Origin of the sequence: Granulibacter bethesdensis CGDNIH1 (genome assembly GCF_000014285.2) — a bacterium.
GTDB classification, from domain to species: Bacteria; Pseudomonadota; Alphaproteobacteria; order Acetobacterales; family Acetobacteraceae; genus Granulibacter; species Granulibacter bethesdensis.
This window is the reverse complement of sequence record NC_008343.2, coordinates 2,258,232-2,313,537: the sequence shown is the minus strand read 5'-3', so window position 1 is coordinate 2,313,537 and position 55,306 is coordinate 2,258,232. Positions and strand designations below refer to the sequence as shown.

Sequence of the window (55,306 nt, the reverse complement as noted above, 5' to 3'; positions counted from 1 at the left end):
CCGGAGAAAGTGCGCCGCGTGGTGATGTGCTCCGGCAAAGTCTATTACGATCTGCTGGCCCAGCGTCGTGAAGCCGGGATCGATGACATTGCCATCATCCGTCTGGAGCAGCTTTATCCATTCCCCAAAAACAGCCTCTCCCGCGTCATAAGCTGCTACAGCAATGCGGATGTGATCTGGTGTCAGGAAGAAGCCGCCAATAACGGTGCCTGGACTTTCGTCGATCGCAAGATCGAAGCGGTGCTGAACAGCATCGGCGGCAAGGCGACCCGTCCCTCCTATGTTGGGCGGGCCGAGGCAGCCAGCCCTGCGACCGGGCTGGCCAAGGTGCATCAGGCTCAGCAGGACAGGCTGGTGCGTGAGGCGCTGGGGCTGATCTCCTGACGATGACGAAAGCCTGATGACGGGTAAAAAATCTTCATCCGTCATCGGCGCTTCCGCTTTTTTCCTATGATGTGATCGGCTATCCGGATTAACCGACACGCGCCCTGTAATGCGCCCCTGTAACATGCCCCTTGTGGGCGATGCTGCCGCACCCGTTTTTGACAAGGATCAGACAGGCATGCCGACGGATATCAAGGTTCCTTCTCTTGGCGAAAGCGTCACCACCGCTGTTGTCGCGAAATGGCTGAAAAAGGCTGGAGACGCCGTGGCCGCCGACGAAGCGGTTGTGGAGCTGGAAACCGACAAGGTCACGGTCGAGGTGAATGCGCCTGCCGCTGGCGTGCTGTCGGCCCAGTTCGCGGCAGAGGGGGAGGAGGTGTCGGTGGGTGCCGTGCTGGGTGAACTGGGCGCAGAGGGGGATGGGGAAGGGGATGCCGCCTCCCGCCCGGCCCCGTCTGCTCCTGCGCCAGCAAAGGAAGAGCCGGTGAAGACGGAGGCTGCGGCCAATCCGAAAAGCGGTATCAATCCGCCGCCACGCCCGTCCGGCCCCGTTTCTCGTCCGGCGACGCCTCCGGCTGATATTGCTGCGCACCCGCCTGCGGTCAGCGATCCCAGCATCCGTGAAAACGGCCCTGCTCCCTTGCCTGCGGCGCAGAAAATGCTGACGGAAAACCATGTTGATGCCTCTGCGCTGGGTTCCGGCAGCGGCAAGGATGGACGTATCACCAAGGGAGATGTGCTGGATTTCCTCAGCCGTCCTGCGGCAGCACCGTCTGCGCCGGTTTCAGCCCAGCGTGCTCCCGTGGTAGCCGAGGATGCGGCGCGTGAGGAACGGGTGAAAATGACCCGCCTGCGCCGCACGATCGCTCAGCGTCTGAAGGAAGCGCAGAACACGGCCGCAATGCTGACCACCTTCAATGAGGTGGATATGTCGGCGGTGATGGCACTGCGCAAGGAATACAAGGATCTTTTCGAGAAGAAGCATTCCGGTGTGCGGCTGGGCTTCATGTCTTTCTTCGTGCGTGCCTGCGTCAGCGCGCTGAAGGAATTTCCGGCCGTCAACGCGGAGATTGACGGTGATGAGGTCGTCTACAAGAACTTTGTTCATATGGGGATTGCGGTAGGCGGCTCCAACGGTCTCGTTGTGCCGGTGCTGCGGGATGCGGACAGCCTGGATTTCGCGCAGATTGAGCAGCGCGTGGCCGATTTCGGCAAACGCGCCCGGGATGGGGCGCTGAAACTGGACGAACTGACCGGCGGTACGTTCAGCATCACGAATGGTGGCGTGTATGGCTCCCTGATGTCCACGCCGATTTTGAATCCGCCTCAATCCGGTATTCTCGGCATGCACAAGATTCAGGATCGCCCTGTGGTGGTCGATGGAAAAATCGAGATCAGGCCGATGATGTATCTGGCGCTGTCCTATGATCACCGGATCGTTGATGGCAAGGAGGCGGTCAGCTTCCTGGTCCGGGTCAAGGAAGGGATCGAGGATCCGCGCCGTCTGCTGCTGGGTCTGTAGGATTGTTGTGACATGAGCGATGCATTCGATCTGATCGTCATCGGCGCTGGTCCGGGTGGCTATGTCTGTGCGGTGCGTGCGGCGCAGCTTGGGCTGAAAGTGGCCTGCGTTGAAAAGCGCGAGACGCTGGGCGGCACATGTCTGAATATCGGCTGTATTCCCTCCAAGGCGCTGTTGCAGTCGAGCGAGAATTATCACGCCCTGCTGCATCAGTTCGCGGAGCACGGCATTCAGGCGAAAGACGTTGCCCTTGATCTGGATCGGATGCAGGCACGGAAGGCAGAAGTCGTCTCCGCCAACGTGAAGGGTATCGAATTCCTGTTCCGCAAGAACGGGGTCACCTGGCTGAAAGGGGCCGCCAGCATCAGCGCGCCCGGCAAGGTTGAGGTCGGCGGCCAGAGTTATGACGCCCGGCATATCGTGATCGCCACCGGCAGCGAAAGCGTGCCACTGCCGGGGGTTCCGGTGGATGAGGTGAGGATTGTTACCTCGACCGGCGCGTTGTCCCTGCCTGCGGTGCCGAAGCATCTGGTGGTGATTGGCGGTGGTGTGATCGGTCTTGAACTCGGCAGCGTCTGGCGCAGGCTGGGGGCTGAGGTCACGGTGATCGAGTATCTCGATCGCATCGTGCCGGGTATGGATCAGGAAGTTGCCAAAGCCTTCCAGCGGATTCTGGAAAAGCAGGGTCTGGCCTTCCGCCTCGGCACCAAAGTGACCGGTGCGCAGGTGGATGAGGGTGGCGTGACCCTGACACTGGAACCGGCCAAAGGCGGTGAGACTGACACGCTACAGGCCGATATCGTGCTGGTGGCGATCGGGCGTCGGCCTTATCTGGACGGGCTTGGGTTGGATGACATTGGTGTCGTGCGTGATGAGCGCGGTCGTGTGCGGACGGATGCGCATTTTGCCACCAATATTGATGGTCTCTACGCCATCGGCGATGCCATTGCCGGACCAATGCTGGCGCACAAGGCTGAGGATGAAGGCGTGGCGCTGGCGGAAATGCTCGCCGGACAAGCCGGGCATGTCAATTACGATGTGATTCCCGCCGTTGTTTATACATGGCCGGAAGTCGCCTCGCTTGGCAGGACCGAGGAAGAACTGAAAGCCGCAGGAATTGCCTATAAAGTCGGCAAATTCCCCTTCACCGCGAATGGCCGTGCCCGCGCGATGGGCGATACGGACGGGTTTGTCAAAATCCTCGCTGATGCCAGAACGGATCGTCTTTTGGGTGCGCATATTCTCGGGCCTGATGCCGGCACGCTGATTGCCGAGCTGGCAACAGCCATGGAGTTCGGCGCCAGCAGCGAAGATGTTGCCCGTATCTGCCATGCTCATCCCAGCCTGAGCGAAGCGGTCAAGGAAGCGGCTCTGGCGGTTGATGGTCGTGCGATTCATATCTGATTTTTGCTGATCAGATCATAAAGAGTCATACAATGGTCCTGCCGCTTGCGCTGACGATGGGAGACCCGGCCGGGATCGGCCCGGAGATTACGCAGACGGCATGGCAGCGCCTGCGTCGGACCGGCCCTGTTTTCTATGTGATCGGCGATCCCGCTTTGTTTGGCACGCAGAAATTGTGCGTGATTGACAAACCCGCTGATGCGGCAGGCTGTTTTGCCGATGCACTGCCGGTTCTGCCATTGTCGCTTGCTGCTTCTGTCATGCCGGGACATCCTGATCAGGCCAATGCGCCGGCAGTGATTGCCTCTATTGAGCAGGCAGTACGGCATGTGCAGGCCGGGCAGGCGGCGGCTGTGGTCACGAATCCGATCAGCAAGGCGGTGCTGTATGGCAGTGGTTTTGCTTTTCCCGGTCATACCGAGTTTCTGGGCGCACTGACCGGAGGCACGCCGGTGATGATGCTGGCATCCCCTCTGCTGCGCGTGGTTCCTGTCACTGTGCATGTTTCCCTGCGGCGGGCGCTGGACATGCTGACGACCGATCTGATCGTGCAGACCGCCCGGATTACCATTGATGATCTCAAGAGCCGTTTTGGTTTGCCCTCCCCCCGTCTGGCGATAGCCGGTCTTAATCCTCATGCGGGAGAAAGCGGGGCGATGGGGGAAGAAGAGCAGACGATCATTGCGCCTGCCATGGAGTGTCTGCGCCAGGAAGGCCATACAATCCTCGGGCCTTATCCGCCGGATACAATGTTCACCGATACTGCCCGCCAGAATTATGATGCGGCTCTCTGCATGTATCACGATCAGGCCCTGATTCCGCTCAAGACACTGGATATGCGTCATGGGGTGAATGTCACGTTGGGCCTGCCGATCATTCGTACCTCGCCGGATCACGGCACGGCATTTGATATTGCCGGGCGTGGCATTGCCGAGGCCGACAGCCTGATGGCTGCCCTGCATCTGGCGGCGGAGATGGCGACGGGTTCGTAGCAGGCTGCTATAACGCTGCTTCATCCCGGCTGATCGTTACGGAGAGAACACGCGATGCCCGATACCGACCCTGGCTCCCATGCTTTGCGCCTTGGCGTCAATATCGATCACGTGGCCACGATCCGTAACGCGCGCGGCGGCACGGAGCCAGACCCGGTCCGTGCCGCACTGCTGGCATTGGAGGCCGGGGCAGACGGGATCACCATGCATCTGCGGGAAGATCGCCGTCATATCCGTGATGCCGATCTGACACAGGTGATGGCGGCGATCCGTGCTCCGCTCAATCTGGAAATGGCTGCGACGGATGAGATGGTCGGCATTGCCCGTCACCTGCGTCCCCATGCCTGCTGTCTGGTGCCGGAGCGGCGTGAGGAAGTGACAACGGAAGGTGGGCTGGATGCAGCCGGTCACATCGTCTCGCTGATGCCGAAAATCGCTGCGTTGCGTGATGCCGGCATCCGTGTGTCACTGTTCATTGATCCGGATCCGCGGCAGCTTCGTGCTGCGGTGGCGCTGGGTGCGCCGGTTGTGGAACTGCATACCGGGGCTTATGCGTTGGAGGCTGATGCATCCCATGAGCTGGCACGTTTGCAGGGGGCTGCATCAATGGCGCGTGATCTCGGGCTTGAATGCCATGCCGGTCACGGTCTGACGGTGGATAATGTTACGCCGGTCGCACAGCTTCCGGGGGTGAGGGAGTTGAATATCGGCCATGCCCTGATTGCTGAAGCCGTGTTTGCCGGTCTGGGGCAGGCCATCCGTGATATGCGTCTGGCGATGGATCGTGCCATCGCTGCATGAGGAGCCGCGAGCAGGTCGGTACTTTGGTTGTTTTTAGGAAGGAGCAAGTTGATATGAAGACTTTGACGTCTTTTCTACGCAAGAGAGCACATCTGTACCCTGTTGCGGCATTGCTTCCTGTTGTTCTGGCGGCCCAGCCCGCTCTGGCGGATAAAAAACCGCCGCAAGTAATGGCGACCGGGCGCTGTACCATGGTGATGACGCCGGATCAGGCCTCGACCTCCGTGACTGTTGCTGCCTCCGGCAGTGATGTGAATGCTGTGTTGGGTGATGCGACCAAGCGGTTCAATGCGTTTCTGGAGGCCGTGAAGGCTTTGAATCTGCCGGATGTGAAACTCAGCGGCAGCGGGGTCTCTGTTGCGCCGGAATATGATTATGATCACGGCAAGCGCATTTTGCGTAATTACCGTGCGCAGGGTGCGCTGCATATCGTGACCACGAGTGTCGCCCGTCTGGCCGAGGTTGCTCCTTTGGCAGCCAAAAACAGGATTGATGAGGTCGGGGCGATTGATCCTGGTATTTCCCATATGACATGGCAGGCCGCGATCAGGGAGTGTTTGCCCAAGGCGGCGGCTGATGCAAAGGAACGGGCGGCAGCAATGGCCTCTGGTGTTGGTATGACAATTGGGGCGCCTTTGATGATCAGCGATCAGGTCATCAACGCTCCCTCCCATGCGCCTATGCCCATGATGCGGGCTATGGCAACGGCTCCGGATGCTACGGCCAATGTTCCGGTGACTGAACTGCGCAAGGTACTGGCTGTGTCCGCTTCGTTTGCCCTTGTCGATCCGCATGAGAAATCGGGGGAAGGCAGCAAAGAAGGCAGCAAACAGGATGATGACTGAGCAGAATGCCGGTCAGAGTTCCTGAAGGGGGCTTATCCGGCCCGCGGATGCGCTTTCTGCCAGACGGCCAGTAACTGGGCCTGATCCACCTGGGTGTAGCGCTGAGTAGTGGACAGGCTGGCATGGCCCAGCAGATCCTGAATGGCACGTAAATCTGCCCCGGCCGCCAGAAGATGTGTTGCAAAGCTGTGCCGCAGGGCATGCGGGGTTGCGTGTTCCGGCAGGTTATACAGGGTACGGAATTGCCGCAGGGTTCTCTGCGCAACGCCTGGATTGAGCCGTGCTCCCCGCACACCGACAAAAAGCGGAGCGGATGCTTCCGGGACAGGATGAAACCGCAGCCAGTCGGACAGGGATGTTCGAACCGAGGGGATGACCGGCACCATGCGCTGCCGCCCCCCTTTTCCCGTGATGCGGAGTGTGTCGTGTTGGCTGTCCCCCACCATCAGGCCCAGCGCCTCGCCCAGACGTAAGCCGCAGCCATAGAGAAGGGCGAACAGCGCGGTATCCCGTGCCTGTGTGAACGGGTTTTCGCTGGCCTCCCCGATGTCGCGGGCTGCCGCCAATGCCTGGGTCTGATCAAGCGCCCGAGGCAAAGGAGGCTTGGCCTTCGGGGTGCGCAGCAGGGGCAGCGCGCTGTTCTCAAGGGCGTGGCGCTGGCGCAGGAAGTGGAAAAAACTGCGGATTGAGGCCAGATGCCGTGCTCTGGTCGCATTTCCGGCTCCCTTCACGGCCTCAGAAGCCAGCCAGGCCCGGAAATCAGACAGACCCAGCCGACCAAGCATTGCCATATCTGGCTCGGCCCCTTGATGCGTGGCCAGAAAGCCCAGAAATGCGGCGACATCATCACCGTAGGCGCGGCAGGTGAGGGGGGCTGCGCGCTTTTCATCCCGCAGCCAGTCGATCCAGTCGCGTCTGGCCTGTTCTGCCATCATTGTCAGTGCTGATCTGTCTGGATGGCGCTATCCCGATCCAGGGCGGAGGAAGTGGCCTCAGCAAGAAAGCGCAGCGCCTGACGGGCATTGGGGGCAGCGAGTTCCTCCCTGTTCCGCGCCGCCAGTACCATCAGCCAGGGGGATGGTGATGATGTGCGAGGCAGCAGTAGCAGCGCATCCTGCCGGATCAGGGGGGCTGTTTCCCGATGCAGCGTCAGATCGGGGATTGTCAGGCTGCGGATCTGGACATCCTTATCTCCCAGCAGGGCACTCATGGCGGTGCGGGCCATTGGCTCAACCCCTGCCCGTTCGCAGACCATGGGAGTCAGAAGGGCAGGAGAAGTCGGATAATACAGGCGGGTATATTCAATCCCCAGCAGGCTGGGCAGTTCCTGAAGAATACAGTCCATGGCATCTGATGCCCGCAACAGAGCCAGGACCGAGCGTTGGATACGCGTTGTCAGACAGGCAGAGGCACGGCTGGCCTGAAGGATATCGCGGGCTGCATTGCAGGCGACCTCACAACGGACACGCTCGGCATCAATACGTGCCTGCATGTGATCGGCGAGCGTATCCCCATGCACCCGTCGTGGCGGTGACAGGCTGGCGTACAGGTCCGGGCGCCCTGCCAGCCAGTCAGGATGAGCACGAAGAAAAGCATCAATGCAATCAGAATCCATTGGCTTTCGCTAAGGAAGGAGGATCGGATGGCTCTGCCATCCGTCAGTATGCGCCATCAGCCGGTAAGCTGTCTCTGCAAACAGATAACACCCATATATTCAGCGTTGTCACGCCGTGCGATGGTACAGGATGAGCAGTGCCGACCGGAAGAGACGTTTACAGGTCATGTTGCCCTATCCATTTCCGGGCCCGTTTGATTATGCGGTCCCGCCGGATCTGGCGCCGCAGCCGGGTGATATCGTGTTGGTGCCGCTCAATCGGCGGGAAGAAGTGGGCGTGGTCTGGGATGAGGCAACCCCTCCTGCCGGGGCGGCTTCCACACAATCATCCGCTGGCTCTGGCAGGCATGTCCCTGATCATCGTCTGAAGCCGCTACTGGCGGTGCTGGACGCGCCGCCTTTGCCTGCCCCTCTGCGTCGTTTCATCGATTGGGTCGCAGGCTATACGCTGTCTCCCCCCGGTGAGGTGATGGCGATGGCGCTGAGGATCAACGCGCTGCGTCCGGAACGGGCCGTAACAGGGTTGCAACTGGTAGCCTCCCCGCCGGAGGGGATCAGGCTGACCGAGGCGAGACGGCAGGTGATGGCCCTGCTCGCGGATGGCACCCCCATGACGTCACAGGCCGTGCGGGAGCATTTGCCTGAGATCAGCAGTGCCGTGCTGAGGAACATGGTCTCGCAGGGTTTGCTGGAACAGGTGCCGATGGTCCGGCCGAGCCGCTATGGAGTGCCGGAGTCTGCCTTCACAGTGCCGGATCTCTCGGCGGATCAGGCAGAGGTTGCGGAGTCTCTGCGGGAAGCGGTCAGGGCGCACACTTTCTCGGTGACGTTGCTGGAGGGGGTGACTGGCTCCGGCAAGACCGAGGTTTATCTGGAAGCCATTGCCGAGGCTCTCACCTGCGGTCGGCAGACCCTGATTCTGCTGCCGGAAATAGCGCTTTCCACCCAGTGGCTGGACCGTTTCCGTCGCCGTTTCGGTGTGGAGCCTGCCATCTGGCATTCCGATCTCAGCAGCCTGACGCGCCGTCAGTGCTGGCGGGCAGTGACATCCGGAGAGGCGAAGGTGGTGGTGGGCGCGCGCTCCGCCCTGTTTTTGCCCTTCTCCAATCTGGGGCTGGTGGTGGTGGATGAGGAGCATGAAACCGCCTTCAAGCAGGAGGATGGCATCATCTATCATGCGCGGGATATGGCGGTGGTGCGCGCGCGGTTCGAGCAGGCGGCCTCTCTGCTGGTTTCGGCAACGCCGAGTCTGGAGACTCTGGCGAATGTCGAGTCGGGGCGCTATCGCCGCCTGAGCCTGCGGGCGCGGCATGGGGTGGCGCGGTTGCCTTCGGTCACGGCAATCGATCTGCGCTCCCATCCGCCGGAGCGCAATCATTTCCTGTCCCCGCCTCTGGTGACGGCGATCAGGCAGGCGTTTGAGCGGGGGGAGCAAGCCATGCTGTTCCTGAACCGGCGCGGTTACGCCCCTCTTACTCTCTGCCGGGCCTGCGGGACGCGGATGCAGTGCCCGCATTGCACGGCCTGGCTGGTGGAACACCGTTTGCGCCGTCAGCTCATCTGTCATCATTGCGGGCATGAGGAGCCGGTGCACCTATCCTGCCCGTCCTGTGGCGCCGAACATGCTCTGACCGCGATCGGTCCGGGTGTGGAACGAATCACCGAGGAAGCCGCCACGTTATTCCCGGGGGCAAGGGTGCTGGTCATGGCCAGTGACACTTTGCCCGGGCCAGCCGCGGCGGCCGAGGCAGCCGGGCGGGTGGCGGCGCGGGAGGTTGATCTGCTGATCGGTACACAGATTGTCGCGAAAGGCTGGAATTTTCCCCATCTGACCTGTGTCGGGGTGGTGGATGCCGATCTCGGGCTTGGCGGCGGCGATCTGCGTGCCTCGGAACGCACCGTCCAGTTGCTGCATCAGGTTGCCGGGCGGGCCGGACGGGCAGAGGCGCCCGGGCATGTTTTTCTGCAAAGCTGGAATCCGGATCATCCGGCCATTCAGGCGCTTCTCAACAATGATTTCGCAGCGTTCATGGAGGGAGAATCGGAGATTCGGCGCATAGGGTACTGGCCGCCCCATGGCAGGCTGGCGGCCCTGATCGTCAGTGCCGACGATGCGGCCACAGCCGACCGGCTCGCGCTGGACCTTGCGCGCAATGCACCGGATGGTGACGGTATATGGGTTCTGGGGCCAGCTCCGGCGCCGCTCGCCGTGCTGCGCGGGCGTCATCGTCGCCGTTTGCTGCTGCGGACCCGTCGGACGATTGCGGTCCAACCCATCCTGCGCCGGTGGCTTCAGGAAATGACTGTGCCCCGTGGAGCACGCATTGAAATTGATGTCGATCCCGTGTCGTTTCTGTAACGGGTTATAAAGACTGACTTTTTTCTTGTTGGCCCGTGCGTGGTGACAAAATTCAGGGCATGACAGGGCATTTTTCGGTCGTAAAACCGTCATTCAGAGCACGATCATTCCGGTCATGTCTGTTGCACGGGTGTTATCTGCATGCTAGACGGCCACCGCCGGAGCCGGGAGGTTGGGTCCGGTTCCAGAGGAACACCAGCGAGAAAGCGAGACCGTGGCCTCGAATGGCGCAAATGAAAGCGGCGCGGCCGTAACCGGCATCCCGCAGCGGGAAGCGAAGCATGTGTCCGGCACCGCTGTGTCCGGCTTGGCGAAGCGTTATGCCTCCGCACTTTATTCTTATGCCGGGGACAGCGGCGATCTGGATGGCGTTATCGCCCGGATCGAGGCCCTTGGGCGGCTGATCGACGAAAGCGCCGATCTGCGCAGCCTGCTCGGCAGTCCTCTTGTCGATGTCAACCGTGCTCGGGATGCCGTTCTGGCCGTGCTCGACCGGCAGGGTTTTACCCGCATCGAACGCAATTTTGTCGGTACGGTGGCCAATAACCGCCGCCTCGGCTCACTGCGCTCCATTATCAGCGCCTTCGCGGTGCTGGTGGCAGAGAAGCGTGGTGAGGCCGTGGCCGTGGTCGAATCGGCCCATGAACTGACCGAGGTGCAGGAGCATCAGCTCCGCGCCAGCCTGATCGAAGCCGGTTACGGCAATGTGCGCATCGAAAAGCACGTGGACCCCAGCCTTCTGGGTGGTCTGGTCGTGCGGATCGGTACGCGCCTGTATGACACAAGCCTGAAATCCCGGCTGCAGCGCCTGCAGTACGCCATGAAGGGAGCCGCCTGATGGACATCCGTCCTGCCGAGATCTCGGAAATCCTTAAATCTCAGATTGCTTCCTTCGATAGCGAAGCGAATGTGGCCGAAACGGGCCAGGTTCTGAGCGTCGGCGATGGTATCGCCCGCGTCTATGGCCTGCAGAACGTGATGGCCGGTGAGCTGGTGGAATTCCCCTCCGCCGGGTTGAAGGGCATGGCCCTGAACCTGGAAAATGACAATGTCGGCGTCGTGATCTTCGGCGATGACCGCCAGATCCGCGAAGGCGACACCGTCGCCCGTACCCGCGAAATCGTGGACGTGCCGGTTGGCCGTGGTCTGCTGGGCCGCGTGGTTGACGCGCTGGGCAATCCCATCGACGGCAAGGGTCCGCTGACGGATGTGACCCGCACCCGCGTCGAGGTGAAGGCCCCGGGCATCATTCCCCGCAAATCGGTGCATGAGCCGATGCAGACCGGCCTGAAGTCGGTTGACGCGCTCATCCCCATCGGACGTGGCCAGCGCGAATTGGTGATCGGTGACCGCCAGACCGGCAAGACCACCGTCATTCTCGACACCTTTATCAATCAGAAGCCGATCAACCAGGGCACGGATGAGAGCAAGAAGCTCTATTGCATCTATGTCGCGGTTGGTCAGAAGCGTTCCACCGTCGCGCAGATCGTGCGCACGCTGGAAGAGCAGGGCGCGATGGAATACTCCATCGTCGTCGCCGCCACCGCTTCCGATCCGGCTCCGATGCAGTTCCTGGCCCCGTATACCGGCTGCGCCATGGGCGAATTCTTCCGCGACAACGCGATGCATGCCGTGATCGCTTATGACGATCTGTCCAAGCAGGCTGTCGCTTATCGCCAGATGTCCCTGCTGCTGCGTCGTCCGCCGGGACGTGAAGCCTATCCGGGTGACGTGTTCTACCTGCATTCCCGTCTGCTGGAACGTGCCGCGAAGATGAACGATGCGCATGGCGCGGGTTCTCTGACGGCCCTGCCGGTGATCGAAACACAGGCCGGTGACGTGTCCGCCTACATCCCGACCAACGTGATCTCCATCACCGATGGTCAGATCTTCCTTGAGACCGAACTGTTCTTCAAGGGCATCCGCCCGGCGGTGAATGTCGGTCTGTCCGTCTCCCGCGTCGGGTCTTCGGCCCAGATCAAGGCGATGAAGCAGGTTGCCGGCTCCATCAAGCTGGAACTGGCCCAGTATCGCGAAATGGCGGCATTCGCCCAGTTTGCTTCCGATCTTGATGCCTCCACCCAGAAGCTTCTGGCCCGCGGCGCCCGTCTGACCGAGCTGCTGAAGCAGCCGCAGTTCACACCGTATCCGGTGGAATTGCAGGTTGCGGTGATCTTTGCCGGTGTGAAGGGATATCTCGACGCTATTCCGACCGACAAGGTCGTGGAGTTCGAGCGCCGTCTGGTGGCTGAGCTGCGTGGTGCGCAGAAGGACATTCTGGACGCCATCCGCAACGACCGTGAAGTCAAGAGCGAAACCGAGGCGAAGCTGCGCAGCTTCCTCGAAGGCTTCGTCAAAAACTTCACCGTCTGATCGAAGGGAAGCCCAGGACATGGCGAGCCTGAAGGCGCTTCGGGGACGGATCACCAGCGTCAAATCGACGCAAAAGATCACCAGCGCCATGAAAATGGTGGCCGCGTCCAAGCTGCGACGTGCTCAGCAGGCAGCAGAGGCCGCGCGCCCCTATGCCGAGCTGATGCAGCGCATGCTGGCGGCGCTGGCCGATAACGTGGCGGGCAGCCCTTCTGCCCCCCGCATTCTGGTTGGAACCGGTCAGGATAAGGTCCACCTGCTGGTGGTCATTTCTGCTGACCGTGGTCTGGCCGGTGCGTTCAACACCAATGTGGGCCGTGCTGCCCGCACGCTGGCCAACAGGCTGGAATCCGAAGGCAAGACGGTGAAAATTCTTACCGTCGGCCGCAAGGCGCGTGACTATTTGCGTCGTGATCTGGAGACCCGTCTGCTGCCTGAAACCTCGCTGGCAGGGAAGAAAGTGCTCGCTTTTGCGGATGCGCTGGCCCTCTCGCAGCAGATTACGGCGCGGCTGGATGCGGGTGAATTCGATGTCTGCACGCTGGTCTATAATCACTTCAACTCCGTGATCAGCCAGACTCCCGGCGAAACACAGCTTATTCCGGCGCAGGTACCGCAGGCGGCTCCGGCTGATGCAGGTGCATCCAGCAACGGTGCCAAGGCGGTGTATGAGTTCGAGCCGGACGAAGAAACCCTGCTGGCCAAGCTGCTGCCGCAGAATCTGGCCATTCAGATCTATCGTGCGATTCTGGAAAGCGCTGCGGGCGAACATGCGGCGCGGATGACAGCGATGGATAATGCCACCCGCAATGCCGGTGACATGATCAAGCGTCTGTCTTTGACCTATAACCGCACGCGCCAAGCCAATATTACACGTGAACTGATCGAGATCATCTCCGGCGCCGAAGCGCTGTAGCCGATCCGCGAAAGAGGAGAGCCGCAGATGGCAAGCAACAATGTCGGGCGGGTCACCCAGATTCTGGGCGCCGTGGTTGACGTGCAGTTCGATGGCGAACTGCCTTTCATCCAGAATGCGCTGCAGACCCGGATCGGTGATCGCACCCTGATTCTTGAAGTCGCACAGGAACTTGGCGAGCGCACAGTCCGTGCCATCGCCATGGACAGCACCGATGGTCTGGTGCGTGGCGCCGAAGTCGAAGACCTTGGTCGTCCGATCACGGTGCCGGTAGGCCCGGGCACGCTCGGCCGTATCCTGAACGTCATCGGCGAGCCGATTGACGAGCGTGGTCCGGTCGATGCCAAGAAGACCTACTCCATCCACCGTGAAGCCCCGTCTTTTGAAGAGCAGGCAGCCTCCGCCGAGATCCTCGTTACGGGCATCAAGGTGGTCGATCTGCTCGCCCCTTATCTGAAAGGCGGCAAGATCGGTCTGTTCGGTGGTGCAGGCGTCGGCAAGACCGTGCTGATCCAGGAACTGATCAATAATATCGCCAAGGCGCATGGTGGCGTGTCGGTCTTTGCCGGGGTGGGTGAACGCACCCGTGAAGGCAATGACCTGTATCACGAAATGATTGATGCGGGCGTCATCAAGCTCGGTGAGAACACCACCGAAGGCTCCAAGGTGGCGCTGGTCTATGGCCAGATGAACGAGCCGCCGGGTGCCCGTGCGCGCGTGGCGCTGTCCGGTCTGTCCATCGCGGAATATTTCCGTGATGAAGAAGGCCAGGACGTGCTGTTCTTCGTGGACAACATTTTCCGCTTCACGCAGGCCGGCGCCGAAGTGTCCGCGCTGCTGGGTCGTATTCCTTCCGCCGTGGGTTATCAGCCGACCCTGGCGACCGATATGGGCGCGCTGCAGGAACGCATTACCTCCACCAAGAAGGGGTCGATCACCTCGGTGCAGGCCATTTATGTTCCCGCCGACGACCTGACCGACCCGGCGCCTGCGACCTCCTTCGCCCATCTTGACGCGACGACCGTGCTGAACCGCGCGATCTCCGAAAAGGGTATTTACCCGGCAGTGGATCCTCTGGACTCCACCTCCCGCTCCCTCGATCCGCGTATCGTGGGTGAGGAACACTACAAAGTGGCGCGCGATGTGCAGCGTATTCTGCAGACCTACAAGTCACTGCAGGACATCATCGCCATTCTGGGCATGGATGAACTGTCTGAAGAAGACAAGCTCACCGTGGCCCGTGCCCGTAAGATCGAGCGCTTCATGTCCCAGCCCTTCCATGTGGCGGAAGTCTTCACGGGTTCCCCCGGCGTGTTCGTAAGCATCGAAGATACGGTCCGCTCCTTCAAGGAAATCGTCGAAGGCAAGCATGACGATCTGCCGGAAGCGGCATTCCTGATGGTTGGCACCATCGAGGATGCCCGCAAGAAGGCCGAGGCGCTGAAGGCGAAGGCCTGATCCCATGGCCCAGACCAGCCTTGAAATCGTCAGCCCGGAAAAGCGTCTCCTGTCCAGATCCGTGGACATGGTCGTGATCCCGGCTGCGGAGGGTGAGCTGGGCGTACTGCCCGGCCATGCCCCGATGATCGTGCTGCTTCAGGGCGGCACCATCCGGCTTTACCAGAATGGCCAGGTGACCGACCGGCTTTATGTCGCGGGCGGGTTCGCGGAGATCACGCCAGAGCGTTGCACGGTTCTGGCCGATCAGGCGCGGCCGGTCGCCGAGATTTCAGCAACTGAGGCCGAAAAGCGTTTGGCGGATGCGGAAGCGGCTTATGCCACGGTCGATAAGCTTGATATCACGGCCTTGGATGCAGCCATGGAGTCCATACAGGCGGCGCGGGCCATGGTTGAGGCTGCCAGACACTGAGCGATCAACCTTGGTGTTGGCACACATGGCGTTTAGAAAGCCTCGGCCATTTGGCCGGGGCTTTCTTGTCTTTTTATGCTGTGGTGTCGCGCCGGTGGTGCGGCCTTCATGCCACAGGTGGTGATCGTATTTGCCGAATGACCATTGCACCGGGCAGGGGCGGCTATAATTTCGGTCTGCTGCGCGTTGTTGAAGAAACACTGACGGCAAAGCGAGTTGAGCGGATATCTCCATGAAGCATTGGCGTATTGAAGACGTGCCCTGGTCGGATTTCGACCCGGCTCTGGTTGATCCGGCGATTGTGCCGCTGGTCAAGGCCGCGGCAATGGTCGAGCGCAATGGAACTGACTACGCTGTGTATCTGAACGGTGTGTTCCGGGATGATCCGGACTTTTCCGGGGCGGCGGATCGCTGGGCGGTGGAAGAGGTTCAGCACGGGGATGCGCTGGGAAAATGGGCCAGCCTCGCCGACCCGGATTGGAATTATGAGGCTGCCTTCGCCCGCTATAAGGCTGGCTACCAGATTGATCTCAGTGCAAATGCCTCAATCCGTGGTTCCCGCACCGGTGAGCTGATCGCCCGATGCATGGTGGAGACGGGAACCTCCTCCTATTACACTGCGCTCGGCGATGCGACAGAGGAACCGGTTCTGAAGCATATCTGTAAGCTGATTGCGGCGGACGAATATCGCCATTTCAAATTGTTCTATGACCATATGCGGCGTTATCTGGATCGGGAGAAGATCGGCTTTCTGAGCCGCCTGCGCATTGCCGCCGGGCGCATTGGTGAGAGCGAGGATGATGAATTGGCCTTCGCTTATCACTGCGGAAACGAGGCCGAGAACACCCCCTATAGTCATGAGCGCTGTATTGCCGCTTATATGAGTCAGGCGATGGGCTATTATCGTTATCATCACATTCAGCGGGCCACCGGAATGGTATTCAAGTCAGTGGGGCTGATGCCGCATGGGCGGTTATCCACCTTGTCGACCAAACTGGCATGGGCTTTGATGCAGCGCCGCCGCAAGCATTTCCTTCGGCAGCCTGTTGGCAAGGACGCGGGCGGGCAGACGCAGAGCTTGGCTAAGGCTGCCTGATCAATGACCAAGCCTTCTGCCCTCACTCCGTCGAGCAAGCCTGTTCGGCATCGTGCGCATCCTGTTCGTCTTCTGTTTTTGCTGCCCTTTGTCGCCATGCTGGCGGTTCCGTTTTACAACCGGATCGAGCCATCCCTTGGTGGGGTGCCGTTTTTTTACTGGTATCAGACGGCTTGGGTGTTCATCACCGCGATTTTGGCGGCCATCGTATATCGTGCCGAGCACGTAGCCGATCATAAGGCTGATCACTGAGAAAGATGCCGTAAGATGGATTGGGTTGCGACAGGCATTTTCATAGGCCTGTTCATATTCGTGACACTGCTGGGATTTGCCGCGGCCCGCTGGCGGGCGGGGGATCTCAATCAACTCCATGAATGGAGCCTGGGGGGGAGGCGTTTCGGAACCTTCGTAACCTGGTTTCTGCTGGGGGGTGATCTCTATACGGCCTATACTTTCATCGCGGTCCCGGCCTTCATGTATGGCAAGGGCGCGATGGGCTTTTTCGCCATTCCCTACACTATTCTGATCTACCCGATCCTTTATCTGGTATTCCCACGGCTTTGGACGGTGGCGCATCGACAGGGCTACACCACCGCTGCTGATTTTGTGCGGGGACGTTTCGGTAATCGATGGCTGTCTCTGGCGGTCGCGATAACCGGCTTGTTGGCCACTATGCCTTATATCGCGCTTCAGCTTGTCGGTATGGAGGTCGTGATCGGTGCGCTCGGTTTTCACGGCACTGGCTTGTGGGGCGATATGCCATTGATCATCGCGTTTCTGATCCTGGCCGCTTTCACATATACATCGGGCCTGCGTGCCCCGGCGATGATTGCAGTGGTCAAGGATCTGCTGATCTACATCACAGTCTTTGCAGCCGCGATTATCGTGCCGATGCATCTGGGTGGGTTCGGGCAGATTTTCGCGCATATCCCGTCGCAGAAACTGCTGCTGGCAACGCCGGGCCCGGACTCTCTGGGAGACTGGAGTGTTTACGCCACTCTGGCGCTCGGTTCGGCGATCGCCTTGTTCCTGTATCCGCACTCTCTGACCGGGGTGCTCAGTGCCAGCAGTCCGGATGCTATCCGGCGCAATGCGGCAATCCTGCCGGCCTATTCCTTTACGCTGGCACTGTTGGCTTTGCTCGGTTTCATGGCGATTGCTGTCGGACTGACTGTTTCACCCCAGCTTTCGGTGCCGGAGCTGTTCAAGGCATCCTTTCCCTCCTGGTTTGTCGGCGTGGCGTTTGCGGCCATTGCCATCGGGGCATTGGTGCCGGCAGCGATCATGTCTATCGCGACGGCGGCCATTTTCACCCGCAATGTCTGGCGGGAGTTCCTGCGTCCCAATTGCACCGATGCCGAGGAAGCAGGGATCGCGAAATTCGTTTCCATGCTGGTGAAGCTTGGTGCGCTGGTGTTCATCATTTTCATGCCGAAAGATTACGCGATCCAGTTGCAACTGCTGGGTGGGGTCTGGATCATTCAGACGGCACCCCCGATCTTTCTGGGGCTTTACAGTCGTTTCTTCCGTTCCTGGCCTTTGCTGGCCGGATGGGCTGTGGGAATCGTATCAGGCACATGGATGGTGGCGGAAACCGGCTTCAAGGGCGCCACATACGGATTACATCTGGGTAGCTGGACGATTCCGGGCTATGCGGCGGTCTATGCGTTGATTTTGAATATTGCGGCATCGACCCTGTTTTCCGCAATCTTCGCCTTGAAAGGGCCGGAGCACACGCAGGATTTGAGCGTGTTGGAGGAAGAGACGGCCTAGATTACCTCCCGGTCATTCCCCTTTGCATGCCTTCTGGTACAATCGCCCGTCACGGACGTGCAGGAGAGCAGGCGAATGAGCCAGACTACCAAAATCCCGGCCACCCTCATTCCGGGCGATGGCATTGGTCCCGAGATTGTCGAGTCTGTCGTCAGCGTGCTGGACGCTCTCGGTTCTCCGTTTGAATGGGACTCTCAATATGCCGGTATGGCGGCTATCGCCCGGGTGGGTGATCCGCTGCCCCGTGAAACGATCCAGAGTATTCATCATAACAAGCTGGCGCTTAAAGGTCCGCTGACGACTCCCACGGGCGGTGGATACCGCTCGGTCAACGTGCAGCTCCGCAAGGAATTCGAACTGTTCGCCAATGTTCGCCCTGCGCTGACCCTGATCCCGGGTGGACGGTTCGAGAATGTCGATATCACCCTGATCCGCGAGAATCTCGATGGTTTCTATGCCGCGTTCGAGCATTATATGCCGATTGGTGACGACCCCCATGCCGTAGCGATGTGTGCGGGCTTCAACACCCGCACGGGCTGTCACCGGATTATTCGCTACGCCTTTGAATACGCGATGCAGAATGGCCGCAAGAAGGTCACGCTGGTCCACAAGGCGAATATCCTGAAGGCGCTGACCGGTATCTTTCTGGAGGCAGGCAAGGAAATCGCCAAGGAATATGAGGGCCGTATCGCTTTCGAGGAAAGAATCGTCGATGCCTGCGCGATGCAGTTGGTACTCGATCCCGGTCGCTTCGATGTCATCGTCACAACCAATCTGTTCGGCGATATTCTGTCTGATCTGATTGCCGGGCTGATCGGTGGGCTTGGTCTTGCCCCGGGCGGAAATATCGGCAAGCAGGCAGCGATTTTCGAAGCGGTCCATGGCTCGGCCCCCGACATCGCCGGTAAAGGAATCGCCAATCCGCTGGCGCTGATGCTGGCGGCGGCTATGATGCTGGACCATGTCGGCAAGACTGATCTGGCAACCAGGTTGCGTAATGCCATCCGTATCACGACCCTGGAGGATGGCATCCGTACCCCTGATCTGGGGGGAACCGCCAAAACCAGGGAACTGACACAGGCTCTGATCAGCCGCATCGGGTAAAGCGGGCGGTCCTTCGGGGTGAGGAACAAAAGAAAAACCCTCTTCTCTCCATCAGGGAAGGGGGATATTTTGGCAGGGTGGAGTTAAGCTTTCCTTTACGGGCCGCGCATATTCGTCGTCAGTTGGGACGGCTTTGCGCTATGCTTGGTTGGGCCGCCCTGCATGAGGTTCCGCTACCCAATGGCCGTCGGGCCGATATTCTGGCCCTGCGCGGTGACGGCAGCTTTGTCTGTATTGAAATCAAGTCCGGCAGCCGCGATTTCATGACGGATCGCAAGTGGCGAGAGTATCACGCTTATGCGGATGCCCTGTTTTTTGCGGTCGATCTCGATTTTCCGCTTTCTTTGCTGCCGGACGATGTCGGGATCATCGTGGCTGACAGCCATGGTGCGGAAATCATCCGCCCTGCACAGGAAGGCAGGGCCATGGCGCCGGCCCGGCGCCGCAGTCTGACATTGACCTATGCGCGTCTGGCTGCTGGCAGACTGGCAGCCGCACTGGACCCTGATTTGCGCTCCTCTCTCATGGCGGCCCATCTGGTGGAATAGCGGGGTTCCGCGTCAGGCTATGGCAGCGGCCAGCTCGGCAGGTTGCGGCACGGTGGTGGGACGGAGGCGTGTGGCAGTCAGACCGGCGGCGATATTGCCAAGTTCCGCTGCGCGTTCGATGGCGCAGCCAGCGGCCAGCGCCGCACTGACGGTTGCCACGACGGCTTCTGTCACGCCAGACAGGCGGGCTTTTTCCCCCGCAATGGTGTCAAGGGTCCGGGTTCCGGATTCATCTGCCAAAGTCAGGCCGCCATCCTGTCGCAGGGCCATAACGGCACGATGCCCGAACCGTGCCCGCAATTCGGCTGCGGCAATTTCGACCTGCTCGGGCGTTTCGCAGGCCAGCCCGGTGGCATGAGATAATTCGCGTCTGCCGGGGACGATAATATCAGCCCCGGCAAACAGCACAGAGCGGCCAAGGCTGGGGGCGACCACCAGCGGACGGCCTGCCGCGCGGGCAGCCAGCGAAATACCGGAAATCACCGGACCGGACAGCAGGCCGTTCCCGTAATCGGCCAGTACGGTAATCGAGGTTGCGGCCATGGCATCGCGGGCAATCCGTAGAAGCCTGTCACTCAGCCGATCCTGAATATCCTCGCGGATTTCACGATCAACGCGCAGAATTTGCTGACCATCCGCCATATAGCGGGTTTTGCGGGTTGTGATACGGCCGCCCTCAACCAGCAGCCAGGGCTCTACACCGGGTTGGCTGCCGACCAGCCCGGTGAGGTCGGAGCCGGTCTGGTCATCACCGACCAGCGACACAAAGGCGACAGCGGCCCCAAGCGCGGTCAGGCAGCGCAGCACAGTGCCGGCTCCTCCCGGAACGGCCATTTCCTCATCAGCGCGCAGTACGCGCAGGGACGGTTCCTGCAAGCCATCCCGCATCGGTCCACTGATGTATTCATCCATCATGACATCGCCGACTACCAGCAGGCTGGCCTGATGGAATTTCGGCAGTCCGGGCAGGGTCGGAACAGCGGGCGCAGAACCGGTGCTGCCGGACCAGTCGTCCCGCATGGCGGCGTGCGCACGTCGCAGAAAGGACCGCTGCGGATCAGGCATGGGGATACTGTCTGGCATGGTTGCCTGCATCGGCAACAACGTGCCGCCCGACGGAGAATAAAAGGTTCATTGCAGCCAGATTAAAACAGATTTCTCGCTCTTGGAATTATTACTGCACACGATACCATCATATTTTAAACGAACCTCTGTCCCTTTCGGCCATGTGTGGTTTTACCATTCCCATGACGGCGCTGGTTGAAAAAGGCAGGAAGGTGGGTGGAGATTCGGCCCAACCTTGCCAAAAAGATGCGAAACTGCTGCAATTTCGTCTCTTAAGATGCGGAGATTGCTTGATGTTACGCTATGTGCTTGCGGTGTTTCTGGGTATGGCTTCCCTTGGTTTGTCCGCTGAAGCGCACGCGCAGTCCGAGCAGCAGGCGATTGTCGACCGTGCAACGCTGACGGTGCAGGACATGCTGGGGCCGGCTCATTCCAGTGATCGCATCAACACACTGAAACGGGCGCGGGCGGTGATGATCTGCCCGCAATCCTTCCGGGCGGCCTTTATTTTCGGCGGGGCCGGCGCAAGCTGCGTCCTGTCGGCGCGTGATGGGGCCGGATCATGGTCTGCCCCGGCTTTCTTTTCGATGTCCAGCGTCAGCTTCGGGCTTCAGATCGGGATTCAGGACAGCCAGATCATGCTCATGATCATGAATGACAAGGCCTTGAGCGCGATCATGGACAAGCAGTTCAAGTTCGGCGGCGATGCCTCCCTGTCCGTGGCGACGTTCGGAGCGGGGGTAGAGGGTGATGTGACTGCCGCATTGCGGGCGGATATTATCGGGTTCTCCAAATCCCGTGGTCTGTTCGGAAGCGTCGCGCTGAACGGGACTTTCCTGACCACCGATACGGATGCCAACCGCGCCTATTACGGACAGGCTCTGGCCGCCCGGCAGATTGTGATCCAGATGCAGGTCAATAATCCCGGCGCCGACCCGCTGCGCACCATCCTTGCGCGCTATGGCACGCCAGGTCAGGCAGCCGCCGCGCCTGTTGCGGCCGGGCAGCCGACCCAGACGCAGGAGCCAGCCTATGCGCCTGCCCCGGTAACGGGCGGCCCTACCAGACTGGCACCGGTTCAGCAGCAGACCCTGCCCCCGCCGCGCTGATAAAATAAGGCATGCCCGGGAGGATGCATGGGGACAGATAGCGGAGATCAGCTTCTTTTGGCTACCGGTGCGGGCTGGAAGGCTTTATCACTGGTTTTATGACTGAGGCCCTTCCTTTCTGGAAAACCAAACACCTGACCGAGCTGACCCGTGAGGAATGGGAAAGCTTGTGTGATGGTTGCGGGCGCTGCTGCCTGCATAAGCTGAGGGATGAGGAGACGGAGGAACTGGCTTTCACCAATGTATCCTGCCGTCTGCTGGATACACAAAGCTGCCGTTGCACCAGCTATGCCACCCGATTTCGCAAGGTGCCGGACTGCATCAGCCTGACCCCCGCTCTGGTCGCGGAGATCGACTGGCTGCCGCCGAGCTGTGCCTATCGGATTGTGCTCAACGGCAAGGATCTGCCCTGGTGGCATCCTCTGGTCTCCGGCGATCCGGAGACGGTGCATCAGGCGGGCATTTCAGTACGTGGCCGCGCGATTGATGAGCGGGAGGCCGGGCCGCTGGAGGATTACATCGTCTCCTGGCCCGGTCGTTTTCCCCGTCCACGCCGCCCCCGGCAGGAGCCGGCAGGCAAGACGGCCGATGAGTCATGAGGCTGCCGCTGTTTCGGACGAAACCGGCTGGCCCGGTGGCGGCACCGGAGCGGTTGGATGCTTCCTCTGCGGCCATTATCGTGACGGAAACTCTGCCGGGCGGCTTGCCTGTGCCTGTCTTATGGCGCCGCAATGTACGGGCGCGGCGGATCAGTCTGCGTATTGATGCACGGCGCGGCCATGCGGTGCTGACCTTGCCGGGCCGTGTCGGCCGTAAGGCCGGTCTGGAACTGCTCTATCGCCATGCGGAGTGGGTGGAAGAAAAACTGGCGATGCTGCCGCCGCCTCTTTTATTTCAGAACGGCGCGACAATACCGTTCAATGGCAGGGAGGTGGTCATCTGCCATGACGGGCAGGCGCGTGGCGTGGTGCGGCTGGAGGGCGAAACGCTGCATGTCAGCGGTGATCCCGCGTTTCTGAAGCGCCGTGTGCAGGATTGGCTGCGGCGGGAGGCACAGAAGCGTTTCTCGACTTTGACGTTGGCCAAGGCGGCTGCTGCCGGGTTGAAGCCGCGTCGCGTTTCCATCAAGGATACAGTGTCGCGCTGGGGCAGTTGTGCGCCGGATGGCAGCATCGCTTATAGCTGGCGGCTGATCATGGCACCGCCCTATGTTCAGGATTATGTGGCGGGCCATGAGACCGCCCATCTGAAACATATGAATCACAGCGCTGATTTCTGGGCGCTTTGTGTACAACTGACCCCCTATCGTGCGCAGGCGACGGCCTGGTTGCGGCAGGAGGGGGGCAGGCTGATGCGGGTCGGCGTGGGATGATTCCAGCAGGATCGGGCGAAGGTGCCAGGAGATGCAAATGGGGGATGCGTGCGGGGGCAGCATGATCCTTGCATGGCCTGTCGAGGAGAGGATCCGCCAGCCGCATGAAACCGGACTTTGGCATGGGTATTTCTGGAGGGGAAGAAAACATGACACAGGAAACGCCTGCATCCCTGATGCAGACAGCCGGGATTATTCCGGTGCTGATGATTGGAAATGTGGCGGATGCGGTTCCGCTGGCCCGTGCTCTGGTGGCGGGTGGGATCAGGATGCTGGAGGTCACCTTGCGAACGAAAGCGGGCCTCGATGCCGCCCGTGTGATCGCGCAGGAAGTGCCGGAGGCGGTGGTAGGTCTCGGCACCGTCACCACCCCTGCCGAGCTGGAAACGGCTCGTAAACTGGGATTGCGCTTTGCGTTCAGCCCCGGTGCGACGCCGGTTCTGCTGGATGCGGCGGCAGAGACCGACCTCCCCTTTGTCCCCGGTATCCGCACCGCGTCGGAGCTGATGGCCTGTATCGAGCGCGGCTTCAGCGCTGCCAAGCTGTTTCCTGCCGAGCCGGGCGGGATGGCGACGCTCAAGGCGCTGGGTGGTCCATTCCCGGAGGCACGTTTCTGCCCCACCGGTGGCATTTCCGAGGACGGGATCGAGGCATGGCTGTCGCTGCCCAATGTGGTGGCCATCGGCGGCTCATGGCTGGCCACGCCGGCCGAGATCGAGGCCGGGGCGTGGGATGCGATCACCGCGAAAGCGTCACGCAGCGCGGCCCGTGTCAGTGCGTTGAGAAACCCGGGCGGGCAGGGAGCATAAAATATGCAAATTGGCACCCCGCATCCGCGTCTGCTGGAGATCACTGAGCGCATTGTCGAACGGAGCCGTGAGACCCGTCGGGCCTATCTGGACCGTCTTGCCGATGCGGCGCGGAAACGGCCTCGCCAAAAAATGGGCTGTGCCAATCTGGCTCATGCTTATGCGGCCTGCACCCATACCGACAAGCAGGTGATGACGCAGGGGCAAGCACCTAATCTCGGTATCGTGACGGCGTATAATGACATGCTGTCGGCGCATCAGCCTTACGAGACCTATCCCGACCTGATCCGTGAGGCTGCACGGATTGCCGGAGCGACAGCTCAGGTGGCGGGAGGCGTGCCGGCCATGTGTGATGGTGTGACGCAGGGGGAGGACGGGATGGAGCTATCCCTGTTTTCTCGCGACGTGATCGCGCTTTCCACGGCGATTGCGCTGTCGCACCAGACCTTCGATGCGGCGGTGTGTCTGGGGGTGTGTGACAAGATCGTGCCGGGCCTGCTGATCGGGGCGTTGTCCTTTGGTCATCTGCCGGTGGTGTTCATTCCGGCAGGTCCGATGACCACGGGGCTTCCCAACAGTGAAAAGGCCCGTGTGCGGCAGCTTTATGCCGAGGGCAAGGTGGGGCGTGATGCGCTGCTGGTCTCGGAGAGTGAATCGTATCACGGTCCCGGCACCTGCACTTTTTATGGCACGGCCAATACCAACCAGATGCTGATGGAGATCATGGGGCTGCATTTGCCCGGTGCTTCCTTCGTCAATCCCGGCACGAAGCTGCGGGACGGGCTGACGCGGGAGGCGGTCACGCGGGCGCTGGCCCTGACGGCCGATGGCGACAACTGGACACCGCTCGGGCGGATGCTGGATGAGCGTGTGTTCGTCAACGGAATTGTCGGGCTGCATGCAACAGGCGGCTCTACCAATCATACGATTCATCTGCTGGCGATGGCGCGGGCGGCGGGCATTATCCTCACCTGGGATGATTTGTCCGATCTGGCTGAAATCGTGCCGTTATTGTGCCGGGTTTATCCGAACGGACAGGCCGATGTGAACCATTTCCACGCGGCCGGCGGCATGGCGTTCCTGATCTCCACCCTGTTGCGGGGCGGATTGCTGCATGAAGATGTGGAGACGGTCTGGGGTCGGGGCCTGCGGCACTACGTGGCGGAGCCATGGCTGAATCCGGAGACCGGCACAGTCACATGGCAGGATGGCCCGCAGGTCAGCGGCGATCCCGCCGTGCTGCGCGGGGTGGAGGAGCCGTTCGCGCAGACGGGTGGCCTGCGCGTGCTGGAAGGGCCGTTGGGGCGAGCGGTGATCAAGACCTCGGCGGTACATCCGGAGCGTTACGTGATTGAGGCACCCGCCATGGTGTTCCACACGCAGGAAGCCATGCAGCAGGCGTTCAAAAATGGGGCCCTGGATCGTGATGTCATCGTGGTGGTGCGGTTTCAGGGGCCGCGCGCCAATGGTATGCCGGAACTGCATAAGCTGATGCCTGCCTTGGGCGTGTTGCAGGATCGTGGTCATCGCGTGGCGCTGGTGACCGATGGGCGGCTGTCGGGCGCATCCGGCAAAGTGCCCGCCGCGATCCATGTCACCCCTGAAGCGGCGGCGGAGGGACCGATCGCCCTGATCCGCGATGGTGACCGCCTGCGGCTGGATGCCGTGCATGGCCGGTTGGAGGTGCTGGAAGACCCCGTGTCGTTCATGGCGCGGGAGCCGGTGCGGGATGATCTGTCCACCAGCGCATACGGCACTGGAAGAGAATTGTTCGGCAATTTCCGAAGTCTGGTCAGCCGTGCGGATGAGGGTGCCTGTACAATCTTGACCTGAAACCACGGGCCTGACCTGAAACCACGGGATGGCCGGGTTGCGCTGATGGCGCGGTTTCGATGCAAATCCGTGCGGATGACGCGCTTTGCGGCGGATAAAGACGGCTGTTTTATCAACTAGGCCCTTGACATAAGGGCGCTGTCATTGTGTCTAGCGCGTCTGCCCCGCACGGGGTGGCCGGGCTTGTCCGGTCGCCACATGCGGTGCCTGCGTGCGATGCAGGGGTGTAGCTCAATTGGCTAGAGCGCCGGTCTCCAAAACCGGAGGCTGGGGGTTCGAGACCCTCCACCCCTGCCAGCAGCAGCATGGTATTGACCCGTAATTCTGCGGCGTTCCTGAGGAGCAAACCAAGCGTGGCGACCAGTCCGGCGAAATTCCTGCGCGATGTGCGCAGCGAGGTGTCGAAGGTTACCTGGCCCTCCCGTAAGGAGACGCTGGTGACGACCGGTCTGGTGTTCGCAATGGCGACCCTGGCGGCGGCGTTTTTTTTCGTGATCGATCAGCTTGCCGGACTCGGTATCAGTCTGACATTCGCGAGCGGGGGTTGAGAGGTTTCCGATGGCCAAGCGTTGGTACGTGGTCCACGTCTATTCCGGTTTTGAAAAGAAGATCGCCCAGCAGATCCGGGAAACCGCCGTTCAGAACGGCCTGATCGATCATTTTGACGAAATTCTGGTGCCGTCGGAGGAAGTGGTCGAACTTCGCCGTGGCCAGAAGGTCAATGCCGAGCGCAAATTTTTCCCCGGCTATGTGCTGGTGAAGATGGAGCTGACCGACGACACCTGGCATCTGGTGCGCGATACACCGCGCGTCACAGGCTTCCTCGGCAGCAGAACCCGCCCCTCCCCGATTTCGGAGGCCGAGGCGGACCGTATCCTGCGGCAGGCTCAGGAAGGGGTGGAACGCCCCCGTCCCGCCGTGCTGTTCGAGGTCGGCGAGCAGATTCGCGTGGCGGATGGTCCCTTTACCAGCTTCAACGGCGTGGTGGAGGAAGTGGACGAGGAAAAGGGCCGCGTGAAGGTCAGCGTCTCCATCTTCGGTCGCTCGACGCCGGTGGAGCTGGAATACGGGCAGGTCGAAAAGGTCTGATCCACCCGGTGGTCAACAGGGTCTGAAGGGGCGGCTTTCCGGGAGGAAGGCCGCCTTTTCTTTTTGTTTCAGCCTTCTGCGGCGGCCAGTGCTTCCTCTGCGTCCAGCCAGATGGCTTCGGCAGAGTCGATTTCTTTGGCGATCGCGGCCAGACGGGCATTGGCGGCGGTGACTTCCGCCACGCGCGACTCGGCATAGATCGCCGGATCAGCCAGTTTTTCCTCTATTTTCGTGCGCTCAGTGGTCAATTTCGCGATCAGCGCCTCTGCATCTCTGGCCTTTTTGCGCAGTGGTGCATTCGCGGCGCGGGCCTCGGCCCGTTCACGCCGCTCATCCTTGCGGGAGGAAGCCTCCGCCTTCACCACCGGACGGGCGCGCTCGGCCAGATAGGTGCGGTAATCATCCATCGATCCGTCGAACTGTCTGACGGTTCCGTCTGCCACCAGCCAGAGCCGGTCGGCGATCAACTCTACCAGATCGGGATCATGGGTGATCAGCAGCACTGCGCCCTGAAAATCCGCCAATGCCCTGGTCAGGGCGTCACGGGCATCGATATCCAGATGGTTGGTGGGTTCGTCCAGAATCAGCATTTGCGGCGCGTCGCGGGTGGCCAGAGCCAGCAGCAGGCGCGCCTTCTCGCCGCCTGACAGTTTGCCGACCTGTGTTTCGGCGCGATCCGCATCCAGACCGAATCGGGCCAGATGCGCCCGCAGTTGAGGCGGCAGGGCGCGGGGCAGGGCGCGCGCCATGTGATCGACCGGCGTGTCGGACAGGACCAGTTCTTCCGCCTGATGCTGGGCGAAATAACCGACGCGGAGTTTGGCGCTGTGTTTGACGTCGCCTTCCAAGGGAGGCAGGCGCATGGCCAGCAGCTTGGCGAGGGTGGATTTGCCATTGCCGTTGGCCCCCAGCAAGGCAATGCGGTCATCCATATCCACGCGCAGATTGATACTGTTTAGAATGCGCTTATCGCCATAGCCGGCACAGACCCGCTCCAGCGTCAGGATGGGAGGGGCAAGCCGGGCAGGCTCCGGAAAATCGAAGCGGATCGGCGTTTCCTCGATCACGCTTTCGATCTGCGGCAGTTTTTCCAGCGCCTTGAGCCGGGATTGAGCCTGCCTTGCCTTGGTGGCCTGTGCGCGGAACCGGTCGACGAAAGCCTGCATATGGGCGCGTTGGGCGGCGATTCTTTCGGCGGCGCGGGCCTGTTGCTCCATCTGCTCCGTGCGGATGCGGACGAACTCGCTATAGCCGCCGGGGGTCAGGGAGAGGCCACCACGATCGAGATGGGCGATGGCATGCACCGCCCGGTCCAGCAGCCCGCGATCATGGGAGACGATCAGCGCCGCGCCGGAGAATTTCAGCAGCCAGTTTTCCAGCCACAGTGTCGCTTCCAGATCCAGATGGTTGGTCGGCTCGTCCAGCAGCAGCAGGTCGGGTTGCAGAAACAGCGCGGAGGCCAGCGCCACGCGCATCCGCCAGCCGCCGGAAAAGGAGGAAACAGGGCGAGACTGTGCCTCCGCATCGAAGCCCAGCCCGGCCAGAATGGCAGCGGCGCGGGCCGGGGCGGACTCCGCGCCGATGGCCAGCAGACGATCATGGATATCGGCCAGACGCTCCGGCGGGGCGGTTTCGGATTCCGCCAGCAATTTCGTACGCTCGGTATCTGATGCCAGCACGGTCTCCACCAGACCGGCAGGACCGTCCGGCGCTTCCTGCGACACCACGCCCATTCTGGCGCGGGAGGACAGGCGGATGCTGCCGCCATCCGGCATCAGATCACCGGCAATAGTCCGCAGCAGGGTGGATTTGCCTGCTCCATTCCGGCCGACCAGCCCGATACGCCTTCCGGCCTCTACGGTCAGGCTGGCATGATCGAACAGGACGCGGCCGCCCATGCGAAGGGTGAGGGAGTCGATGATCAGAAGGCTCATAGGATGCGCTTATCCGGTCAGGCGGGGCTGAGGGCAAGCCATACCCCGTCATAGGGGGGTATGGCTGGCGGAGGAGGGTTGCCAGCGGGGGAGAGTTGCCGGGGCACGGGTTGCAAGGCTTGCGGCTTGCGGCTATGGCCCGCGTCAGGAAAGCCCGGTGGTTTGGCCGGATTTCATCTTCTTGTTCTATCTGACCCAGGGGCAGATCATCATGGCGATCGAGCGTACGTTTTCCATCATTAAGCCCGACGCGACCCGTCGGAACCTGACCGGCCGCATCAATGCGGTGTTTGAGGAGAACGGCCTGCGCATCGTCGCCCAGAAGCGCGTTCAGCTGTCCCAGGCCCAGGCCGAGGCGTTCTATGGCGTGCATCGCGAACGCCCGTTCTTCAACGATCTGGTCAGCTTCATGATCTCCGGCCCGGTTGTGGTGCAGGTGCTGGAAGGCGAGAACGCCGTGGCCCGCAACCGCGAGCTGATGGGTGCCACCGATCCGAAGAAGGCCGATGCCGGCACCATTCGCGCCCAGTTCGCCGAGAGCATCGAAGCCAACTCCGTGCATGGTTCCGACAGTGCCGAGAACGCGGCGATCGAGATCGCCTATTTCTTCGCAGGCAGCGAAATCGTCGCCTGATCACGCTTCGCCGCATGTTCCCGCCCTGTGCTTTGGTGCCGGGCGGGAATGGACGGGGGCACTAAAAAAAGGCCGGTCCGCGCAGAAGGCGGCACCGGCCTTTTTGATGGGATGAATCCCTGACAAACGCTCAGGTGAGGAAGATGCCCATTAGCGCCAGAATGATGGCGACCGCAGCGATCCCGACCTTGGCACCCGTCACGAAATGCGCATAAACGCGCTTGCGGTCGGCCAGCAGGTCGTCGACGCTGGTGATCGGCGCCCGGGCATAAGTGGCTGAAGGCTGCGACATGACGTCCCCCTTGCAAGGCTGGCCTTTGGGAGGGCCAGTTTTGTTTGATCGGCTATGACTGATCGTGTTTCTAGAATTGCTGTTGCCTGACTGCAAGAGCCTGACTGCACGCGTGACGTCAGGCTGACGGCACGGGATTGAGCAGCACGGCATCCGCAGGAGCGGCTTTCCGGTCCTGTTCCAGCCAGTTCCGCAGGGCCATGGGATACAGAACGTGTTCCTGGGCCAGGACCCGGTCTGCCAGAGCGTCCTCGGTATCGTCCGGCAGTACCGGTACGGCGGCCTGGGCAAGGATCGGCCCCTCATCCATGATCTGCGTGACCAGATGCACGGTGCAGCCATGCAGCTTGACCCCCGTTTCCAGTGCGCGGCGATGCGTGTGCAGGCCGGGAAAAGCGGGCAGCAGGCTGGGATGGATGTTCAGCATCTTCCCCTGCCAGCGATCCACCAGACAGGGCGTCAACAGGCGCATATAACCGGCCAGACAGATCAGTTCGATTCCCCGGGCGTGCAGGGCTTCGTCGATGGCCTGTTCATGCGCCTGCCGGTCCTTGCCGAAGGGGCGGTGATCGACGCACAGCGCCTCGATCCCGGCTTTACGGGCGAAGTCCAGCCCGGCGGCAGCAGGATCGTTGGACAGGACCAGCACCACCTGTCCCGGAAAACCGGGCGCGCGGGCAGCAGAGACCAGGGAGCGCATATTGCTGCCCCGGCCGCTGATAAAAATCGCGATCCGCGTCATTCTGGGATGGCGAGCAGATCGGGGGTGGAGGCCGCGCCTTCCTTCGTATCGATACGGCCGAGGCGATAGACGGTTTCGCCCGCTTCGCTCAGCAGTGCGGTGGCAGCATCCGGATCGGATGTGACGACGATCATGCCGATGCCGCAATTGAAAACGCGCAGCATTTCATCTTCCGCGACATTGCCCTGCGTAGCCAGCCAGTTGAACACTGGTGGGCGGGGCCATGCGGCGGTGTCGATCACGGCATGCAGGCCGCCCGGCAGAACCCGATGCACATTGCCCGGCAGACCGCCGCCCGTGATATGGGCGGCTGCTTTCAGCAGGCCCGCGCGATGCAGGGCCAGCACGGAGGAGACGTAGATCCGGGTCGGGGTCAGCAGAGCCTCCGCCAGCGTCCTGCCTTCGGCAAAGGGGCAGGGCGCATCCCAGGCCAGTCCGGAGGCTTCCACAACCCGCCGCACCAGAGAATAACCATTGGAATGGACCCCGCTGCTGGCCAGACCGAGCACGGTATCACCGGCGGCAACACCCGCGGGCAGCAGTGCCTCCCGCTCTGCCGCGCCGACCGAGAAGCCGGCCAGATCGTAATCGCCATCGGCATACATGCCCGGCATTTCCGCGGTTTCGCCACCGACCAGCGCACTGCCCGCCTGACGGCAGCCTTCTGCGATTCCCGCGAGAACGGTCCGGGCCGCCTCCACCGACAATTTGCCGGTTGCGAAATAATCGAGGAAGAACAGCGGCTCCGCCCCCTGCACCACCAGATCGTTCACGCACATGGCCACCAGATCGATGCCGACGGTCTCGTGACGTCCCGCCTCGATGGCGACGCGCAGCTTGGTGCCGACGCCATCCGTCGTGCTGACCAGAACCGGGTCCTTGAATCCGGCGGCTTTCAGGTCGAAGAGTGCTCCGAACCCGCCCAGTCCGCCCATCACGCCGGAACGGCTGGTGGCGCGGGCCAGCGGCTTGATGGCTTCGACCAGGGCATCGCCAGCGTCGATGTCGACGCCTGCATCCCGGTATGTCATGCTGCTCATGGCTTGTCCTCTCGGGCGGCTTCCCGCGCAACGCGGGAAGATCGCGGACTGCGTCGGGACGTTTGGTGCGAGTGGACAGAAACCATAGCCGCGTGGCGTGCGCAACGGTGACATATGGCGCGGAGCCATGCGGTGTGATGAGGGCATTTTTCTTTTGCTGATCGTTTTCCATGCCTGAAGGCAGTTTCCCCCCCGATCAGCATACCCCGGACCATGGCGGAAACATGCTTCCGCCCCCGGATCATGCCCTGTTTACCCTGCCCAACATCATCACCTTCGGGCGGCTCTGTGCCGTGCCGTTCGCGGTATGGCTGGTGCTGCGGCACGATTTCGCAGCGGCATTCTGGCTGTTCGTGGCTGCCGGCCTGTCGGATGCGATTGATGGCTGGCTGGCCCGGCGTCGCGGCCCGACCGTGGTGGGGGCGGCGCTTGATCCGGTGGCGGACAAGGCCTTGCTGGTCGGTATGTATGTGATGCTGTCCATCGTAGGCTTGCTGCCGGACTGGCTGGCCATTCTCGTCGTGTTCCGCGATATCCTGATCCTTGGTGGCATCGTGGTGCTGACCACAATCGGGCAGGACGTCGCGATCAGCCCGCTCTATGTTTCCAAGCTGAATACGACCTTACAGATCATTCTTGTCGCTTTTCTGCTGGCAACAGCGGCCTTCGCCCCACCGGAGGCCAGTCTGGTGGCGGCCACAAATACCATTCTGGTGGTTCTGGTTGCGCTCAGTACGCTGGCAAGCGGGGCGGCTTATGTCTGGATGGCCTGCCATCCGCGTTGACCGCATGTGTCCGGTGTTGAAAGCAGCTATGCTGCCATAAGCAGACACCGAATAAAGGGGTGGTTGGATCATCCCTGCGGCAACAATCCGGGAGTCGGGTGCTGGCAACCATGGAGCATAGGCTGGATGACAGGCGATTCCGGCGAGGTCACGACGACGATGGAGGATCTGACTTCACTCCATAGGGTGGCAGAGGAGACTTCTGTGCCGGTCACTTCCCTGCGTGCTGATCCTTCACCGCCCGCCCGGCACGGCGCCACGCGCATGCAGCGTGTGGCCCTGATCGGCGGTGTGCTGTTTGCTGTATGGCTGACCCTGCATCTGTTTGCTTCGATTCTGCTGCCTTTCGTGATGGCTGGCGGGATCGCCTATTTTCTTGATCCTCTGGCGGGACGATTGGAGCGGCTGGGATTGCCGCGTGGCGTGGCGGCAGGTCTGCTGATCGCGGCCATGATCCTGCTCGGGTTGCTGTTCGCCCTGTTGCTGTATCCGCTGATCGTGGCCCAGCTCGGCATTCTGCTGTCTCGTCTGCCTGCCTATGTCGCGCTGGTGCGCGATACCGCAATCGACTGGCTCGGCAGGGTGCAGGAGAGGCTGGGACCGGGTTTTGTCGATGCGAAGCTTCAGGATGTGGTGTCAGTGCAGGCCGGAAGCCTGCTCACTGTGTTCGGACGGGCGCTGAGCCGGGTAATCGGCGGCGGTTTCGCACTGTTCAACGTATTGACCGTTCTGGTGGTGACGCCGGTCGTGGCGTTTTACCTTCTGCGTGACTGGCCCAAGGCCGTGGCGCGGGTGGATTTATGGCTCCCCCGCCGTTATGCGGGCGTGGTAAGGGCGCAGGCGCGGGAGATCAACCGTATCCTGTCGGCATGGCTGCGCGGGCAGGCTCTGTGCTGCCTGATGCTTGGTGTGTTCTATGCGGTGGGGCTGTCTTTCGTGGGGCTTGATCTGGGCCTGCTGCTGGGGCTTGCCACCGGAATCCTTTCCTTTATCCCCTATGTCGGGACGGTGTTGGGGGGTGCGGGATCCTTTGCGCTTGCCATGGCGCAGTTCCACGACTGGAACCGGGTGGCTCTGGTGGCAGGCGTTTTCCTCGCCGGTCAGATTTTGGAAAATTACGTGATTTACCCCCGTTTTCTGGGTGACAGGGTCGAGCTGCATGCCGTGTGGGTGATTTTCGCCCTGTTCGCGGGTGGAGCGGCGTTCGGCTTTCTGGGTGTCTTGCTCGCGGTTCCCATGGCGGCCGTCATCGGGGTGCTGTCGCGTTTCTGGCTGCGGCGCTATCTGGCCAGTCCGCTCTATCTGGAGCCGCCGGGGGCGTAATGCGCTCGTTGATTCCGACCAGGGCGGTGACGGTGGGGGTTGCACCATGAGTGCGGCCTTGCAGCTTGGCCTTCCCTTTGCTTACGAGCCGGCCTATCGGCCCTCGAATTTTCTGGAAGCCCCCTCCAACCGGGCGGCGCGGGCCTGGCTGGCCCGCACGTCGGAGTGGCCGCAAGGCCGCCTCGGTCTGTTCGGTGACGAGGGCACCGGCAAGACCCATTTACTGAGTATCTGGGCCGATTTACAGGAGGCCGAGCGGCGGCCCGGTCCTTCCCTGCGTGGATTGCCACGGGCACCTTTGGCGCCGGTTGCGGTCGATGATGCGGATGCGACCCCGGATGAAGCGGCCTTGCTGCATCTGATCAATGCCGCCGCCGAGGCGGGCGTGCCGATATTGCTGGCGTCCCGGCTGCCTCCGGCGCGCTGGCGCGTGACCTTGCCTGATCTTGCCTCCCGCTTACGGGCGACATCATCGGTCGGAATTCTACCCCCGGATGACGCGCTGCTCCGTGCGTTGCTGGAGCGTCTGCTGACCGAGCGCCAGTTGAGTGTGCCGCCCAGCCTGCAATCCTGGCTGCTATTGCGGCTGCCGCGCACCGCCTGGGCTGTGCGGGAAGTGGCCGCAAGGCTCGACCGTGCCGCATTGGCGGAGGGGGGCAGGGTGACAAAAATACTGGCGGCGCGCATCCTGAACGGACTGTGTGAATCGGATGGTGATGAGGCTTGCCGTGACAGTTTCGCGTCAGACGCAGACGAAATCTTATCGAATCCCCCGGCGCTCCTCTAAAACGGCGGCCATGGACGCACACCCTGATCTCTCCCCCCGTATTGCCACTCAATCAGAGACGGGGGTGGCACCGATCGTGCCGGACAGCCCCGACCGTTTCATCAACCGGGAGCTGTCATGGCTGGATTTCAACCAGCGTGTGCTGGAGGAAGCCGATAATCCCCTGCATCCCTTGCTGGAGCGCGTGCGCTTCCTGTCCATCAGCGCTTCCAATATTGACGAGTTCTTCTCGGTCCGGGTTGCCGGTCTGATCGGGCAGGCAAAAGCTGGTCTGGCGGAGCTGTCGCCGGATGGACGCTCCCCCTCCCAGCAGTTGGCGGAGATTCGTACCCGGTCCCGGCAATTGTTCAATGACCAGCAGGCTTGCTGGAACACGTTGCGGAATTTGCTGGGGGAGGCCGGGATCGATGTCCTGAAACTGCCTTCCCATGGCAATGCCGCGGCAGCGATGGCGGAAACCCTGTTTGACGAAGCCGATATGCGGTTTCTGGCCAACTGGTTCATGGAGCGGGTTTTCCCTGTTCTGACGCCGCTTGCAGTTGATCCGGCACATCCGTTTCCGTTCATTCCGAATATGGGCCTGGTCATGGTCCTGCATCTGGTGCGGGATGCGGACGGTCAGGGCATGCGTGGCCTGATTCCCCTGCCGACCCAGACAGACCGTTTCATTCGGCTGCCGGCGCGCTCTGCTGCGGCTGATGGCAGGGGGGAGGAAAAACCCGATCCCCGTATCCGCTTCCTGATGCTGGAAGATCTGCTGACCCTGTTCCTCGACCGCCTGTTCCCGGGGTTCCATGTGGATGGGCAGGGCATGTTTCGGCTGATCCGCGATACCGATGTGGAATTTGAGGAAGAAGCCGAGGATCTTGTGCGCTCCTACGAGAGCGCACTGAAGCGCCGTCGCCGGGGCGTGGTCATCGACCTGACCCTGAGCGGGGAGACGCCGCTTCCACTGCGAGAGATGGTGATTGATGAACTCGATGTCTCCCCGGACGAGGCATCGGTGCTCGATGGTATTCTGGCGGTGTCCGATGTCCGGCAGTTGATCGTGGATGATCGGGCCGATCTGTTGTTTCCGCCCTATACGCCGCGTTTTCCGGAGCGTATCCGCGATTTCGGCGGGGATTGTTTCGCTGCGATCCGAGCCAAGGATATCATCGTTCATCACCCGTTTGAGAGTTTCGACGTGGTGGTCCAGTTCCTGCGGCAGGCTGCCAGCGATCCGGCCACCGTCGCGATCAAGCAGACCCTGTACCGCACCAGCCGCGACAGCCCGATCGTCAAGGCGCTGATTGAAGCCGCAGAAGGCGGTAAATCCGTGACCGCGATGGTCGAATTGCGCGCGCGCTTCGATGAGGAGGCGAATATCCGTCTCGCCCGGACCATGGAGGCGGCCGGTGTGCAGGTTGTGTTCGGATTTGCCGAGCTCAAAACCCATGCCAAGCTCAGCCTTGTCGTGCGGCGGGAAGGCAATTCCATGCGCAGCTACGCGCATTTCGGCACCGGGAATTATCATCCGATCACGGCGCGGATTTATACCGATCTCAGCTTTTTCACCAGCGATCCAGCCCTGACACGGGATGCGGCCCGGCTTTTCAACTATATGACCGGCTATGCCCGTCCTGCGAAGATGGAGGCTCTGGCATTCAGCCCGCTGACTACCCGCGACACGCTGATGGAGTTGATTCAGGAAGAGATCAACCATGTGCAGGGCGGACGGCCCGGCACGATCTGGCTGAAAATGAACAGCCTTGTTGATGCCGTGCTGATCGACAAACTTTATGAGGCCAGCAATGCGGGCGTGAAGATCATGGCCGTGATCCGCGGTATCTGTTGCCTGCGGCCCGGTGTGCCGGGATTGTCCGAGAATATCCGCGTCAAGTCTATTGTCGGACGCTTTCTGGAACACAGTCGCATCTGCGTGTTCGGGAACGGCCATGCCTTACCAAGTCGGCATGCGAAAGTGTTCATCAGCAGCGCCGACTGGATGGCCCGCAACATGGACTGGCGCGTGGAAACGCTGGTGCCGATTTATAACCCGACCGTACATGCGCAGGTACTGGATCAGATTATGGTCATCAATCTGAAGGACACGGCCCAGTCATGGGAGCTGAAGCCTTCAGGGGCATGGCACCGGGTGCCTGCCAAAACCGTGGCGGGACGTAAACCTGTGTCAGCACATCATTATTTCATGACCAATCCATCGCTCTCCGGTCGGGGATCAGCGCTTCATGGGCCGATGCTGGGACCGCTGGTCGCCAGCCGCCGTCCGGACAGAGTCAGCGAGGACTGATCAAAATTCGCGTTCTGGTTGAAAATAAAACCACGCTTTAGTAAAAACAATTTTATAGAAAATTTTGGCAAATCTGCATGAAAATGCAGGTTTGCCTTTTTTGTTTTTATGATAAGTGGAAAAAAGATCTGCTTTGTCTGTTTCGGGGTGCGTTAAATACACGAGAACGGGATTGTGATTATCTGTTTTCACGATCCTTTTGGCCCCGCAACTGTACTGCGAATGGGGTTTCATCAGCGTCCATGCATTGCCGGGAGATATTAGTTTTATGAATAATTTCTCCTGGAACGGCTTGGAAATGATGACGCAGACTGTAGTCAAGGGAAAAACAAAGTTAAAAATTCTGAAAACTGCGTTAGATATTTTGAATATAGAAGGTGTCGATGCAATGACGACATCTCATCTTGCTGCAGTCTGCAATATTAATGAAGGAAATTTATACTATCACTTTCATACAAAGCAAATTCTGGTAACAACGTTATATGACATTTTCCATCATCATATGACGCGACTTGTCTCGACCAGCCCTGATAAAGTTACTACCCGGTCAGGTTCGAACATGCTTCATCCGATCGAGCTGTATAGTGACTATTTGAGATCATGGTTCTGGTTGATCTGGCGATACCGGTTTCTGTTTCGGGATGGCCCTGTCATCCTGAACCAGATTCCGGATCTGGCCTTAAGACTCAGGACCATGAATCGTGAAGGAGAGCAGGTTGCCATGCATGTTCTTCAGCATATGCGTCAGGTGGGGCATCTGATTATTGAAGATGCCGAGCTGGAGGCGCTGGCTGCCAATGTCTGCATCATCATGTCTTACTGGATGTCCTTTCTGATCATGCACCGCGGTAGCAAGGCGCTTCCGATGAGGGATATGGAATGGGGCATCTATCAGGTAAGGGCGCTTTATCTTCCGTATGCATCGCCCTCCGTCCACCAGTATCTGAAGAGCCAGATGGAACTGGTCCATTGAACCCTGAACATAGTTTTTATGCTCTATCAGTGCACGATCCCATTTGATTGCGTGCTTGAGCGAGGGTGGTTACAATATTGCCCGACATGCGATGTGTTCTGACATTTCTGCTGACGGCGTTGATCGCCTGCAGCCTGCCACTGCAGGTGCGGGCGATGGAGGCCGCCCATGTCATGACTATGTCGATGGCTGATATTGCTGCGGGTGACGATGACGTCATCACGGCACCGCTGATGATCGGGCAGCATCCTGCACCCTGCCATGGCCATCCTGCCGCACCATCCTGTGATGGTGTGGTGTGTTGTGTGGGGGCCATGGTGCCGGATGCGCCGGCACTGGCGGATTCAGTGCGCGTCTGGTTGGTCCGTTTCGTAGCTTCCATTCCGTATCACGGGTATGGAGCATCCCCCATGCCGGAACCTTTTCCACCTCGCTCAGGCCGCTTTATACCCGCTTGAAAGCGGGCTGACCGTTCGGGTGAGGCCTGTCTGATCCGCTGCATCTGGCGGAATAAACCGGCTGGGCCGTGTAAGTAGTTCTGACAGAGCGACCATAAGATCATGAGGAATACTGAAGGTTCCGGCCTTATTCGGCCGGATCGTCGGCGCGTGCTGCGTGCCTGCGGTGCTGCGCTTCTGACAGCAGCGGCAGGAGGATGCGCCGCGCCTGCGCCTGCACCGGAAGCAACTGCCGAGGGTATGCCGGAGCTGCGTGGCAGCCGCTTTGCCCTGAACGTAGCCCGCTATTCCGTTCGCCGTGGCGGAAGACATGCGTCGGCGACATTGGTGAATGCTTCCCTGCCGGGTCCGGTACTGCGTATGCGGGAGGGGGACGAGGTTGCCATCGCCGTCACCAATACACTGGATGAGCCGACCTCCATTCACTGGCATGGCCTGCGTGTCCCTGCCTCCATGGATGGTGTGCCTGGGCTGAGCTTCGGGGGGATTCCGGCGGGAGAGACGTTTACGTATCGCTTTCCGCTGAAGCAGTCCGGCACGTACTGGTACCATGGTCATTCCGGCTTTCAGGAGGCGACCGGCCTGTACGGCGCGTTGATTATCGCGCCGCATGGCGCGGTGCCGGATTATGACCGCGACTATGTCGTCATGTTGAATGACTGGTCCGATCTGGCCCCCGAGAGCATTGTCAGCACGCTGAAATTCCAGAGCGATGCCTATAATTTCCGTCAGCGCACGCTGGGCACCTTTATCGCTGATGCACGCCAGAAGGGCTTGCATCAGGCTGTGTCGGATCGGCTCGCCTGGGGAAAGATGCGGATGGGGCCGACGGATATCTCGGATGTCAGCGGCAATGCCTATGCGTATCTGCTCAATGGCCGGGCGGTGGATGACCATTGGCACGGGCTGTTCAGGCCGGGTGAACGGGTGCGTCTGCGCTTCATCAACGCTGCATCAATGACAAATTTCGACATCCGGATTCCGGGTCTGGTCATGACCGTGGTGGAGGCGGACGGTAATGCGGTGCGCCCGGTCATGGTCGATGAGTTCCGCATCGGCGTGGCCGAGACCTATGATGTGCTGATCCAACCCGGTAACGCGGCTTATACGATTTTCGCACAGAGTCAGGACCGGACCGGCTACGCGCGTGGCACCCTCGCACCGCATCCCGATATGGACGGGTTGGTGCCGCCAATGGACCCTCGCCCGCTGCGCACCATGAAGGATATGGGCATGGGCGACATGGACATGAACCACATGGACATGGGGGATATGGGTGCAGGAATGGAGCACCACGGCATGGCGGCCCACGATGCGGAGAATCCCGGCACGGACGGTATGGCTCATCCGCCGCCGGAGGCTGTGTCCTCTCCCGCGTCTTCTGCTCCGGCCCATCATCATGCGCACAGCATGGAGGGGATGGAAGGTATGGAGGAGATGGACGGCATGGATATGCCGGACATGCCCATGCATCACATGCCGATGCATCATGGGGGTTCCGTCCATGATGGCGCCATGCATGCAGACCATGCCGCGCCGGTCAGCGTGCCCGGGAATACCGCACCCTCTCTTCCGGCTCCCCTGAAACAGACCGGGCCGCATCCGGTGCCCGTGACGGTCTACCGGACACCGCAGGTCGGAGAACTGGGGGTTGGCAGCCTTGCCCCGATGCCGGTATCGCGACTCCATGAGGCAGGCAGTGGGCTGGACGATAACGGACGCCGCGTCCTGCGCTACACCGATCTGAGAGCCGCGCGACCGGCCCCGCCGGGGCGGGAGCCGGATCGGGAGATCCTGTTGCATCTGACCGGCAATATGGAGCGCTATATCTGGGGCTTTAACGGCCAGAAATTTTCTCATGCACCTTCGATCCGTCTGCGGCTGGGGGAGCGTGTCCGCTTCATCCTGATCAACGATACGATGATGGAGCATCCGATCCACCTCCATGGTTTGTGGAGTGAACTGGAGAACGGAACCGGCGCGGATCGTCCCTTCAAACACACCATTCTGGTCAAGCCGGGTGAGAGGCTGACCACCTGTGTTGATGCCGATACGCCGGGTCTGTGGGCGTTTCATTGCCATCTGCTCTACCATATGGAACTGGGTATGTTCCGCACCGTGGTGGTGTCATGAACGGCCTGAGGCGTATCCCTCATGCAGTGCTGTTGCTGTCACTGATTCTGCTCACCGGTGGAACGGCAGCCGGGGCGGGGATGGAAATGCAGGCTACGGGCAAGGACGGCCCCGTCTACCTGCCGGGTGGCCCGATGCCGGCGATGGATGATCAGGTTTATCTCCATGCCCTGCTGGAGCAGGCTGAACATCGTATGGCCGGTACGAATCAGGTTTTTACCTATGAGGGAGAGGCTTGGCTCGGTACGGATGAGAACAAGCTCTGGCTGAAATCGGAAGGCACGGTCGGTAAAGGCGGCGGTTTTCAGGATGCACGGCATGAGGTGCTGTATGATCGCCCGTTCTCGACCTATTTCGACTGGCAGGCCGGATGGCGGATCGACCTTGATAATGGGCCGACGCGCCAATGGGCGGCTTTCGGGGTGCAGGGACTGACCCTGTATTTTTTCGATCTGGAGGCCACCGCCTATCTGGGGACAGATGGCCGAGTCGCGGCGCGGGTGGAGGCTTCCTACGACCTTCTGCTCACCAATCGGCTGATCCTCCAGCCTCGTCTGGAGACGAACTGGTATGGTCAATCCGACCCCGCACGGGGGCTGGGGGCCGGGGTGTCGAATCTGGAGACCGGGATCAGGCTGCGATACGAATTTGCCAGAACCTTCGCCCCGTATCTGGGGGTGGTGTATCAGGGGGCCTTCGGGCGCACCGGGACATTCCAGCAGCAGCAGGGACAGGCTGCGGACAGCGTGCGGTTCCTGTTTGGTCTGCGTCTCTGGTTCTGATCGTCAGGGGGCTGATCTGAATGGCCCCCTGTATTCCCTCTGATCCTGTTCAATAAGTATAGGCGGGTGCCATCTGCATCCTCGGCTGGGGCGGGAAAGTATTCCCGCGGGCAATCATGCATTGCCCGTAATTCATGTCGTAATTCTGCTGTAGCGAGGCCGATGATTGCCGCGCATTCGAACTGCCGAGCAGACCACCGCCTGCAAGGCCTGCGCCCGCGCCGATCGCAGCCCCCATACCGGCATTGCCTGCGGCCACGCCAATCAAGGCACCGGTCGCTGCTCCCAGTGCCGTGCCAATGGCGGCCGTGCCGACGGCACTGTTGGCGGCGCCTTTTTGTGGGGAGACAAAACCGTTCCGCTGAGAGGCGTAATAGCGGCATGTCATATCGTCATTCTGGAACTGCTCCAGCGTTTTCCCCTTGCCGGGCAGGGCGGCAATACTCGGTCCTTCCGGTGGAGAGACGGTACAAGCGCATAGCGCAGTGGCAGCGAGCAGGGCCAGGGATAGCAAGAGCGGCTGGCGGGACATTATATCCTCTCCTCATTTTGGCGAAGCCGTGGCTTCCATTCCATTTTTTAACGCATATGCGCCCTATTACGGCATCCTGATGGCAGAAAAACAGAGACCGCTCCGGTTCGGAAGATAGGGAGCGGCGCGATATTGTCTTCGACGGCGATCAATGGCCTGCTACGCAGCGCGCCGGAGCGGTGTCTTCCGGCGAGGGATAACCAGACACAGGACAGAGTCAATGAACGAACTGTTCCCATCTGCCGTCTACGCCCCTGCAGGGGAAGGGGGTCAGACCGGGCCAAAGCCACTCACGCTCACGAAAAAGATCGATATTGCTGCTCCGCCAGACGCGGTGTGGGCCATCATCTCGGAATTCGGGGATATCACTTGGCTGCCGCTGGTGAAGTCCAGCAGTGCCGACCGGGGTAACACTCCCGGTTCGATCCGGGTGCTGGATCTCGGTGGCCCTAAAATTACGGAAGCGTTGACGGCCTATGATGCGGCTGGCCGCAGCTACAGCTACAAATTCACACCGGATGTGGAAAATACGCAGATCGTGCCTGCGGGCGACTACCGTTCGACCATCACGGTCGAGGCGGTCGGGGCCGGGGCGCGAATCGTGTGGCAGGGATTTTTCACCCGCCTGTCGCCGCTCGGCACGCCGCCCGCTGGACAAGGAGACGAGGATGCGATCACAGCCGTGACCGGGGTGTATGATGCGGGCCTCACTGCACTGAAACAAAAGGCTGAAGGCTGATATTTTGACAGTCGGCTTATCAAAAAGGGGGCCGGAAGGCCCCCTTTTTTCATGTTGAATTTATCGGATCGGGCGCTGATCAGTGCTCGTCATCGTTGCCGTCGGTCTCGACTTCCACCTCGATGGTGTCATCGTCGCCGTCTTCGAGGTCGGAGGTATCCTCCAGCACATCCTCGTCAGTGTCGTCGGCATCGACGGCATCTGTATCGGCATCGTCAACAACCCCGATCTTCTTGGGTTTGTCATCCAGCAGCACACCCGGCACGCGGCGGGGGCGGGGCTGGTCCAGCGGCTGTTCAGCGCCGCATTTCGGGCAGATGGCGGGGGATTTCAGCAGATCGTAGAAACGGGTTCCGCATGAAACGCAGACCCGCTTGGTGCCAAGTTCGGGTTTTACCATGGGAAATGCGGCCTCGTGATCGTGGGGAGGGATAAAAATTCGGCTGACGCGCAGGACAGGGCGCGCCCCATGCCACCGCTTCGCCCTTCTGTCAAACCGTTCTGTCATGCTATCGCGCAGGGATGAGCGAAAATCACAGCGAAGGGGCCTCTCGCCCCGTCATCAGCCGCCGTCCTGCCGCCGGGTTGCGGGCTGATCATCCGGTCCATGTTCCCGGGGACAAATCCATCAGCCATCGCGCATTGATGATCGGTGCGCTGGCGGTCGGGGAGACGCGTATATCCGGCCTGCTGGAGGGGGAGGACGTGCTGCGCACGGCCGCCGCCATGCGGGCGTTGGGGGCCGAGGTGGTGCGGGATGCGCCCGGTTCATGGCGCGTCGCCGGTCGTGGCATTGGCGGCCTGACCGAGCCTGCGGATGTACTGGACATGGGCAATTCGGGCACGGCGGCGCGACTGCTGACAGGCGTGCTGGCCAGCCATGATCTGTTTGCGGTGATGACGGGCGATGCCAGCCTGCGCAAACGCCCCATGCGCCGGGTGACCGATCCGCTTGCGGCTTGCGGGGCCGGTTTTCACACCCGCTCCGGCGGCAGGTTGCCGATGGCGGTGCGTGGCACGGGGGAGGCTCTGCCGCTGCATTATCGCCTGCCGGTCGCCTCTGCCCAGGTGAAGTCGGCCATTCTGCTGGCCGGGCTGAATGCACGGGGGGAGACAGTGGTGGAAGAACCGCATGCCACCCGTGATCACAGCGAAAATATGCTGCGCCATTTCGGGGCGACTGTGCAGGTGGAGCCGACCGGGGACGGTGCAGGCCGCATCGTTCGCCTGCAGGGGCAACCGGAATTGCGGGCTGCCGATATCGTGGTGCCTGCCGACCCATCCTCGGCGGCTTTTCCGCTGGTGGCGGCCTTGCTGGTGCCGGGGTCGGAGATCACTCTGGCCGGGGTAGGCCTCAATCCGCTGCGCACCGGGCTGTTCGATACGCTGGTGGAGATGGGGGCTGCGCTGACCATCGCCAATCGCCGGATCGAGGGGGGGGAGCCGGTCGGCGATATCACCGTCCGGGCCTCCACCCTGCATGGTGTGGAGGTGCCGCCGGAGCGTGCACCGAGCATGATCGACGAATTCCCCATTCTCTCGGTTGCCGCAGCGGTCGCCTCCGGCACCACACGCATGCGCGGGCTGGCAGAGCTGCGGGTCAAGGAGAGTGACCGGCTGGCGGCGACGGCGGCGCTGCTGTCGGTGAATGGCGTGCAGGTTGAGATTGAGGGCGATGATCTGATCGTCATCGGCTGCGGCGGTCCGCCGCCGGGGGGCGGCCTGGTCACCACGTATATGGATCATCGGCTGGCCATGTCGGCGCTGGTGCTGGGCCTGACCACGCAGGCGCCGGTGACGGCGGATGACGCGGCCTTCATCGACACGTCTTTCCCCGGTTTCGCCACGCTGATGACCGGGCTGGGGGCGGATTTCTCATGCGCCTGATCATCGCGGTCGATGGTCCGGCTGCGGCAGGCAAGGGCACGCTGGCGCGTCGGCTGGCATCGGCTTTCGGGCTGCCGCATCTGGATACAGGTCTGCTCTATCGCGCGGTGGGGCGGCTGGTGCTGGATGCGGGCGGTGATCCGGGCAGCCCTGCCGATGCGGCGTGGGCGGTATCGGTTCTGGTGCCGGAGACAGTGCAGCGCAGCGATCTGAGGGTGCCGGAGGTAGACCGTGCCGCCAGTCTGGTTGCTGCCGATCCGGCTGTACGGGCCGCACTGCTGGATTTCCAGCGTGATTTCGCGGCACGGGAAGGCGCGGTGCTGGACGGGCGCGATATCGGCACGGTCGTGTGCCCGGATGCGCCGGTGAAGCTGTTCGTCACCGCCAGCGCCGAAGCGCGCCTGCAACGTCGCCTGCTGGAGTTGCGCAACCGGGGCGTAGCGGTGGAAGAACAGGCACTGCGGGCCGAGATGCAGGCAAGGGACGAACGGGATGCGGCCCGCGATGTTGCACCCTTGCGTCCGGCAGAGGATGCGGAGGTGCTGGACACCACCCATCTGGACGCCGATCAGGCATTTCAACGGGCGGAGCAGATCGTCCGCCGGAAGTGGCCGCGATAAAACCGGCTGTCTCCTCTGCATGGCAGGCGGGGCAGCGGAGGCGGAATTTCCTTGACTTACGGGCATCAGTGGGCGTTGTTGCCGGCTGATTTCCGCCATGGCCCGACCTGTCCCGCCGCGGAAACCGGGACGCGCGATGATCGCGTGATGTAAGGTCCGGCAAGCCGTGATCCCCGGCGCGTAACCCGCGCCCGGCGGTGTAGCGCCTTCCTTGATAGCCTCCGGGCTGTCAGTTCAAGGACATAGTTTTCCCACATGGCATCTTCCGCCACTGCTATCCAACAACAGGGTGACGAGGATTTCGCCGCCCTGCTCGACGAGACCCTGGGCCGTGACAGCGGCTTTGATGGCTCCGTCGTCAGCGGCCGCGTGCTGCGCATCGACCCCGAATTCGTGATCGTCGATGTGGGCCTGAAGTCTGAAGGCCGCGTCGCCCTGAAAGAATTCGGCCCTCCGGGTCAGAAGCCCGACGTGAAGCCCGGCGATGTCGTCGAGCTGTATGTCGAGCGTTACGAGGACCGTGACGGTTCCATCGTCCTGTCGCGCGAGAAGGCTCGCCGCGAGGAAGCATGGACCACTCTGGAAAAGGCTTTTGAAAGCGCCCAGCGCGTTCAGGGCACGATCTATGGTCGCGTGAAGGGTGGCTTCACCGTTGATCTCGGCGGCGCGGTCGCGTTCCTGCCGGGCAGCCAGGTCGATATCCGCCCTGTGCGTGATGTCGGTCCGCTGATGGGCACCCCGCAGCCGTTCCAGATCCTGAAGATGGACCGCGCGCGCGGTAACATCGTGGTCAGCCGCCGTGCGGTGCTGGAAGAGACTCGCGCCGAGCAGCGCAGCGAGCTGATCCAGGGCCTGAAGGAAGGCATGATCCTGGATGGCGTGGTGAAGAATATTACCGATTACGGCGCGTTCGTGGATCTGGGTGGCGTCGATGGCCTCCTGCATGTCACGGACATCGCCTGGAAGCGCATCAATCACCCGAGCGAGGCCCTGCAGATCGGCCAGACCGTGAAGGTGCAGGTGATCCGCTTCAATTCCGACACGCAGCGTATCAGCCTGGGCATGAAGCAGCTTGAGGCCGATCCGTGGGAAGGTGTGGCGGCGAAGTATCCGCCGGGCGCGAAATACAGCGGACGCGTGACCAACATCACCGATTACGGTGCCTTCGTGGAACTGGAACCGGGCGTCGAAGGCCTGGTGCATGTCAGCGAAATGTCCTGGACGAAGAAGAACGTCCATCCGGGCAAGATCGTCGCGACCTCGCAGGAAGTCGACGTGGTCGTGCTGGATGTGGACAGCTCCAAGCGCCGCATCTCCCTGGGCCTGAAGCAGGTGCAGGGCAACCCGTGGGAGCAGTTCCTGGAACAGCACCCGGTCGGGTCCGAGCTGGAAGGCGAGATCCGGAACATCACCGAATTCGGTCTGTTCATCGGCATCACCGCCGATATCGACGGCATGGTTCACATGTCCGACATCTCCTGGGACGATCAGAGCGAAACCGCTATGGCCGCCTACGAGAAGGGTCAGGTCGTGCGCGCCCGCGTGCTGGATGTGGATGTGGAGAAAGAGCGTATCTCCCTCGGCATCAAGCAGATGCATGAAGATCCCGCCGCCGGTCAGCTGGATGCGGTCCATCGCGGTGATGTCGTTACCTGCGTGGTGACGGCTGTGCAGGCCAACGGCATCGAAGTGAAGGTGGGCGACGTTCTGTCCGGCTTCATCCGCCGTGCGGAACTGTCCCGTGACAAGGCCGACCAGCGCCCTGACCGCTTCGCGGTCGGTGAGAAGGTGGATGCGAAGGTGACCGCGGTTGACCGCGCCGCCCGCAAGCTCCAGCTCACCATCAAGGGCAAGGAAGTCGAGGAAGACAAGGCGGCGATCGCCGAGTTCGGCTCCTCCGACAGCGGTGCGTCCCTGGGCGATATCCTGGGTGCCGCGATCCGTCGCCGGAACCTGCAAACCGACGCCTGATTGGCTTCGGCTATCATGGATACATCGTCCTGACCTTAACGGGTCAGGACGCAACTTGAAAGCCGGGGGTTACGCCTCCGGCTTTTTTGTTCTGAAAACGGCTGTACTCCCCTTTTGCCGGCGCGATGATTTCGCCATTTTGGCGGTTATGACATCTGACCTTGCTTCCCGCCCGTCTGCTGCCCCCGATCAGGACTGGCTGATAGACCGCCATCATCTGAAGCGGCGTTTGCTGCTATGGCGGCTCGTGACGATTGGCCTGCTGGTGCTGGGGGCGCTGGCGCTGGTGAGGGTATCGCATGCGGTGGTATCGGGGCCGCATCTCACCCGGATCAGGATCAGCGGTATCATCACCTATGACCGCCCCTTGCTGGAGGCGATCAGCCATGCGGCAGATGATTCTTCGGTCAAGGCGGTGTTGCTGGAGATCAACAGTCCCGGTGGCACCGTCGCGGGGGGTGAGGCCCTGCATGATGCGCTGGCACAGCTGGCAGCGCGCAAGCCGCTGGTGACGACTATGGAGAGTGTTGCGGCCTCCGCCGGTTATATGATCGCGGCGCCATCGGCACGGATTTTCGCGCGTCAGGCGACGTTGACGGGCTCCATCGGTGTGCTGATGCAATCAGCCGAACTGTCCGGCCTGCTTGGAAAACTGGGGGTCGGGTCCAACACCATTGTCTCCGGCCCGATGAAAGATCAGCCGAGCCTGACCGCGCCGCTTTCCCCGGAAGGGAGGCAGATGCTTCAGGGGATCGTCAACGATATGTACGACCAGTTCGTGACCATGGTTGCTCAGGGGCGGCATATGACGCCGGAACATGTGCGTGCCTTGGCAGATGGGCGCCCTTATACCGGGCGGCAGGCGCTGGCGCTCGGGCTGGTCGATCAGATCGGTGGTGAGCATGACGCGCGGGTCTGGCTGGCGAAAGAACGCCATGTTCCGGAGGACCTGCCGGTCAGGCCGCTTCATGAGTCGGATGGTCTGCGTAAGCACTGGTTCGGCGGATGGCTGGGCAGTCTGGAAAATTTTGTAGAAAGCAAGTTATCTCAAGGTGTTAGCATTGACGGAGCTTGGGCGCTCTGGCAGCCTCGGCTTTAATGCGGTGATCGGTCCGGACCTGCTGGCGGGATTCGGTATCTCCAACCGGGCAGGGGAAAGCTGACATGACCAAATCGGAACTGATCGCGAGTCTGAAGGCCGATAATCCGCATCTGACGGAACGCGATGTGGAAACCATCGTCTCCACGATTTTTGATGAGATTTCCAATGCTCTTGCCCGTGGTGCCAGGGTGGAGCTGCGTGGTTTCGGCGCTTTTACGATCAAGCGACGGGATGCCCGGGTGGGGCGCAACCCGCGCACCGGAGAAACCGTTTCCGTCGATGAAAAGGTTGTCCCTTTCTTCAAGGCCGGAAAAGAACTGCGGGAGCGGGTGAATAACGGTACCCGCAAGAATGGCGGGTCTGCCGACGCCGCTTCCGGAGGCTGAGAGCATCCTGCTTCTGACTTTCGCGAGAGTCACCGCGTGACGGGAAAAAACTGATGCGTCTGTTGATCGCCTTGCCGTTTCTGATCCTGCTGGTGCTGTTCACGCTCTCGAACACCACCACGGTTCATATCGGCTTATGGCCGACCGATTACGGGGCTGATCTGCCGTTTTCCATTGCCGTGCTCAGTGCGATGGCGATCGCTTTTATTGCCGGTGGCTTGCTGACCTGGTTCTCTGCACTGGGACAGCGCCGCCGTGCCCGTCGGGCGGAAGCCCAGGTCAAGGCGCTGGAAGAACAGCTTGAAACCCTGCGCGAGACCCTGCGCCGTCAGGAGGCCGTTCTCTCCACTCCTGTCACAGCCAGTGCTCCTTTGCCTGCCATTCAGTAACCTGGCCTGTCCTGTGATACGGTCGGCCCATTTTATTTCATAAAGACAGTCACGTCATGTCGTCTGATCGTATCGCGCCCGCCGGTTCTCTTCCCTCGCGGCGTGTCATTGTTTCCCTCGATACACCGGACCCCGCCACCGCACGCGCATGGAATCAGGCTTTCGCGCCGTATAGCGGGATGAGCAAGCTGGGGTTGGAATATTACCTGGCCAATGGTCCACAGGGCATGACGGGGTTTGAGGGACCGATTTTTCTGGATCTGAAGCTGCACGATATTCCCAACACGGTCGCGGCCGGGGTGCGTTCGGTCTTGCCGCTGAAGCCCGCTTTGCTGACCGTTCATGCGGGTGGAGGCTCGGCAATGGTTGCTGCGGCGCGGAATGCGACAGGAGATGCGGCGGACCGGACCAGGATTTTGGCTGTTACCATTCTGACAAGTCTGGATGCGGAGGCCGTTGCCGCGATCGGTTTTGCGGAAGATCCGGCGCGGCAGGTTCTCAGACTGGCAAAGCTGGCTGTAGCGGCGGGGGCGGACGGGCTGGTGTGCAGCGCGCATGAAGCAGCCCTGCTCAGGGCGGAACTGGGGCCGGAGCCTTTACTGGTCGTACCCGGCATCCGTCCGGTGGGAAGCGAAGCGAGCGATCAGTCCCGCACCATGACCCCGCGTGCCGCCATTCAGGCCGGGGCGGATTATATCGTGGTCGGTCGTCCCATTACGCAGGCGGCTGATCCGGCGGCGGTTGCCTCTTCCATTGCGGCGGATATTGCGGGGCTTTGAAGCATCATGGTCGCTCAGGTTAAAATCTGCGGATTGAACAGCGCAGCATCGGTCGCGGCTTCCATCGCGGGGGGCGCTGATTATCTTGGATTCGTATTCTTTCCGCCCTCTCCACGGGCTGTGACGGCGCAGGAGGCGGCTTCCCTCGCGGCTCCCATTGCCCAGCCTCTGCGGAAAGTAGGGCTGTTCGTCAATCCGCGTGATGGAGAGATCGAGGCGGTCCTGCGTGAGCTGCCGCTCGATATCATCCAGCTTCATGATGTCCCTGTGGCGCGTGCCCTCCAGTTGCGCGAACGGCTTGCCTTACCCGTCTGGCGGTCTGTGGGAATTGCGGCAGCGGATGATCTGCCACGCGATTCCGGGGGTGTGGATGCCCTGCTGCTGGATGCTAAGCCGAGGCCCGACGCTGCTCTGCCGGGTGGAAACGGACAGGCTTTCGATTGGTCGATCCTTGCGGATTTTGCGCCATCCTTTGCGTGGATCCTCGCGGGTGGGTTGACCCCGGATACGGTCGCTGATGCGGTGCGCCGGACAGGTGCGCCTATTGTCGACGTTTCGTCAGGGGTCGAACAGTCACGTGGACGCAAGGATCCGGCGCTGATCCGCTCCTTCCTCTCTGCAGTGCGTAACGCCTGAGCCGATAACCCGCGCAGGGGTCGGCCATTGAACGGACGGATCAGATGGGTACGACACCAGGAACGGAACTTCCCAATGCCGCTGGCGAGCATGTGGTGGAGGTTTCCCGCACCGGATATGAGCTTCTTTCCGATCCGTTGCTGAACAAGGGAATGGCGTTTTCCGAGGATGAACGGACCGCCTTCCATCTGCATGGCCTGTTGCCGCCGCATGTCGGTAATCTGGATGAACAGGTCAACCGCCGTCTGACAGCCTTCAGGGAGCTTAAATCCCCGATCAACCGCTATATTTTTCTGCGGGATTTGCAGGATACCAACGAAACGCTGTTTTACGCGCTGTTGTCCCGTAACCTCGAAGAGATGATGCCGGTCGTCTATACGCCGACCGTCGGGCTGGGCTGTCAGAATTTCTCCCGCCTGTTCCGCAAGCCGCGCGGATTGTTTCTGTCACCGCCGCATCAGGAGCAGATCGACGAGATTTTGTCCCATCCGCGTTTCGATCATGTACAGGTGATCGTGGTCAGTGATGGCGAGCGTATTCTCGGGCTTGGCGATCAGGGTGCAGGCGGCATGGGTATCCCGATCGGGAAGCTGGCGCTCTACACGGCCTGCGGGGGGATTCCGCCCTGGGCGACGCTTCCGATCCTGCTGGATACCGGTACGGATAACAAGGAACGTCATGACGATCCGCTGTATATCGGCTGGCGGCATGAGCGTATCCGGGGCGAGGCGTATGATTCGTTCATTGATACTTTCGTAGGCGCGGTGCAGCGCCGCTGGCCGCATGTTCTGCTGCAATGGGAGGATTTCGCCCGTCCCAATGCGGGGCGGCTGCTGACGAAATATCGTGACCAGCTCTGCACCTTCAACGACGACATTCAGGGCACGGCCTCCGTGACGGTCGGTACCCTGATGGCGGCGGCCTCCGTCGCCGGTGTGCCGATGAAAGACCAGCGCATCGTCGTGGTCGGGGCCGGTTCAGCAGGTGTCGGTATTGCACGGATGCTGCGTCAGGCGATGATCGAGGAAGGGGTGCCGGAGCACGAAGCCCATCGCCGCTTCTTTCTGGTGGATCGCGATGGTTTGCTGCGGGAAGGCGATAATGATCTGGCTGCCTTCCAGCAGGAATTCGCCGTTCCCGCCGATGTGCTGAGCCATTGGGATGATCGGGAAAAACCGGGGCTGGAAGCGGTAATTCGCAACGCGCATCCGACCACCTTGATCGGTGTGTCCGGTCAACCCGGCCTGTTTACCGAGGCCGCTATCCGCGAAATGGCGCAGCATGTTGCCCGCCCGGTGATTTTCCCCCTCTCCAATCCGACAGCCAATGCGGAGGCGACACCAGCCGATCTGCTGGCCTGGACCGATGGGCAGGCGATTATCGGCACGGGCAGCCCGTTCGACCCGGTGCAGATCAATGGTCGCACCATCATGGTCGACCAGACCAATAATTCCTATATTTTCCCCGGCGTCGGGCTGGGCGCTATTGCCTCTCGCGCCGAGCATGTGACGGATGCCATGTTCCTTGCGGCAGCCCGGGCATTGGCGGAGATGTCTCCGGCCCGCACCGATCCTGCTCTGCCCTTATTGCCGCATCTGGCCAAAATGCGCGACGTGTCCCGGCATGTGGCCGTCGCGGTCGGACTGTGCGCCATGCGGGATGGTCAGGCCGAGCCATGTGATGAAGAAACCCTGCGTGCCCGAGTGGATGACCTGATGTGGGAGCCGCAGTATCCCACTTATCGCCGGGTTGAGCCGAAGCGTTGAAATGGGTCATAAAACGGCCATAAAGCGTCTTCAGGGGCGATCTCCTGATTTGCGTGAGCGCCGTTCTGCTTTAAGAGCGGCAGATTACTCCGCGCTGTATGACAATATGGCGCGGCTCTGAAATGCATCCCAGCCGGCGAGTATAGCCATCGTGTCCATAGCCAGTTCCCTTCCGAACTCCTATCGCTCCGGTCCGGACGATCATGGGCGGTTTGGTCCGTTTGGCGGCCGCTTTGTGGCGGAAACGCTGATGCCTCTGATCCTGGAGGTGGAAAAGGCATGGCGGGCGGCGCGGAATGATGCGGCGTTCAACGCGGAACTCGACCTGCTGCTGAAAAATTACGTGGGCCGTCCCAGCCCGCTCTGGTTCGCCAAGCGCCTGACGGAGGAGCTGGGCGGTGCGCAGGTATGGCTGAAGCGGGAGGAGCTGAACCATACCGGCAGCCATAAGGTGAATAACTGTCTTGGCCAGATCCTGATCGCCCGTCGTATGGGCAAGACCCGTATCATCGCCGAGACGGGGGCGGGCCAGCATGGCGTGGCGACGGCGACGGTCTGTGCGCTGTTCGGTCTGCCTTGCACCATCTATATGGGCGCGGTCGATGTTGAACGGCAGAAGCCCAACGTGTTCCGCATGCGTCTGCTGGGGGCGGAGGTCAAGGCGGTAACCTCCGGTGCGGCGACGCTCAAGGATGCGATGAACGAGGCTTTGCGCGACTGGGTCGCCAATGTGTCGGATACGTATTACCTGATTGGCACGGTCGCCGGGCCGCATCCGTATCCGGCGATGGTGCGCGATTTCCAGAACATCATCGGTGAGGAAACCCGCGCCCAGATGCTGGCGGAGACCGGACGTTTGCCGGATGTGGCGACGGCCTGTATCGGCGGCGGCTCCAACGCGATGGGCCTGTTTCATCCGTTCCTGGACGATCCATCCGTGCGGCTGATCGGGGTCGAGGCCGGAGGACACGGCGTTGAAACCGGTGAACATGCCGCCAGCCTGACGGGTGGTCGCCCCGGCGTGCTGCACGGGAACCGAACCTATCTGTTGCAGGATGCGGAAGGGCAAATTCTGGAAGGCCATTCGATTTCCGCAGGCCTCGATTATCCAGGCATCGGGCCGGAGCATGCATGGCTGCATGAAACCGGCCGGGTCGAATATGTCTCGGCCACCGATCAGGAGGCGCTGGGTGCGTTCCAGCTTCTGACCCGCACGGAAGGCATTATTCCCGCGCTGGAACCGAGCCATGCTTTGGCGTATGTCCGCAAGCTTGCCCCGACGCTGGGGAAGGACAAAACCATTGTGGTCAATCTGTCGGGCCGGGGGGATAAGGATATCTTCACCGTTGCCGAGCATCTGGGGGTCAAGCTGTGAGCCGTATCCAGACGCGTTTCGCGGCGCTGAAGCGTGAGGGACGCGGTGCGCTGATCCCGTTTATCGAGGCGGGTGACCCTGATGCTGAAACCAGCCAGACATTGTTGCATGGCCTGCCGGCAGCAGGCGCCGATCTGATCGAGATCGGTGTGCCGTTCACCGACCCGATGGCGGATGGTCCGACCATCCAGCGCGCCGGACGGCGTGCGCTGGAGGCGGGTGCCACACTCGCCAAAACTCTGGCGATGGTCGAGACCTTCCGGCAGCAGGATAAGGATACGCCGATCATTCTGATGGGGTATCTTAACCCGATTGAAACCTACGGCCATGAGCGGTTCTGCGTCGATGCCGCCGCGGTCGGGGTGGATGGGTTGATTATCGTCGATCTGCCGACCGAGGAGGCGGACCTGATCCTGCCTTTCGCCACCGCGAACGGGCTGGATGTGATCAGGCTGGTCGCGCCGACCACGGATGACGCACGTCTGCCGCATGTGCTGAACGGCTCATCCGGTTTCGTCTATTACGTCAGTATCACCGGCATCACCGGCACCGTCACCGCGAGTGCGGAGCAGCTGGCGCAGAATATGCCGCGTTTGCGGCGCGTGACCGACCTGCCGGTTGCGATCGGTTTTGGTATCCGCAATCCGGCGCAGGCCGCGGAGGCGGTGCGGCAGGGAGATGCCGCCATCGTTGCTTCTGCGCTGATCGATACGCTGGCTGAAACGCTGGATGATGGCCGCGCCACTGATCGCACCGTGCCTGCGGTGCTGGATCAGGTCCGCCAACTGGCCGAGGCTGTGCGCAGCGCCCGCCTCTCCGCCCGAGGAGCCTGATATGAGCTGGTTGACCGAATATGTGCGTCCGAAAATCCGCACCCTGCTGGGGCGCAGGGATGTGCCGGACAATCTCTGGGTACAGTGCCCTGCCTGTCAGCAGATGATCTTTGCCAGAGATCTGGAAAAGAATCAGCGCGTCTGCACCCATTGTGACCATCACATGCGCGGTACCGCGCTGGAGCGTCTGAAATGGACGCTGGATGAGGGCTATACACGGATCGAGCTGCCGAAAGCGCCACAGGATCCGCTGCGTTTCCGCGATTCCAAACGCTACACCGATCGTCTGCGTGATGCGCGGGAAAAGACGCATCTCGATGACGCCATCGTCGTGGCCCATGGCACGATCGAGGGTCAGAAAGCAGTTGTCGCGGCCATGGCGTTCGAGTTCATGGGTGGCTCCATGGGGGCGGCGGTCGGCGAGGGCATTGTGGCAGCCGCTCAGCTGGCGGTGTTGCAGAAAGCGCCGTTCATTATTTTCACCGCTTCAGGCGGTGCCCGCATGCAGGAAGCGGCAATCAGCCTGATGCAGATGCCCCGCACCACCATCGCCACGCGCATGGTGAAGGAAGCCGGGCTGCCGTTCATTGTCGTACTGACCGACCCCACCACTGGCGGCGTGACCGCCAGTTTTGCCATGCTCGGTGACATTCAGATTGCCGAGCCGAAAGCCCTGATCGGCTTTGCAGGTGCGCGCGTCATTGAGGATACGACCCGCGAAAAACTGCCGGAAGGCTTCCAGCGTGCTGAATTCCTGCTGGAACACGGGATCGTCGATATGGTGGTGCGTCGGGCGGATATGCGCGCGACCCTGTCCCGCGTGATCGCCTTGCTGACGGAGGGGGTGACCCTGCCGAAGGTGGAAAGCGTAGCCTCTCTCACAGAGGCGAAGCAGCCTGCCCGCACGGCGGATGCCTGATCAGGCCATCCGTCGCCAGCAATCCATTCCATTGAGGCCGAAGGCATGAGTAAAGGTCGCACCGAAGCGGTGATCGAGCGGCTGCACGGTTTGCATCCGAAGATGATCGACCTGTCGCTGGGTCGGCTCGAAGCCCTGCTGGAGAAGCTGGGCCATCCGGAGCGGTCGCTGCCGCCGGTCGTGCATGTAGCCGGGACCAATGGCAAAGGCAGCACCTGCGCTTTTCTCCGTGCGCTGGCCGAGGCGGCGGGGCAGCGTGTGCACGTTTATATTTCTCCCCATCTCGTCCAGTTCAACGAGCGTATCCGTCTGGCCGG

General features: G+C 61.3%; 56 protein-coding genes and 1 tRNA gene (2 of these 57 only partly in view). 48 read left to right on the top strand and 9 right to left on the bottom strand.

Translation table 11 applies throughout. The features are described 5' to 3' along the window. The 6 genes from GBCGDNIH1_RS22855 to GBCGDNIH1_RS22830 form a co-directional block, all read left to right on the top strand. Positions 1–384, top strand: the end of a protein-coding gene (locus GBCGDNIH1_RS22855) for a 2-oxoglutarate dehydrogenase E1 component (protein ID WP_011632768.1). Its footprint begins 2,508 nt before the window's first position; the window shows 384 of its 2,892 coding nt (coding positions 2,509–2,892); the start codon falls outside the window, past its left edge; it ends in the stop codon at positions 382–384. 178 nt (positions 385–562) lie between these two features. Beyond that, positions 563–1,906 (top strand): 2-oxoglutarate dehydrogenase complex dihydrolipoyllysine-residue succinyltransferase, encoded by a 1,344-nt coding sequence (gene odhB / locus GBCGDNIH1_RS22850; protein ID WP_025318502.1) that lies wholly within the window; start codon positions 563–565, stop codon positions 1,904–1,906. 12 nt (positions 1,907–1,918) lie between these two features. Next, positions 1,919–3,310 carry a dihydrolipoyl dehydrogenase gene (gene lpdA, locus GBCGDNIH1_RS22845; protein ID WP_011632766.1) on the top strand — a complete coding sequence of 464 codons (1,392 nt, stop codon included), beginning with the start codon at positions 1,919–1,921 and terminating at the stop codon, positions 3,308–3,310. A gap of 32 nt (positions 3,311–3,342) precedes the next feature. Beyond that, positions 3,343–4,302, top strand: coding sequence for a 4-hydroxythreonine-4-phosphate dehydrogenase PdxA (gene pdxA / locus GBCGDNIH1_RS22840; RefSeq protein WP_011632765.1), 960 nt, complete (start codon positions 3,343–3,345; stop codon positions 4,300–4,302). 54 nt (positions 4,303–4,356) lie between these two features. Next, on the top strand, positions 4,357–5,103 hold the full coding sequence (locus GBCGDNIH1_RS22835; protein WP_011632764.1) for a pyridoxine 5'-phosphate synthase: 747 nt from the start codon (positions 4,357–4,359) through the stop codon (positions 5,101–5,103). A gap of 53 nt (positions 5,104–5,156) precedes the next feature. Then, complete coding sequence (locus tag GBCGDNIH1_RS22830) at positions 5,157–5,948, top strand: SIMPL domain-containing protein (protein ID WP_043453092.1); 792 nt, start codon at positions 5,157–5,159, stop codon at positions 5,946–5,948. A 32-nt stretch (positions 5,949–5,980) separates the two neighbouring features. Here GBCGDNIH1_RS22830 and GBCGDNIH1_RS22825 read toward each other — a convergent pair whose 3' ends face one another. Next, on the bottom strand, positions 5,981–6,883 hold the full coding sequence (locus GBCGDNIH1_RS22825; protein WP_011632762.1) for a tyrosine recombinase XerC: 903 nt from the start codon (positions 6,881–6,883) through the stop codon (positions 5,981–5,983). A 2-nt stretch (positions 6,884–6,885) separates the two neighbouring features. Continuing rightward, positions 6,886–7,563: a hypothetical protein gene (locus tag GBCGDNIH1_RS22820; protein WP_011632761.1), complete on the bottom strand. Its 678-nt coding sequence runs from the start codon at positions 7,561–7,563 to the stop codon at positions 6,886–6,888. Between the two features lie 130 nt (positions 7,564–7,693). On the opposite strand from GBCGDNIH1_RS22820, the gene GBCGDNIH1_RS22815 reads away from it, so the two are divergent. The 11 genes from GBCGDNIH1_RS22815 to GBCGDNIH1_RS22765 all read left to right on the top strand — a co-directional run bounded on the left by GBCGDNIH1_RS22815 (position 7,694) and on the right by GBCGDNIH1_RS22765 (position 19,602). Then, the gene (locus GBCGDNIH1_RS22815) at positions 7,694–9,922 is read left to right on the top strand and encodes a primosomal protein N' (protein ID WP_043453089.1); all 2,229 of its coding nucleotides are present in this window, start codon (positions 7,694–7,696) and stop codon (positions 9,920–9,922) included. A 214-nt stretch (positions 9,923–10,136) separates the two neighbouring features. Beyond that, positions 10,137–10,760, top strand: a complete 624-nt coding sequence (locus GBCGDNIH1_RS22810; protein WP_408874669.1) for a F0F1 ATP synthase subunit delta — start codon at positions 10,137–10,139, stop codon at positions 10,758–10,760. Next, a complete protein-coding gene (gene atpA, locus GBCGDNIH1_RS22805; protein ID WP_011632758.1) occupies positions 10,760–12,295 on the top strand; it encodes a F0F1 ATP synthase subunit alpha in 1,536 nt (511 codons plus the stop codon). The genes GBCGDNIH1_RS22810 and atpA overlap by 1 nt, the downstream gene beginning before the upstream one ends. 19 nt (positions 12,296–12,314) lie before the next feature. Then, positions 12,315–13,211, top strand: coding sequence for a F0F1 ATP synthase subunit gamma (locus tag GBCGDNIH1_RS22800; RefSeq protein ID WP_011632757.1), 897 nt, complete (start codon positions 12,315–12,317; stop codon positions 13,209–13,211). 27 nt (positions 13,212–13,238) lie between these two features. Continuing rightward, positions 13,239–14,669, top strand: coding sequence for a F0F1 ATP synthase subunit beta (gene atpD / locus GBCGDNIH1_RS22795; protein WP_011632756.1), 1,431 nt, complete (start codon positions 13,239–13,241; stop codon positions 14,667–14,669). Between the two features lie 4 nt (positions 14,670–14,673). Continuing rightward, a complete protein-coding gene (atpC, locus tag GBCGDNIH1_RS22790) occupies positions 14,674–15,081 on the top strand; it encodes an ATP synthase F1 subunit epsilon (RefSeq protein WP_011632755.1) in 408 nt (135 codons plus the stop codon). Positions 15,082–15,313: 232 nt separating this feature from the next. Beyond that, positions 15,314–16,177 carry a hypothetical protein gene (locus GBCGDNIH1_RS22785; RefSeq protein WP_011632753.1) on the top strand — a complete coding sequence of 288 codons (864 nt, stop codon included), beginning with the start codon at positions 15,314–15,316 and terminating at the stop codon, positions 16,175–16,177. 3 nt (positions 16,178–16,180) lie between these two features. Beyond that, the gene (locus GBCGDNIH1_RS22780) at positions 16,181–16,429 is read left to right on the top strand and encodes a DUF3311 domain-containing protein (RefSeq protein WP_011632752.1); all 249 of its coding nucleotides are present in this window, start codon (positions 16,181–16,183) and stop codon (positions 16,427–16,429) included. Between the two features lie 15 nt (positions 16,430–16,444). Continuing rightward, positions 16,445–17,950, top strand: coding sequence for a monocarboxylate uptake permease MctP (gene mctP / locus GBCGDNIH1_RS22775; protein ID WP_011632751.1), 1,506 nt, complete (start codon positions 16,445–16,447; stop codon positions 17,948–17,950). 75 nt (positions 17,951–18,025) lie between these two features. Continuing rightward, on the top strand, positions 18,026–19,054 hold the full coding sequence (locus GBCGDNIH1_RS22770) for an isocitrate/isopropylmalate dehydrogenase family protein (RefSeq protein ID WP_025318508.1): 1,029 nt from the start codon (positions 18,026–18,028) through the stop codon (positions 19,052–19,054). 77 nt (positions 19,055–19,131) lie between these two features. Next, positions 19,132–19,602: an MmcB family DNA repair protein gene (locus GBCGDNIH1_RS22765; protein WP_011632749.1), complete on the top strand. Its 471-nt coding sequence runs from the start codon at positions 19,132–19,134 to the stop codon at positions 19,600–19,602. Positions 19,603–19,614: 12 nt separating this feature from the next. Here the strand turns inward: GBCGDNIH1_RS22765 and GBCGDNIH1_RS22760 are convergent, their stop codons facing one another. Continuing rightward, positions 19,615–20,685, bottom strand: a complete 1,071-nt coding sequence (locus tag GBCGDNIH1_RS22760) for a bifunctional heptose 7-phosphate kinase/heptose 1-phosphate adenyltransferase (protein WP_157692032.1) — start codon at positions 20,683–20,685, stop codon at positions 19,615–19,617. 275 nt (positions 20,686–20,960) lie between these two features. Between GBCGDNIH1_RS22760 and GBCGDNIH1_RS22755 the strand changes: the two genes are divergently transcribed. The 8 genes from GBCGDNIH1_RS22755 (at position 20,961) to nusG (ending at position 26,879) form a co-directional block, all read left to right on the top strand. Then, on the top strand, positions 20,961–21,776 hold the full coding sequence (locus GBCGDNIH1_RS22755; protein WP_025287368.1) for a lipid-binding SYLF domain-containing protein: 816 nt from the start codon (positions 20,961–20,963) through the stop codon (positions 21,774–21,776). A 98-nt stretch (positions 21,777–21,874) separates the two neighbouring features. After that, positions 21,875–22,375 (top strand): YcgN family cysteine cluster protein, encoded by a 501-nt coding sequence (locus tag GBCGDNIH1_RS22750; RefSeq protein ID WP_011632746.1) that lies wholly within the window; start codon positions 21,875–21,877, stop codon positions 22,373–22,375. Then, a complete protein-coding gene (locus GBCGDNIH1_RS22745) occupies positions 22,372–23,148 on the top strand; it encodes a M48 family metallopeptidase (protein ID WP_011632745.1) in 777 nt (258 codons plus the stop codon). The genes GBCGDNIH1_RS22750 and GBCGDNIH1_RS22745 overlap by 4 nt, the downstream gene beginning before the upstream one ends. Before the next feature lie 104 nt (positions 23,149–23,252). Continuing rightward, a complete protein-coding gene (eda, locus tag GBCGDNIH1_RS22740; RefSeq protein ID WP_232449650.1) occupies positions 23,253–23,957 on the top strand; it encodes a bifunctional 4-hydroxy-2-oxoglutarate aldolase/2-dehydro-3-deoxy-phosphogluconate aldolase in 705 nt (234 codons plus the stop codon). 3 nt (positions 23,958–23,960) lie between these two features. Then, a complete protein-coding gene (edd, locus tag GBCGDNIH1_RS22735; RefSeq protein ID WP_011632743.1) occupies positions 23,961–25,790 on the top strand; it encodes a phosphogluconate dehydratase in 1,830 nt (609 codons plus the stop codon). Positions 25,791–26,010: 220 nt separating this feature from the next. Next, positions 26,011–26,087 (top strand) — tRNA-Trp (locus GBCGDNIH1_RS22730). Between the two features lie 56 nt (positions 26,088–26,143). After that, positions 26,144–26,338 (top strand): preprotein translocase subunit SecE, encoded by a 195-nt coding sequence (gene secE / locus GBCGDNIH1_RS22725; protein ID WP_025287364.1) that lies wholly within the window; start codon positions 26,144–26,146, stop codon positions 26,336–26,338. Between the two features lie 10 nt (positions 26,339–26,348). Beyond that, positions 26,349–26,879, top strand: coding sequence for a transcription termination/antitermination protein NusG (nusG, locus tag GBCGDNIH1_RS22720; protein ID WP_011632741.1), 531 nt, complete (start codon positions 26,349–26,351; stop codon positions 26,877–26,879). A gap of 68 nt (positions 26,880–26,947) precedes the next feature. Here nusG and GBCGDNIH1_RS22715 read toward each other — a convergent pair whose 3' ends face one another. After that, complete coding sequence (locus GBCGDNIH1_RS22715) at positions 26,948–28,813, bottom strand: ABC-F family ATP-binding cassette domain-containing protein (protein ID WP_011632740.1); 1,866 nt, start codon at positions 28,811–28,813, stop codon at positions 26,948–26,950. Positions 28,814–29,024: 211 nt separating this feature from the next. Here GBCGDNIH1_RS22715 and ndk point away from each other — a divergent pair, with 211 nt between their 5' ends. After that, positions 29,025–29,447: a nucleoside-diphosphate kinase gene (gene ndk / locus GBCGDNIH1_RS22710; protein WP_025287362.1), complete on the top strand. Its 423-nt coding sequence runs from the start codon at positions 29,025–29,027 to the stop codon at positions 29,445–29,447. Positions 29,448–29,577: 130 nt separating this feature from the next. Here ndk and GBCGDNIH1_RS24900 read toward each other — a convergent pair whose 3' ends face one another. The 3 genes from GBCGDNIH1_RS24900 to purM all read right to left on the bottom strand — a co-directional run bounded on the left by GBCGDNIH1_RS24900 (position 29,578) and on the right by purM (position 31,521). Next, positions 29,578–29,739: an aa3-type cytochrome c oxidase subunit IV gene (locus GBCGDNIH1_RS24900; RefSeq protein WP_125911044.1), complete on the bottom strand. Its 162-nt coding sequence runs from the start codon at positions 29,737–29,739 to the stop codon at positions 29,578–29,580. A 118-nt stretch (positions 29,740–29,857) separates the two neighbouring features. Next, positions 29,858–30,481 carry a phosphoribosylglycinamide formyltransferase gene (gene purN, locus GBCGDNIH1_RS22705; RefSeq protein WP_011632738.1) on the bottom strand — a complete coding sequence of 208 codons (624 nt, stop codon included), beginning with the start codon at positions 30,479–30,481 and terminating at the stop codon, positions 29,858–29,860. Continuing rightward, entirely contained in the window at positions 30,478–31,521 is a 1,044-nt protein-coding gene (gene purM, locus GBCGDNIH1_RS22700; protein WP_025318511.1) for a phosphoribosylformylglycinamidine cyclo-ligase, read from the bottom strand. Before purM ends, purN begins: the two co-directional genes overlap by 4 nt. Positions 31,522–31,691: 170 nt before the next feature. Here purM and GBCGDNIH1_RS22695 point away from each other — a divergent pair, with 170 nt between their 5' ends. From GBCGDNIH1_RS22695 to GBCGDNIH1_RS22655, 8 genes are all read left to right on the top strand, one after another. Beyond that, entirely contained in the window at positions 31,692–32,306 is a 615-nt protein-coding gene (locus tag GBCGDNIH1_RS22695) for a CDP-alcohol phosphatidyltransferase family protein (protein WP_011632736.1), read from the top strand. A 126-nt stretch (positions 32,307–32,432) separates the two neighbouring features. Continuing rightward, on the top strand, positions 32,433–33,629 hold the full coding sequence (locus GBCGDNIH1_RS22690; protein WP_025318513.1) for an AI-2E family transporter: 1,197 nt from the start codon (positions 32,433–32,435) through the stop codon (positions 33,627–33,629). 46 nt (positions 33,630–33,675) lie between these two features. Then, positions 33,676–34,416 (top strand): chromosome replication initiator DnaA, encoded by a 741-nt coding sequence (locus tag GBCGDNIH1_RS22685; protein WP_011632734.1) that lies wholly within the window; start codon positions 33,676–33,678, stop codon positions 34,414–34,416. Between the two features lie 10 nt (positions 34,417–34,426). Next, the gene (locus GBCGDNIH1_RS22680) at positions 34,427–36,709 is read left to right on the top strand and encodes an RNA degradosome polyphosphate kinase (RefSeq protein WP_011632733.1); all 2,283 of its coding nucleotides are present in this window, start codon (positions 34,427–34,429) and stop codon (positions 36,707–36,709) included. A 268-nt stretch (positions 36,710–36,977) separates the two neighbouring features. Next, complete coding sequence (locus GBCGDNIH1_RS22670; protein ID WP_043453081.1) at positions 36,978–37,682, top strand: TetR/AcrR family transcriptional regulator; 705 nt, start codon at positions 36,978–36,980, stop codon at positions 37,680–37,682. An 86-nt stretch (positions 37,683–37,768) separates the two neighbouring features. Then, positions 37,769–38,140, top strand: coding sequence for a hypothetical protein (locus GBCGDNIH1_RS22665; protein ID WP_025318516.1), 372 nt, complete (start codon positions 37,769–37,771; stop codon positions 38,138–38,140). Between the two features lie 102 nt (positions 38,141–38,242). After that, positions 38,243–40,273, top strand: coding sequence for a copper resistance system multicopper oxidase (locus GBCGDNIH1_RS22660; protein ID WP_011632730.1), 2,031 nt, complete (start codon positions 38,243–38,245; stop codon positions 40,271–40,273). Further along, on the top strand, positions 40,270–41,055 hold the full coding sequence (locus tag GBCGDNIH1_RS22655; protein WP_011632729.1) for a copper resistance protein B: 786 nt from the start codon (positions 40,270–40,272) through the stop codon (positions 41,053–41,055). The genes GBCGDNIH1_RS22660 and GBCGDNIH1_RS22655 overlap by 4 nt, the downstream gene beginning before the upstream one ends. 49 nt (positions 41,056–41,104) lie before the next feature. On the opposite strand, the gene GBCGDNIH1_RS22650 is transcribed toward GBCGDNIH1_RS22655, so the two are convergent. Continuing rightward, the gene (locus GBCGDNIH1_RS22650; protein WP_011632728.1) at positions 41,105–41,587 is read right to left on the bottom strand and encodes a YMGG-like glycine zipper-containing protein; all 483 of its coding nucleotides are present in this window, start codon (positions 41,585–41,587) and stop codon (positions 41,105–41,107) included. A 220-nt stretch (positions 41,588–41,807) separates the two neighbouring features. On the opposite strand from GBCGDNIH1_RS22650, the gene GBCGDNIH1_RS22645 reads away from it, so the two are divergent. Further along, the gene (locus GBCGDNIH1_RS22645) at positions 41,808–42,326 is read left to right on the top strand and encodes an SRPBCC family protein (RefSeq protein WP_025318518.1); all 519 of its coding nucleotides are present in this window, start codon (positions 41,808–41,810) and stop codon (positions 42,324–42,326) included. A gap of 79 nt (positions 42,327–42,405) precedes the next feature. Here the strand turns inward: GBCGDNIH1_RS22645 and GBCGDNIH1_RS22640 are convergent, their stop codons facing one another. Next, complete coding sequence (locus GBCGDNIH1_RS22640; RefSeq protein WP_025287348.1) at positions 42,406–42,726, bottom strand: TIGR02300 family protein; 321 nt, start codon at positions 42,724–42,726, stop codon at positions 42,406–42,408. A gap of 122 nt (positions 42,727–42,848) precedes the next feature. Here GBCGDNIH1_RS22640 and aroA point away from each other — a divergent pair, with 122 nt between their 5' ends. The 13 genes from aroA to GBCGDNIH1_RS22575 form a co-directional block, all read left to right on the top strand. Then, a complete protein-coding gene (aroA, locus tag GBCGDNIH1_RS22635) occupies positions 42,849–44,213 on the top strand; it encodes a 3-phosphoshikimate 1-carboxyvinyltransferase (protein WP_011632725.1) in 1,365 nt (454 codons plus the stop codon). Continuing rightward, positions 44,204–44,833 (top strand): (d)CMP kinase, encoded by a 630-nt coding sequence (cmk, locus tag GBCGDNIH1_RS22630; RefSeq protein WP_011632724.1) that lies wholly within the window; start codon positions 44,204–44,206, stop codon positions 44,831–44,833. The genes aroA and cmk overlap by 10 nt, the downstream gene beginning before the upstream one ends. Positions 44,834–45,088: 255 nt before the next feature. Further along, entirely contained in the window at positions 45,089–46,804 is a 1,716-nt protein-coding gene (rpsA, locus tag GBCGDNIH1_RS22625; RefSeq protein WP_011632722.1) for a 30S ribosomal protein S1, read from the top strand. Positions 46,805–46,952: 148 nt separating this feature from the next. Further along, positions 46,953–47,903 (top strand): signal peptide peptidase SppA, encoded by a 951-nt coding sequence (sppA, locus tag GBCGDNIH1_RS22620; RefSeq protein WP_050748563.1) that lies wholly within the window; start codon positions 46,953–46,955, stop codon positions 47,901–47,903. Positions 47,904–47,968: 65 nt separating this feature from the next. Then, positions 47,969–48,292, top strand: coding sequence for an integration host factor subunit beta (locus tag GBCGDNIH1_RS22615; protein ID WP_011632720.1), 324 nt, complete (start codon positions 47,969–47,971; stop codon positions 48,290–48,292). A gap of 53 nt (positions 48,293–48,345) precedes the next feature. After that, on the top strand, positions 48,346–48,681 hold the full coding sequence (locus GBCGDNIH1_RS22610; RefSeq protein WP_011632719.1) for a LapA family protein: 336 nt from the start codon (positions 48,346–48,348) through the stop codon (positions 48,679–48,681). Between the two features lie 56 nt (positions 48,682–48,737). Beyond that, positions 48,738–49,460, top strand: a complete 723-nt coding sequence (gene pyrF / locus GBCGDNIH1_RS22605) for an orotidine-5'-phosphate decarboxylase (protein WP_011632718.1) — start codon at positions 48,738–48,740, stop codon at positions 49,458–49,460. Positions 49,461–49,466: 6 nt separating this feature from the next. Then, a complete protein-coding gene (locus GBCGDNIH1_RS22600) occupies positions 49,467–50,096 on the top strand; it encodes a phosphoribosylanthranilate isomerase (protein ID WP_011632717.1) in 630 nt (209 codons plus the stop codon). Between the two features lie 44 nt (positions 50,097–50,140). After that, entirely contained in the window at positions 50,141–51,862 is a 1,722-nt protein-coding gene (locus GBCGDNIH1_RS22595; RefSeq protein ID WP_011632716.1) for an NAD-dependent malic enzyme, read from the top strand. A 151-nt stretch (positions 51,863–52,013) separates the two neighbouring features. Continuing rightward, complete coding sequence (gene trpB / locus GBCGDNIH1_RS22590) at positions 52,014–53,237, top strand: tryptophan synthase subunit beta (RefSeq protein ID WP_011632715.1); 1,224 nt, start codon at positions 52,014–52,016, stop codon at positions 53,235–53,237. Then, positions 53,234–54,070, top strand: a complete 837-nt coding sequence (gene trpA, locus GBCGDNIH1_RS22585; RefSeq protein WP_011632714.1) for a tryptophan synthase subunit alpha — start codon at positions 53,234–53,236, stop codon at positions 54,068–54,070. The genes trpB and trpA overlap by 4 nt, the downstream gene beginning before the upstream one ends. Position 54,071: 1 nt before the next feature. Continuing rightward, positions 54,072–54,989: an acetyl-CoA carboxylase, carboxyltransferase subunit beta gene (gene accD / locus GBCGDNIH1_RS22580; RefSeq protein WP_011632713.1), complete on the top strand. Its 918-nt coding sequence runs from the start codon at positions 54,072–54,074 to the stop codon at positions 54,987–54,989. 45 nt (positions 54,990–55,034) lie between these two features. Beyond that, on the top strand, positions 55,035–55,306 hold the 5' portion of the coding sequence (locus GBCGDNIH1_RS22575; RefSeq protein WP_011632712.1) for a bifunctional folylpolyglutamate synthase/dihydrofolate synthase. Its footprint extends 1,021 nt past the window's final position; the window shows 272 of its 1,293 coding nt (coding positions 1–272); it begins with the start codon at positions 55,035–55,037; its stop codon lies beyond the right edge, outside the window.

What these genes read in the sequence shown, in the direction of transcription:
- odhB (WP_025318502.1), top strand. Translation starts at nt 563, where the DNA reads ATGCCGACGGATATCAAGGTTCCTTCTCTTGGCGAAAGCGTCACCACC.
- GBCGDNIH1_RS22780 (WP_011632752.1), top strand. Translation starts at nt 16,181, where the DNA reads ATGACCAAGCCTTCTGCCCTCACTCCGTCGAGCAAGCCTGTTCGGCAT.
- nusG (WP_011632741.1), top strand. Translation starts at nt 26,349, where the DNA reads ATGGCCAAGCGTTGGTACGTGGTCCACGTCTATTCCGGTTTTGAAAAG.
- GBCGDNIH1_RS22715 (WP_011632740.1), bottom strand. Translation starts at nt 28,813, where the DNA reads ATGAGCCTTCTGATCATCGACTCCCTCACCCTTCGCATGGGCGGCCGC.
- GBCGDNIH1_RS22645 (WP_025318518.1), top strand. Translation starts at nt 41,808, where the DNA reads ATGAACGAACTGTTCCCATCTGCCGTCTACGCCCCTGCAGGGGAAGGG.
- GBCGDNIH1_RS22745 (WP_011632745.1), top strand. Translation starts at nt 22,372, where the DNA reads ATGAGGCTGCCGCTGTTTCGGACGAAACCGGCTGGCCCGGTGGCGGCA.
- aroA (WP_011632725.1), top strand. Translation starts at nt 42,849, where the DNA reads ATGAGCGAAAATCACAGCGAAGGGGCCTCTCGCCCCGTCATCAGCCGC.
- GBCGDNIH1_RS24900 (WP_125911044.1), bottom strand. Translation starts at nt 29,739, where the DNA reads ATGTCGCAGCCTTCAGCCACTTATGCCCGGGCGCCGATCACCAGCGTC.
- GBCGDNIH1_RS22760 (WP_157692032.1), bottom strand. Translation starts at nt 20,685, where the DNA reads ATGCCAGACAGTATCCCCATGCCTGATCCGCAGCGGTCCTTTCTGCGA.
- accD (WP_011632713.1), top strand. Translation starts at nt 54,072, where the DNA reads ATGAGCTGGTTGACCGAATATGTGCGTCCGAAAATCCGCACCCTGCTG.
- atpD (WP_011632756.1), top strand. Translation starts at nt 13,239, where the DNA reads ATGGCAAGCAACAATGTCGGGCGGGTCACCCAGATTCTGGGCGCCGTG.
- GBCGDNIH1_RS22655 (WP_011632729.1), top strand. Translation starts at nt 40,270, where the DNA reads ATGAACGGCCTGAGGCGTATCCCTCATGCAGTGCTGTTGCTGTCACTG.
- sppA (WP_050748563.1), top strand. Translation starts at nt 46,953, where the DNA reads ATGACATCTGACCTTGCTTCCCGCCCGTCTGCTGCCCCCGATCAGGAC.
- lpdA (WP_011632766.1), top strand. Translation starts at nt 1,919, where the DNA reads ATGAGCGATGCATTCGATCTGATCGTCATCGGCGCTGGTCCGGGTGGC.
- GBCGDNIH1_RS22770 (WP_025318508.1), top strand. Translation starts at nt 18,026, where the DNA reads ATGAGCCAGACTACCAAAATCCCGGCCACCCTCATTCCGGGCGATGGC.
- eda (WP_232449650.1), top strand. Translation starts at nt 23,253, where the DNA reads ATGAAACCGGACTTTGGCATGGGTATTTCTGGAGGGGAAGAAAACATG.
- GBCGDNIH1_RS22830 (WP_043453092.1), top strand. Translation starts at nt 5,157, where the DNA reads ATGAAGACTTTGACGTCTTTTCTACGCAAGAGAGCACATCTGTACCCT.
- purN (WP_011632738.1), bottom strand. Translation starts at nt 30,481, where the DNA reads ATGACGCGGATCGCGATTTTTATCAGCGGCCGGGGCAGCAATATGCGC.
- atpC (WP_011632755.1), top strand. Translation starts at nt 14,674, where the DNA reads ATGGCCCAGACCAGCCTTGAAATCGTCAGCCCGGAAAAGCGTCTCCTG.
- GBCGDNIH1_RS22595 (WP_011632716.1), top strand. Translation starts at nt 50,141, where the DNA reads ATGGGTACGACACCAGGAACGGAACTTCCCAATGCCGCTGGCGAGCAT.
- GBCGDNIH1_RS22640 (WP_025287348.1), bottom strand. Translation starts at nt 42,726, where the DNA reads ATGGTAAAACCCGAACTTGGCACCAAGCGGGTCTGCGTTTCATGCGGA.
- GBCGDNIH1_RS22650 (WP_011632728.1), bottom strand. Translation starts at nt 41,587, where the DNA reads ATGTCCCGCCAGCCGCTCTTGCTATCCCTGGCCCTGCTCGCTGCCACT.
- GBCGDNIH1_RS22610 (WP_011632719.1), top strand. Translation starts at nt 48,346, where the DNA reads ATGCGTCTGTTGATCGCCTTGCCGTTTCTGATCCTGCTGGTGCTGTTC.
- GBCGDNIH1_RS22660 (WP_011632730.1), top strand. Translation starts at nt 38,243, where the DNA reads ATGAGGAATACTGAAGGTTCCGGCCTTATTCGGCCGGATCGTCGGCGC.
- GBCGDNIH1_RS22690 (WP_025318513.1), top strand. Translation starts at nt 32,433, where the DNA reads ATGACAGGCGATTCCGGCGAGGTCACGACGACGATGGAGGATCTGACT.
- GBCGDNIH1_RS22615 (WP_011632720.1), top strand. Translation starts at nt 47,969, where the DNA reads ATGACCAAATCGGAACTGATCGCGAGTCTGAAGGCCGATAATCCGCAT.
- GBCGDNIH1_RS22800 (WP_011632757.1), top strand. Translation starts at nt 12,315, where the DNA reads ATGGCGAGCCTGAAGGCGCTTCGGGGACGGATCACCAGCGTCAAATCG.
- rpsA (WP_011632722.1), top strand. Translation starts at nt 45,089, where the DNA reads ATGGCATCTTCCGCCACTGCTATCCAACAACAGGGTGACGAGGATTTC.
- GBCGDNIH1_RS22695 (WP_011632736.1), top strand. Translation starts at nt 31,692, where the DNA reads ATGCCTGAAGGCAGTTTCCCCCCCGATCAGCATACCCCGGACCATGGC.
- GBCGDNIH1_RS22785 (WP_011632753.1), top strand. Translation starts at nt 15,314, where the DNA reads ATGAAGCATTGGCGTATTGAAGACGTGCCCTGGTCGGATTTCGACCCG.
- GBCGDNIH1_RS22835 (WP_011632764.1), top strand. Translation starts at nt 4,357, where the DNA reads ATGCCCGATACCGACCCTGGCTCCCATGCTTTGCGCCTTGGCGTCAAT.
- edd (WP_011632743.1), top strand. Translation starts at nt 23,961, where the DNA reads ATGCAAATTGGCACCCCGCATCCGCGTCTGCTGGAGATCACTGAGCGC.
- GBCGDNIH1_RS22750 (WP_011632746.1), top strand. Translation starts at nt 21,875, where the DNA reads ATGACTGAGGCCCTTCCTTTCTGGAAAACCAAACACCTGACCGAGCTG.
- GBCGDNIH1_RS22685 (WP_011632734.1), top strand. Translation starts at nt 33,676, where the DNA reads ATGAGTGCGGCCTTGCAGCTTGGCCTTCCCTTTGCTTACGAGCCGGCC.
- purM (WP_025318511.1), bottom strand. Translation starts at nt 31,521, where the DNA reads ATGAGCAGCATGACATACCGGGATGCAGGCGTCGACATCGACGCTGGC.
- atpA (WP_011632758.1), top strand. Translation starts at nt 10,760, where the DNA reads ATGGACATCCGTCCTGCCGAGATCTCGGAAATCCTTAAATCTCAGATT.
- GBCGDNIH1_RS22670 (WP_043453081.1), top strand. Translation starts at nt 36,978, where the DNA reads ATGAATAATTTCTCCTGGAACGGCTTGGAAATGATGACGCAGACTGTA.
- pyrF (WP_011632718.1), top strand. Translation starts at nt 48,738, where the DNA reads ATGTCGTCTGATCGTATCGCGCCCGCCGGTTCTCTTCCCTCGCGGCGT.
- GBCGDNIH1_RS22755 (WP_025287368.1), top strand. Translation starts at nt 20,961, where the DNA reads ATGTTACGCTATGTGCTTGCGGTGTTTCTGGGTATGGCTTCCCTTGGT.
- pdxA (WP_011632765.1), top strand. Translation starts at nt 3,343, where the DNA reads ATGGTCCTGCCGCTTGCGCTGACGATGGGAGACCCGGCCGGGATCGGC.
- GBCGDNIH1_RS22825 (WP_011632762.1), bottom strand. Translation starts at nt 6,883, where the DNA reads ATGATGGCAGAACAGGCCAGACGCGACTGGATCGACTGGCTGCGGGAT.
- cmk (WP_011632724.1), top strand. Translation starts at nt 44,204, where the DNA reads ATGCGCCTGATCATCGCGGTCGATGGTCCGGCTGCGGCAGGCAAGGGC.
- ndk (WP_025287362.1), top strand. Translation starts at nt 29,025, where the DNA reads ATGGCGATCGAGCGTACGTTTTCCATCATTAAGCCCGACGCGACCCGT.
- mctP (WP_011632751.1), top strand. Translation starts at nt 16,445, where the DNA reads ATGGATTGGGTTGCGACAGGCATTTTCATAGGCCTGTTCATATTCGTG.
- GBCGDNIH1_RS22815 (WP_043453089.1), top strand. Translation starts at nt 7,694, where the DNA reads ATGAGCAGTGCCGACCGGAAGAGACGTTTACAGGTCATGTTGCCCTAT.
- GBCGDNIH1_RS22665 (WP_025318516.1), top strand. Translation starts at nt 37,769, where the DNA reads ATGCGATGTGTTCTGACATTTCTGCTGACGGCGTTGATCGCCTGCAGC.
- GBCGDNIH1_RS22820 (WP_011632761.1), bottom strand. Translation starts at nt 7,563, where the DNA reads ATGGATTCTGATTGCATTGATGCTTTTCTTCGTGCTCATCCTGACTGG.
- GBCGDNIH1_RS22680 (WP_011632733.1), top strand. Translation starts at nt 34,427, where the DNA reads ATGGACGCACACCCTGATCTCTCCCCCCGTATTGCCACTCAATCAGAG.
- GBCGDNIH1_RS22600 (WP_011632717.1), top strand. Translation starts at nt 49,467, where the DNA reads ATGGTCGCTCAGGTTAAAATCTGCGGATTGAACAGCGCAGCATCGGTC.